The following is a 57,671-nucleotide window of genomic DNA, read 5'->3' as shown; positions in this document are numbered from 1 at the left end:
GCTCATTATTATCAGCCAAAATTAAGGATGGATAAGAGTCGCTGGAAATTCTGGCAGCATTCTGATAAAGCGAAAATTAATGGTATTGGCCATGTGGTTGATTTTAATGCTTTTAATGGTGATAGTTTGGCGTTGGATAGGTTGTTGGTTCGTTAGTTTATTGGTCATTAGTTGATTTGTCATTGGCGCATTCGTGTATCCCGAGTTTATTAGTGCATTACTTAGCATGAATAAATATTGATTTTTTCGCTCTATGCCGCGGGGCATGGTACTTTGTCGCGCCAAAGTACCCAAAGCGCTTCGTCAATCCAGCAATGGGCCTTTTGCTCATAGTCCTAGCACATCAAAAAAACAGCGGCACTTTGTTTTGTTCGTTAGGGGTTAGTGAAAGGCTTTTGCAAACATGAAGCACAAAACTCACTGCGTTTAAGGTTTGGTAATGCTAGTTGTTTTGGTATGCACCTGTTTTTTTGATTGGGCCGGCCCTTGGGATTGACGGGCTTACTTGGGTTAAGGTTTTGGGGTGGTGAAAGGAAGTTGGCAAAGCGCCTAAGATTTATTGTGAATGCTTTTAGCTGTACTCAATAATACTTCACATTCTCTCGCTCCAGAGTGTCTAAAGCACTTCGTCAATCCAGGCAAGTCCCGATTTTTCATCTGGATTGCGATTAACGGACGTAATCGGTAAAACCTCATTATTATTAAAGCAAGCTACCATGATGCCTAAAAATACTTCTAGAACATATTTACACACACCTGGGAGCTTTCGGATAATCAATCTGTTTGAGCGCTGCAATACTGCAGTTAATTCATAGTAAATAGGTGTTAATTTCCGAGATTATTGTTTAAACCGGATAATCGACTCCAAACTCCAAACACCCAGCTCCAAACTACACCCGCCAGCTTTCACATTTCTCCAGAAAAAATTCATCAGCCTCTGCACCGATACCGATTTCTTCCGGAACATCAAGAAAATAGCCGTTGTAGGTTAGTCCGCCAACAACAGGATCAGCCAGGTGGCCCAATAATGCGGTATCTAAATCGAAAAACTCTACATTCGGGCTGGCGTAGGCAAAATGCAGGTTGGCGCTTAATGCAATCCGGCTTTCGAGCATACTGCCAATCATACACTTAACGCCATGTTTTAAGGCTTCTTCATGTATTTTCTGGGCTTCTAAAATGCCGCCTGATTTTGAAAATTTAATGTTTAAGTAAGTGGTAGACTGGCTATTGATCAGTTTTCGGGCATCGTGATGGTTATAGCAGCTTTCATCGGCCATTAATTTAATTGGCGAATTTACATTCAGCTCGGGGAGTTGATCATCATACCAGGTGCGCATGGGCTGTTCGCAGAATTCTATGTTGTATTTTTCCAATTCGCCCAAAGCAAATAAGGCATCATCAAAACTCCAGCCCTGATTGGCATCCAGGCGTAAAATCAAATCTTCGCCCACGGCTTCTCGGATCTGTTTTACCCTCTCTATATCATCATGTACTTTTTTACCGAGCTTGATTTTTAGAATCCGGCAACCCTGACTTTTATATTTCAACGCAGTTGCAGCCATTCCCTCTGGTGTATCGATGCCAATGGTCATGTCGGTTTCTATAGTGCGTTTAGTTCCGCCAAGAAATTTATACAGCGGTAAGTTTGCATTTTTGGCTGCTATATCAAATAATGCCATATCGAAAGCACTTTTTATAGTGGCGTTATGATCTGCATAATCCAATAAATCGTTCATCCGTTCTGGAATTTCCAAAGGATCTTTGCCTTTTAAAATAGCTGCGAAATCCTTTGCCATGGCAATGCAGGTTTCCTGCGTTTCGCCTACAATCATCGGGAAAGCAGAACATTCGCCAATGCCATGGATGCCCGTATCAGTAAAAATGCGGATCAGAACATTCTGTGCGAAATGCATGGTTCCGGTGGCGATAACAAAAGGCTCCATGGGGATGCTGAAGCGGTATATTTCGGTATGGGTGATTTTCATGGGTTTGAGGTTGAGGATTGAAGGTGTAAGGTATAAGGTATAGGGTGGAAGGTTGAGTGTATAGGGTTTGCGAAATGGGATAAAAGCCGATAATGTGTCCAACTCAATTCTTGACGCATTGCGTCAAGAATTGGAAAGGCAAGGTAAAACTTCCTAATATTTGTTAGATTAGTATAATCAAAACCTTTCCCAAACTCCAATGTTAATTGGTTTGAAAGATTTTTTAATGTTGCTTTCCCATAATCTGCACGTAATTTTCCCTGCTGCTCATCTTCAATAATAAGCTTTCCGATTTGCCAATAAGATTCGAGTAATGCCGAATTTGCTTCACGGAATACTTTTAAGCGAGATTGATTAATGATCTCTTTTATGGCATTAAATAAATCATTTTTGCTCAATTCCATTCCTCCAGATAGATTTCCAACTAAAGTATAAAAACAAAAACTAAATAGGAACAGGTTTGTAGATTATTAATAGATTTACGCCTCGAAATAAATTCCATTTTCCTTCTTACATTTTACATAACCTGTCATGTCAGATACCAATAATTTAATCAACGCTTCCTCACCTTATTTGCTTCAACATGCGCACAACCCGGTTGATTGGTACGAATGGGGAGCGGAGGCATTAGAAAAAGCCAAAGCCGAAAACAAACTGATTTTGGTGAGTATTGGTTATTCTGCCTGCCATTGGTGCCATGTAATGGAGCGCGAAAGTTTCGAAAACCATGAGGTAGCCGAAGTAATGAACAGGCATTTTGTGTGCATTAAAGTTGACAGGGAGGAACGCCCGGATATTGACCAGATTTATATGTACGCCATCCAACTCATGACTGGTAGCGGCGGCTGGCCTTTAAACTGTATATGTTTGCCCGATCAGCGCCCCATTTATGGTGGAACTTATTTCCGTAAAAACGATTGGATTAATATTCTTGAAAATGTGGCTGCGCTTTGGGCTAACGAACCCGATAAAGCTATTCAATATGCTGAGCGCTTAACTTCGGGCATTAAAGACAGCGAAAAGATCATTGCTGCGGTAACTACAGAAGAATATACCCAGGCGCATTTAACTGAAATTATTGATCCCTGGAAACGACATTTTGATATAGCTTATGGCGGTTATAACCGCGCACCCAAATTCCCTTTGCCCAATAACTGGGTGTTTTTATTGCGTTATGGCTTTTTAAAAGATGATGAATCTGTTTTTACAGCAGTTTGCCATACGCTCGAAGAAATGAGCAGGGGAGGAATTTATGATCAGATTGGGGGTGGCTTTGCCCGCTATTCGGTTGATGATAAATGGCATGTGCCGCATTTCGAGAAGATGCTTTATGATAATGCACAGTTGATCAGTTTATATGCCGAAGCTTACCAATGCACCAAATTCGATTCTTTTAAACAGACTGTTGTAGAAACCATTAATTGGGTGTTTGATGAAATGACTTCTACCGATGGCTTATTTTACTCCGCACTGGATGCAGATAGCGAAGGTGTTGAGGGCAAGTTTTATGTTTGGGATAAAGCAGAATTTGACCAGGTATTGGGAGCAGATGCTCAATTGATCGGTGCTTATTATAATATTACCGAAGAAGGTAACTGGGAAGAGGAACAGACCAATATTTTACGCAAAACCGTCAGCGATGACGATCTGCTTGCTCAATTTGATATTTCTGCGGAGGTATTATACGATAAAGTAAATTCAGCTAAGGAAAAATTATTGGCTGTCCGCAATAAAAGAATCAGGCCGGGATTGGATGATAAATGTTTAACCGCCTGGAATGGCATGATGATTAAAGCCTTGGCTGACGCAGCAGCAGTATTGAATCATCAGGCTTATTATGAAAAGGCCTCAACTGCCGCCAGCTTTATTTTAAAGCATTTAAAATCAGAGAATGGCGGTTTATACCGTAACTATAAAAACGGAAAGGCTTCTATTACAGGTTTCCTGGATGATTATGCCTTTTTTATCGAAGCACTGATTGCCCTTTACGAAGCTGATTTTGATGAAAAATGGTTGGAAGACGCAAAAGCATTGACGGATTATGTGATGGCTAATTTTACAGATCCGGAGTCGCCGATGTTTTTCTATACCTCTGCAGAAAGCGAAGATTTAATTGCCCGTAAACATGAGGTAATGGATAATGTAATCCCTGCTTCGAACTCTGCCATGGCACAGAATTTAAAGAAATTAGGGCTCCTTTTTGATATAGAAGCTTATGCAGAAAAAGCTTCGGCAATGCTTGCTGCAGTTCAGCCGAAGATTAAAACCTATGGCTCTGCTTACTCCAACTGGGCCAATCAGTTATTGAATGAAATTTATGGCATAAACGAAATTGCCATTACCGGATTGGAAACCGAAGCGGTTAAATTGGAATTGAGCGGGCATTATATTCCAAATAAAATTACATTGGGTGGAACAAAAAGTAACTTGCCACTGTTAAAAGGTAAGCAAAGCAATGAAACAAAAGTTTATATTTGCCGAAATAAAGTATGCCAGTTGCCGGTTAACACTGTTGAGGAAGCATTATTGTATGTACAATAAATAAATTTAAATGAATATTTCACCAAACTCTGTAGTAGCGTTAACTTACGAATTACATACTACTAACGAAGAAGGACAACAAGTTTTTGTAGAAAAAGCTGACGAACAAAATCCTTTAGTATTTTTATATGGCGTTGGCATGATGTTGCCTAAATTTGAAGAGCATTTAACTGGTTTAAAAACTGGTGATGAATATTCATTTGAACTATCTGCAGCAGATGGTTATGGTGATATTGATCCGGGTGCTTTTGCCGATCTGCCAAAAACCATGTTTACCGAAGCTGGTGGCGAATTACCAAATGTTGGTGATGTGATTCCATTGCAGGATAACAATGGTAACCAATTTAGAGCAGGTGTTACTGCTGTACACGACGAAACGATCTCTGTAGATTTAAACCACCCAATGGCTGGTAAAAATTTAATGTTTAGCGGTGTGATTTTAAACGTACGTGAAGCTACGCAAGATGAGTTGGCTCATGGCCATGCACATGGTGCGGATGGACATTCAGGTCACTAGTTAATATAAACGATTTTAAAGAAGTCGAGTTTTAAATAGCAGCTTTGCCGTTTAAACTCGACTTCTTTCATGAATAGCCATTTTTAATCCTGAAAGACCTCTTCCAAAACGAGTTTAAGGCCGGGTATAATGGATGTGGTCACCTCTTCACCCTCGGTAAGCATTTTTGTAGGCTGAAACTTGCCGTTTTCATCCAAAATATACCTGAAAAACGTTTTGTGCGTAGGACTTACAATCCAGTATTCTTTTACCCCGGCTTCTTCGTAAACCTCATATTTGTTGATCAGTTCCTTTTTATTATTCCCGGGCGATAAAATCTCGACCACAATGTCTGGTGCACCAATACAGCCACGCTGATCTAATTTAGCCGGATCACAAACCACCACGATATCAGGTTGCACTACGGTGAAAATTTCTTTGTCATCCTGCATTTTCTTGGCTAAACGCACATCAAAAGGTGCTGAATAAACACGGCAGGATTTCCCTTTGAGCGCATTATATATTGGAACGAAAATGTTGCCTGAAATACCCTGGTGAATTCGAGAGGGGGCAGGGCTCATTTTAAATAAGTGTCCTTTAATAAGTTCCAGCCGCTCTTCAAATTCGAAGCGCATATAATCTGCATAACTGTACAAAGCAGAAAAATCAACCTCATTAAGTGTTTTGTACGCAGGTTGTTCGTCTTCAGTTAGGTAAGGTTTAATATTTTTCATACATTAATCTCTAAATACCTCATCCAGTACCAGTTTAAAGCCAGGTATAATCTTGGTAGTCACCTCTTCACCCTCGGTAAGCATTTTTGTAGGCTTAAATTTGCCGTTTTCATCGAGGATATACCTGAAAAATGTTCTATGTGTAGGACTTACAATCCAATATTCTTTTACGCCAGCCTCTTCGTAAACCTCGTATTTATTGATTAGTTCTTTTTTATTATTTCCAGGCGATAAAATCTCGACCACGATATCCGGAGCGCCAATGCAGCCACGTTCATCTAATTTAGTTAAATCGCAAATCACCACTAGATCAGGTTGCACTACGGTAAAAACTTCTTTATCATCCTGCGTTTTTTTGGCTAAACGAACATCAAAAGGTGCTGAATAAACTTCGCATTGATGACCATTTAACGCATTGTAAATAGGATTGAAAATCCTTCCGGATATTTTTTGATGCATCCTGGAAGGGGCAGGGCTCATCCGGAAAATGTAACCTTTGATAATTTCTAGGCGCTCTTCAAATTCGAAACGCATATAATCTGCATAGCTATAAATAGCAGAAAAATCTATCTCGTTAAGGGTTTTAATCGGAGGTAGTTCTTCTTCTGTGGGGTAGGATTTGATGTTTTTCATATATAAGGCGTTTAACCAAATATACTAAATATCTTAGTTTTTTAGAAATCGATTTTTAACCGCAATCCACCATTCGTCAGGTTAAGGTTTTCTTTTGAGAAAGTTTTCATGGGCAACCTCAAAAAGGGCTCAATAGCAATATTATTCTTTTTCGAGATTTTCTGCTTATAACCTAAAGAGAAATTATAAAATCCGATGTATTTATCAGGATCGATATTCGCTTCGGGTTGCGGCTCGACCTTTTTTTCTTGTACAATCATGGTTTTAGAATCTGCGTAACCATTTACCGCGGGAGCAGAAAAACTTTGAACCTGATTGACTATATAACTATTTTGCTGCGAGTTATTTAACACGGCAAGGGCAGAAACTCCAACATTGGTATAAAGTTTATCACTGATGTTGTATTTTAATTCTAAAGGCACATTAATTCCACGCACTTTGGCATCAACCGAAGCTAAATTTTTACCTGATAAGGTTTGTGGCGCAGTGGCATTTAATGATTCTGTGGTGCTGATCGAAGCATAAGATACTCCAGAACTTATTGATAATTTATTGGCGATGGCATACGATAAAGAAAACCCATAATTCATGGTTACTTTATTGTCGTTACCCATAGCCGGGGCAACGTATACATCTGGTTGCCATTTGGAGTTACCACCCGATTTATCGGCAGGTTTTTGTTGGTTTACATAACTATCATGAGCCAGTAGTTTTTCAAAATCTGTTGGCGTACCGATGGGTTGTGTTTTCTTTTCCGTTAAGATTTCAAATGGTTTTGATTTTAAACCTGAAAGATTTATCGCAGATAGTTTATTCTCCAAAAGGTTATGATTAACTTGATCTAACGTTTCAGATGCATTTAAAAGCGAATAATTGTTTTGCTGTTCTGTTGAAGGTTTTGCAATTGATGAAGTTTGAATGGGGCGACCAGTTATTAAATTGGTTGAGGGATTAGTATTGTTATTTAACTGCGCCAAATCATTTTTAGAATGAGTGTCGGTATGCCCGCCATCAGCAGCATCGCTTTTAACTTTAGGCTTAGTGATGACAACCATTTGTTTTTGAGCCGTGTTGTTTAATGTAAAAAATACACCTGCAACAATAAAAATCAGGGCAGCAGCAGCCCATAAAGGCCAGAAAGCGATGCCTCTTTTCTTTTTTTCTTTCTCCGAAAAGCGCTCCCATGCACCATTAGAATAAGCTTCCTCATGGTTTTGGAGTTGCGCGGTGATCTGCTCAATTAATTCCTTATCCATTTTTTTCGTATGAGTTGACCATGGTATTTAGGTAAAGGGTACGTAACTTATTTTTAGAACGGGTAAGGTAAACACGACTGGAACTTTCAGGAATGTTTAACATCTTCGAAATCTCATCATGAGCGAAGCCTTCAATTTCATATAAGTTAAATACCAGTCTCTGCGTATCTGGTAAGTGATTTAGTAAATTTAAAATATCGTTAACGTGTAATTCAGAGGCAACAGATACCTGTGTAACCGGATGTTCACTTTCTGCTAGATCATCAACATAAAACTGGACTTTGGTACTTCGGATCTTATCTATCGCTGTCCGCGAAGCAATTTGCGCAATCCATCCTTTAAACGATCTTTGTAATTCTTCCGGATTTTTTGGCGCCTTGAAGCCACCAACGTGTTTGAAAATCTTGATAAAACTGTCATTTACAAGCTCTTCACTATCCGAAGGGTTTTTGGTATACCTTAAAATTATGCCCATTAAATAGCCATAAAATGATTTATACATCATTTCTTTACAGCTATTGTCGTTTTTTACACAGCCTTTTAAAATTTCCTCAAAACTGAGTATTTTTTTGATCACCGTTGTAAGGGACTATTTATAAAAGGTTTATCATGGTTAACTGATGGCAAATTTAAGAAAATAACACCACCCAATTTTTGAGTGGTGTTCATTTTCGTTTTCACAGGTAGAGTGAATATTTTTATTTGTTTGTCATCACTGATAAGCCAACGCCCGTGCTATCAGTTTTGCTCGATAAGCCTTTAGCCCATATGGTATAAATTTTACCTTTTTCGATTTTAACCGCCGGCAAGCTAACTTTAACCGCTCCACCTTGTTTCAATTGAAAAGTATAACTGTCATTAGGTGCAATGTTGCTAAAAGTGGTAAACTCTTTAAATGCTTTTGCCGTAAACAATGGTGCATCTGTACCGGCAATGGCTAAATCAAATGGCGCAGACCCAGGGCTTAAGTTTACAAAACGAACTTTGGCCTTATCGGTTTCAGGTGCTTTCAAATCATCCTCAAGGATTAAAAGTTTGGTTGATTTTAAAGTATCCACTACGAAGACCGAATAAAATGATCCCGATTTTAAGGTTGCATTCGCGGTAGTTAAATATTTTAAGGTATCCTTTTTGGCAACCCCCACTAACCTGATGCCTGGATAAGCCGCATAGTAACCAAGATCTTTTGTATAAGTAAAGCTGTTTATTTTTTGGTTATCCAAAATAAAATCAAGTGCACCCGTTCCCGGCGATGCATGCACAAAGCCAATACCGGCAGCTTCTATCGGATCGTTGTTAAAATCCTTCTTGCAGGCTGTTATCGTTAAAGTAATCGCAAGGAGAGAGAGTATAATTTTTGTAGCAGTGCTAAAATTTTTTAAATCCGTTTTCATTTTAATGTTTAAATCAATTTCTGAACAAAATTGGTTAATGGCCATTAACGCTTTTTCTTGTAAAACGATTAAGGGAATGAAAACGCTACAGTTAAAATTATTTTTTTATAAATATTGGGTTTGCGAAAGAATTTTGACTTAATCGACGGTTACATCACCGTTAACAATTAATTTGCTTTTTACCGCTCTACCATTCACTTTGGCAGGCACGAAAGCAAGATCATCGGGATGAAACTTAGCAAGGTTAATAATTTCAGTTTTGTTGAAGGATGGAGAAATAATCTTTACTTCATAATTAAGTAGCTGACCGCTATCGCTAACAGTAAAGATGTAGTTTAATTGGTGAGATCCCCTAATATATTTTAAGTCATTTGGAATACGAAAGCGCTTTGTTAGAAAGTATATTCCATATAAATACCCACCAATTTTTGCCGGATAAGTAACTTTATCGCCATCTTTTAGCGAATCGATTTCGTATGTTACCTCTTTAATTGGTGCGTTGTATTCTAACTTTTTAGTTGAATAATTATATATCTGTTGAAGTGTGTCTAACGGACAAAAAAAATGCCAGCGACCTATTCGTTCATTATTTTTATACATGCCTGTGGCAAACTTCTTTTTACCTGCAAGTATGGTCGCTATGCCATTCTTGATTCCCCTTTGTGATTTTAACTCGGTAGAATGCTCAATAAAACCTCCGCGTACATAGCGGTAATGCGTGTGTGTAGAGTCTGTTTTTTGGGCTACAACAGTAAAAGAAATGAAATAGAGAAGGACGGAGAGAAGCGTTTTCATAATTTAAATTGGTTATATAAAGAAAAAGAGTTTTGATATCATTTCAAAACTCTTTTTCGTTTTATTTACGAGTACATTTCTTCGCGGAGTTTCGCAACGTCCGCATTGTTAATGTATTCATCGTAAGTCATTAACTTATCAATAGTACCTTTTGGTGTAATTTCGATGATCCTGTTGGCAACAGTTTCTGTCAACTGGTGATCTCGTGAGGTAAATAATATGGTTCCCTTAAAATCTTTCATACCATTGTTTAAGGCCTCAATCGATTCTAAATCCAGGTGGTTGGTCGGCTCATCAAACATCAGTAAGTTGGCCTGTTGCAACATCATTCTCGAAAACATACAACGCATTTTCTCACCTCCTGATAATACTTTAACGTTTTTCAATACTTCCTCGCCCGAGAATAACATACGGCCTAAAAAGCTGCGAACAAATTGCTCATCTGCATCCGTACCGGAATACTCACGCAACCAGTCTACCAGGTTTTCGTCTTTACCAGCAAAATATTCAGTATTATCATTTGGGATATCTGCAGTGCTAATGGTAACGCCCCATTTAAATTCACCTTTATGATCGGTATCTCTACCCGTCAAAACATCGTAAAATGCGGCGGTAGCTAAACTGTTTTGAGATAAAATAGCAATTTTATCGCCCTTGTTTACCATAAAGGTAACTTTATCGAACAATATCCCGTCATTTCCGCTTTTACCAAGGTTTTCTACCTGTAAAATCTGGTCGCCAGCCTCACGACCGGTATTGTTGAATATAATGGCCGGATATTTTCTGCTCGAGGCTTTGATTTCGGTGATATCAATCTTATCTAAAGCTTTCTTACGGGAAGTAGCCTGTTTAGATTTAGAAGCGTTGGCACTGAACCTGCGGATAAATTCCTGAAGTTCCTTCACCTTATCTTCCATTTTCTTGTTCTGGTCGCTGCGCTGTTTTAGGGCCAGCTGACTTGATTCGTACCAGAAAGTATAGTTACCGGTATAGATACTCATCTTAGCAAAGTCGATATCTACAATGTGCGTACAAACCGCATCTAAAAAGTGCCTGTCGTGCGATACCACCAATACAATATTCTGGTAATCTGCCAGGAAGTTTTCCAACCAGGCAATGGTTTCGATGTCCAAATCGTTGGTTGGCTCATCCAGTAACAAAATATCCGGATTACCAAACAGGGCCTGTGCCAATAACACCCTTACTTTTTGTGTGTTATCCAGCTCCTTTAGCAATTTATAGTGATTATCTTCGGTAATGCCCAAATTGCTTAACATGGTTGCTGCGTTGCTTTCCATGTTCCAGCCATCCATTTCTGCAAAAAGATTTTCAAGCTCTCCGGCGCGTTCGCCATCCTTTTCAGAAAAATCTTCTTTCATATAAATGGCATCTTTCTCTTTCATGATGGCATAAAGTTCTTTATGACCGATCATTACGGTTTCCAATACCGAAAACTCATCAAATTCGTAGTGATTTTGTTTTAAAACCGCCATTCTTTCGCCTGGGGTAAAAGCTACGCTACCAGAGGTTTGACTCACTTCTCCTGATAAAATTTTAAGGAAAGTAGATTTACCTGCACCGTTAGCCCCAATTACGCCATAGCAGTTGCCCTGGGTAAATTTGAGGTTAACATCTTCAAATAATGTGCGTTTGCCGTACCGTAACGATAAATTAGAAACTGAAATCATGCTATAATTGAAATAAGCCGCAAAGATACGCAAAAAGGTTGAGGGTAGGAAGGCATTTGCTTGTTGTAAAGTTCGAATGTTGTAAAGTTGAATGTTGTAATGTTGAAAAGTTAAAGGTTTGAATGTTGTTTTTAGGAAACGAAGGGTTCTGTTCTTTGTAGCCAGAAGCAGTCCCGTTATCCGCTTTACTGCGTTGCACTCCGTGTTCGCTGCTACCGGGTTTATTTTACAAAGGGGTAGAAGCTTTTGGCCAATGGCTTAAATCGCAAAGCCTCCAATTGAGAAGATTATATATGTTTGTTCGGTCTTTCTTGCGCTAATTTTAGTATTTTAGCAATACACACAAAATGAAGTCAATATGAATAAGTTAACCCTATTAGGCATAATGATGTCTAGCATGTCCGTCATGGCTTATGGCCAAAATTCCCGGTATAAATATAAAGTAGACTTTTATGGAGATACAACACTTGTTGATGAGCGGGATCATACCATAGGTAAGCAGAAGAAAGACTTTTTCGGCAATACCATTATAGTGGATAAAGATGGTAAAACCATTGCAAAGGAAAAAAAAGATTTCTTTGGCAATACGGTATTGGAAAATGAAGGTGGGAAAACCGTGGCTAAACAAAAGAAAGATTTTTCGGGCAATACCATTTTGGAAACTGAAATCGGTGAGAGATTGGTGCCAAAACCATTAAATGGTTTAGTGCCGGGCGATGGGAAAACAGAAGTTAAGATCAGGGAAAAAAATGATATTTTTGGTAATACCATTATTGAAGATGAACATGGTGAGAAGATAAATGTATATAAAACTGATATCTCAGGGAACATGATAATAGAAGACGGTAATGGTAAAACCATAGGAAAGCAGAAAAAGAATTTATTTGGAGAAACCATTGTTGAGGACGAGCATGGAAATGTGTTGGCAAAATACAAAGCAGATGTATTCGGCAATACGGTTATAGAAGATGTTAATGGTAAAAAAGTAGGTGTTTTTAAAACCGATATTTTCGGGAATAAAACTTTTGTTCCGGAACATTAAATTATTATTTTTAATAAGCTGTTTTAAAGTGGGGAATATGTCATTCTTGCGCATGCGGGAACCACGAGGTGTTCAGCGAAGCTAATCTTAATGAACGCAGCATTTATATATTAAATAAGGTCTTCTGATAAATTATTGTAATTCCTAAGGGGTAATTTATTGTATAAAAATCCATATAAATGGACAGATGTTAAAGAAATTGAGTGGTATCGAAGTATCATCATTTTCACCGCAGTCTCCGCATGTACGGGCAGACCTGATCGTAAAGGCTGGAAGAAATCTTTTAAACCAAGTTTTAATAATTCGGTTGAAAAGATCTCTCCATTTCGCTTCGCTACAGTCGAGATGACGATTTTTTTAGGGGAGTCTGTCAATGGTAGCTTGTTGAAGGATCTGCTTTGAATCTCTTTAAGGCGTTTCGATACTTCGTCCAGCTCAGCACAGGCTAAGCTCAAAGAGACAAATTTGATTAAAATACAATTTATGATACAGTATCATGCCGACTTATATGAATGTACTTTATCCTAAAATATTTATTTTAGCCTCATGCTAGATCAAACCTTACTCGAAACCATAAAAACCACCCTTCAAAAAAGTAAAGTAGAAAAATTAGCGGCCATCGCTTCAACTGATGGCTTTTCGGTAAAAGACCTCATCGATCTCAGTTTTTATCATGATCAGCAGATCGGGTTTCGGGCGGCCTGGATTTTGGAGAATGTATTTGTTAACCATCAACAAAAGTTTTTACCTCATGCGCTCTATTTCCTGGAGCAATTTCCGAAACAGAACAACTTATCGGCGTTAAGGCATTACGTTAAGATTTTAGCCCTTATGACCAAAAGAAACGCTTCAATAGCCATCAAAAAAATTATTGACGATTATGATACTGACCATTTGGTGGAGGTTGTTTTTGCCTGGTTAATTGATGATCAGATTCCCGTTGCTGTTAAATCTCATTGTTTAAACATTTTGGCTAATCTAAATGTAAAACACAACTGGATTAAGGAGGAATTGTTGCAGACCATGGATTTTTTGGTAGACAAAGAGAGTATCGGCTTCTTTGCAAAGGTTAAACAGATCAGGAAACAGTTGGCAGTTCGCAGTTGACGGTTTTCAGTTGGCAGTTTTCAGTTGGCAGTTTTCAGCTGGCAGTTATCAATTTACTGTTACAAATTACAAATTACAAATTACCAATGATCAATGACCAATGGCCAATGAACAATAAACCAATGACCAATGACCAATGACCAATGAACAAATGACTAATCAACCATTACTAATTTCAGTTGATTCAAAGTTAAATCTTCAATATTTTAGCCCTAAACCTTACACCTTCAACCCTCAGCCTTATAAAATCTTTCAGCTTTTAGCTATTTTTACCAAATGAGTACTACATACGATATCATCTCAAAAGTTATAAAAGAACGGCGCAGTATTTTTCCTGCAAGCTATATCAAAAAAGAAATTCCGGTTGAAGTCATTAAACAGGTTTTAGAAGCGGCCAATTATGCACCCACACACAAGTTAACCCAGCCCTGGCGTTTTGTGGTGATCAGGAAGGCTGGCCTGGCCAGGCTAGGCGAGGAGCTTGGTAACCTATATAAAAAGGTGGTTTCTCCACAACAGTTTTTACAGAAAAAGTACGATAGTTTTGCTGAAAAAACGAGTCAGGCTGATTGTATTATTGCCATTAATATGAAACTAAGCGGTAAAATACCCGAGTGGGAAGAGTTGGCAGCGGTTTCCTGTGGGGTTCAGAACATGGCTTTAACCGCAGAGAGTTTGAAGGTTGGCGCTTACTGGAGTTCGCCGCCTTTGATTGATCATTTAGGCAGTTTTTTAGATCTGGGTGAAAACGAGAAATGCATCGGCTTATTTTACATGGGGTATCATAACGAAAAACCCTGGACACCAAACCGGACTCCCATGGAAGAAAAAGTGAGGTGGATTGAGGGGTAGTTTTGGTCTTTGGTCTTTAGTCTATAGTCCTTAGTCTGCAGTCCTTAGTCTATGTTCATTAGTCCGGTTAATGATTTGATCGTTCATGGCTATTGTGCTGTGAACCATTGATCATTATTCCCATCCCATCAACCATTTTACATCATCCATATTCCATTTCCATTCCCCATTTTACATCATTTATGTCTGCTTTAAAATCTAAACTTTATCAGCTTTGTCTGACTTTTATCCAAAACAGGATCGAAAATATAGAATATTCGCTGCAACAAGCCAGGCAGGCATCGAATGATGACACCAAAAGCAGTGCTGGCGACAAATACGAAACTACACGAGAAATGATGCAGCAGGATATGGATCGCGACAATAAATTATTGTATGAAGCCGGTCAGCAGAAAATTGCTTTACAACAGATTGAAAGTGTCGCATCAGATCGGTTGGTTAAAAACGGTAGTTTGGTAATCACCTCGGCAGGTAATTTTTATATCAGCATTAGCGCAGGGGAGTTGAATACGGACGGACAAAAATTCTTTGCTGTTTCTCAGGTATCGCCCATTGGCAGGTTTCTGATCGGAAAAGCTGTGGGTGATAGTTTTAAGTTTAATGGCAGGGAATATTTGGTGAAGGATATATTGTAAAAATTCGTCATCTCGACCGGAGCGCAGTCCCGAATATTCGGGAGAGAGATCTATATAGAAAGATTTAGCTTCGCTGCGCCTTCGGGTTCTCGACTTCGTTGCACTCCGCTCGAAATGACGGCAATCTATTATGGCGACCTCTTTAAACTTTGCAAACTACTTTACGCCCATTCGCTTTGCAAAGGCTGGCACCAGATAAGTCCTTACGTCCGAATAAGGAATAAATATTACAATTTGTCCTTGTGCATAACTGGCAACCTCATATGGATTGTACATAAAGGCAATACCATTGGCATTGAAATAGAAGTTATTATTGGGTTTAATAAAATCATCAAAAAGAACGGTGCTTAATGCATCTTTTGCTTTGATATTATATTCCTTACGAAGATTGCGTTCTAAAATGCCTGACAAAACATTTGAATCTATCTTTATGATGTCAGTTAGTGCCAATTGCTTTTTGTTCTGCACATCTAAACAGATCATGCTGCTGTTGTAATTTCCGTGTGCACCGCCAGTGTAAGTATCGGTAAGGAAATCAACCACAACATAACCATTATCATTGTAATTAACCGTTTGCTGACTATTGTCTGTATAATTCATCCAGGCCTCAAATTCACTTCCCCGGCCATCTTTTTGCTGTTCGGCAACCTCGGTTTTATAATCGCTAAAATAGGTAGTTGCCAGATTTTTGAAACCGGTTAAGCGATCGGCCTGTTCCAGACCGAAGATTTTTTTAAGTTCTGAATCAAGCCATTTGCTATTCTCATCGTTGCTCTTGCTTTCAAGATATTGAAAACTGATTTCGGCAGTAGGAGATTTTGTCCGGTCAGCAAATGCTTTAACGGAGTCTCTGTAAATTCCGATGCTGAATGGATAACTGCCTTCCGGATATTTTTCTGTTAAAGCTACCGGATATTTTTTTGTTTTATCACCACTTTCCCATATACCATCAAAACCCTTTCCATTCCATTTTAATTTTAAAAGTGGCGATTTTGAATCCTGATTAAAGTACGATTCGTAAAAATTATACTCTGCCAGCACAATGCTATCTTTGCCGATTACCGTATCAGTTGAAAGGTTAAGCCATGATCCATCATAATAATAGGTGCCACTCACTTCATCATGATCATCAACTCTTTGCAGATGCATAACTACCTTTTTACCTGCAATAGTGCCTTCTAACCTTTTGTAAAAACTCTTTGGAAGCTCTTTTTTAGTCGCATTTATACCATCTGTGGTTGCATTATTGTTGTTCCCGTTTTTAGGGTTATTACAAGCCAGTGTTATCGCTAATCCAAAAAGAAGAAAAACAAAAGAATACTTCATAGTGCAATGATTAAAGGTTTTAATGCTGAGTTATCATCTGGAATATAATTCTTCCGTCTTTTAACCCCGCAACGCTTAATTTTTAATCATTAACCGCTTTGCTTAGATTTTGTTTTATTAAAACTTTTGTTAATGCTATAGTAAAGGTTTTTTGCCGTGTATCTTCCCGGATCAATTATCCTTCTGATGGTGTAAAGCGGATAATTTTCATCTCGGGCTGTCGACAATATAAAGGCTGCCTTAAATCCATATTCCTTTAACTTGTGCAGGGTAGATGATTTGCAAACACCATAAGGGAATGCAAAATATGCTACTTTTTTGCCTGTAATTTCTTCCAGTTTTTTTGTGGGTTCATCAATCTGGGTTTTCCAATCCCCATCAGTAAATTGTGCAAAATTTTTATGGTCGTAGGTATGGCTGGCAATGGTATTTCCCTCGTCAGACAGTTGTTTGATCTGCTCTTTGGTCATGTAATTGATCCGTCCTTTTCTGCCGATCGATACCGTCATGATAAAATAAACTCCTTTAAAGCCATACTTTTTCAGTGTAGCATTGCCAACTGTAAATTGATCTTCATCCGTATCATCAAACGTGATCATGATGGGTTTTTCAGGTAACCTGGCACCATAAACCAGGTAATTATACAATTGATCAGGCAGAATAGAATGGTAGCCGCTATCGGCCAGCATTTTCATGTGTTCTCTGAATTTGTCAGGAGCAATGATATCATCATGTGCTCTTTTGCTGTCGCTGGCGATATTGTTTCTGATCTGGTGATAACACAGAACGGGCACCTCTCTGCGTGCCATAATGGTTTTGTTATCGGCAGGTTTGGTGTTTGCGGAATCTATTTTAACCGTTGCTGTAGCATTTGTAACCGCTACTTTTTCTTTTGAAGCCTTTGAAGGCTGGCAAGACGTTAAAAGTAGCGAAGAAACTGAAGCATAGAGCAGAGCACTTTTGATCATGACTATATTGATTTAAAAGCTATTCTTAATGCTGTTGCTTAAGGTTTTTGGCGACCAGTAGCCACTGGCAATAATCCGGCGGATGGTAAACAACGGATCTTTTTCATCACGTTTGGTTGATAACTGGAAAGCCATTCTGAAACCGCGTTTTTTTAACTCAGGAATGCCTTCTGCATTCCATAAACCAAACGGATAAGCAAATTCGGTCATTTTCTTGCCTGTAATCTCCTCCAGTTTTTTAGTTGGTTTGTCTAGTTGTTCTTCCCAATCCTTACCCGCGTATTTTTTGAAGTTTTTATGGTCGTAAGTGTGGCTACCGATCACATTTCCTTCGTCAGACAGTTGTTTAATCTGCTCTTTCGTCATGTAATCTACAAACTTGCCTTTTCTGCCGATTGAAACGGTCATAATGAAATAAACTGCTTTATAACCCAGTTTTTCTAACGTTGGGCGCACAACGGTAAATTGGTCCATGTCAGTATCATCAAAGGTTAACATAATGGGTTTGCTCGGTAATGGAGCACCGGTATTGAGGTAAGCGTAAAGCTGATCGGGTAAAATGGTATGGTAACCGCTATCGGCCAGCATTTTCATCTGGTCTTTAAAATTCTGGATTTCTACAATATAATCTTTGCCTACCTTGCCATCAGTGGGTTTCCAGTTTCTTACCTGGTGGTAACATAAAATCGGTACTTGTTTTCTGGCCAGGATGGTTTTAGCATCAGCCACTTTTATTTTTGAAACGTCAATGGCAGCAGCTTTGGAATTTTCGCTGGTTTGTGTTGTTTTTCCAGTCGAATCTTTTCCTGTAGCACTGTCTGTTTGTGATTTAGATTGGCAGCTGGCCAATAAGATTGCACCGGCTGTTATTAAGGTTAAAAAGCTGTATTTCATTGTTAGTGTATATGGGTACAAAACTATAAAATCCCTCAATTATTTATCTATCAAAATAAATTGTGTTAATAATTAATTTGAGTGGTAAGAAATTATACTAACTATCGCATTTATTACATATCAAAGCCTGCTTAATATCCTTTAATTAAATAATTTAGCAACTCAAACAAATTTTAATGAAGAAACTCTACAAATTTCTGCTGGGCGCGCAGTTTTTATCCTTAACTGTTGCTGCACAAAATAAAACATTTACCCTAACCGAAAATATTCAGCCACAGCCTAAGGCAAATTATCAGCTCGCTTCGCGGTTTTCGCCAAATAAGCTGAAAAAGATGGTGTATTCCACAGCTGTAGATCCGCATTGGTTAAAATTGAGTAACCGTTTCTGGTATACTTTCGAAAGTCCGAAAGGAAAATTCTGGTATTTGGTAGATCCTGCAGCTAAAAGCAAAAAATTGATGTTTGATAATGCTAAACTTGCTGCAGATATTACGCTGATTGTTCGCGATCCGTTTGATGCCGAACACTTACCCCTGGAAAACTTAAAATTTGCTGCCGACGAAAAAAGTATTTCTTTCGAAATCAAGAGCACGGTTGAAGAACTAAAAAAAGATAGAAAGGATAAAAAAGCCGCAGATTCTATGCAGAAGAAAATATTTTCTTTCAAATATGAACTGGCCAGTGCAAAATTAACCGAGGTGCCAAATTTCAGTAAACCCAAGCCTAAACCATCATGGGGCTCGGTAGCACCCGATTCTTCAGCCATTATCTTTTCCCGCAATTACAATCTGTATTGGATGGATAAAGACAACTACAAAAAAGCAGTTAATAATGAAGAGGATAGTACCATTGTGGAGCATCAGCTTACCAAAGACGGGGTAAAATTTTACTCTTATGGAAGTGACGGCGATGGCGAGAACAATGTGGAGAACGAAAAAAACAATAAGAAACGCCGCGGCGCTTATGTGCTCTGGTCGCCAAATTCTAAATATTTTGTGTTAGACCGCACCGATTCGCGTAAGGTAAAAGACCTTTGGGTAATCAACAGCGTTACACCTGGCCGCCCCACTTTAGAAACTTATAAATACCAGATGCCCGGAGAATCTGAAGCTCCTCAGGATGAAATTTTATTATTCGATTTTGCCGCAAAATCTTATAAAAAACTAAATATATCTGCATTTAAAGATCAAAGTGTATCTGTTTGGAGCAAACCAGCTTTAAATAAAGACCGTGATAACGAATTTCGTCCATCTATCTGGTTAGGTAACAATAACAGGTTCTATTTTTCGCGTACCAGCCGCGATTTAAAACGTATTGATATCGGTACTGTTGATATTGCCACAGGCAAGGTTACCCCATTAATTGATGAACGCTTTAATACCTACGTTGAAGTGAACCGCCCGGGTTTGGTTAATGATGGTAAAGAGCTGATTCATTGGAGTGAACGTGATGGTTGGGCACATTTTTACCTTTTTGATGAAAATGGTAAACTGAAAAATCAGATTACCAAAGGTGCTTTCCACTGTGAAAGTATTGTAAATATTGATGAAAAAAAACGCATACTGTATTTTACGGCCAATGGTAGGGAAGGCAAAGAAGATCCTTATTACTTACATTTATACAGCATCAATTTCGATGGTTCAAATATGAAATTATTAAATGCCGGTGACTTTGATCACCTGGCGAATATGAATGATAACAACACTTTTTTTGTAGATAACTATTCGAGGGTAAATACAGCACCAAAAGCGACGCTTTATGATGGAACGGGCAAAAAAGTAATGGATCTGGAAACAGCCGATCTTTCATTGCTCATGGCAGCGGGTTACAAATTTCCCGAGCCTTTTAAAGTAAAAGCGGATGACGGGATAACTGATCTGTATGGTGTAATGTATAAACCTTTCGATTTTGATCCCAATAAAAAGTATCCAATCATTGAATATGTTTACCCGGGGCCACAAACCGAAGCGGTAAATAAAGCTTTCAGCAAAAGTATGGACCGCACTGAACGTTTGGCTCAATTTGGTTACATCGTAATTACGGTAGGCAACCGCGGCGGAAATCCATCACGCTCTAAATGGTACCATACTTATGGCTATGGAAACCTGCGCGATTATGGTTTAGCGGATAAAAAAACAGCTATTGAGCAACTGGCTGCCAAATATTCATTTATCGACGAATCGAAGGTGGGCATTACCGGTCACTCCGGTGGCGGTTTTATGTCTACCGCGGCCATGCTGGTGTATCCAGATTTCTTTAAAGCGGCGGTTTCAAATGCCGGAAATCATGATAACAGTATTTACAACCGCTGGTGGAGCGAAAAACACCATGGTGTTAAGGAAACCATCTCTTTAAAAGGCGATACTTCTTTTAAATACAGCATCGATAAAAACCCCGATTTGGCGAAAAACCTGAAAGGACATTTGTTATTGATGCATGGTGATGTAGATAACAATGTGCATCCGGCAAACTCTATCCGTGTAGCGAATGCATTAATGAAAGCAGGTAAACGGTTCGATTTCCTGATTATTCCAGGTCAGCGCCATGGTTTTGGAGATATGACCGAGTATGCTTTCTGGAAACTGGCCGATCATTTCAATAAATATTTAATTGGCGATTTTTCTGAACCGAGCGATGTTGATCTGGTAGAAATGGATCGGGATATTGAGCAGAATGGAAAGTAATTAACCACAGATGAAAAGGATAAACACAGATCAGGATTGTTAGCTGTGTTAAGATCCTTTGTTGGACTTAATAATAAAGCCTTGGTTCGTGTCCTCATGAACCTGGTTATTTTAGTAATTGGTGATGCCCTTTGCCGTGGTTCGTGTCCTCACGAACCACTCATCCATTAAATGATTGTCTTAAGAAATCAGCATCTTTTGCAATGATTCGTATCTTCACGGACCATTTGTTTTTAAACATTGTTGTTTTTCGGAAAGCAGGCTTGGGTGGTTCTTGGGCTATTCCAGTCCTGCTATTGCCCATAGTCCCGATAGGAATCTTTTTATATACAATTTTTATTTAAAATCGGGAGCTATCTCGCGCTATCAGATTTACTTCATTTGGGCTTGTGTTTCAAATAAGACTGTTCAACCGCGAAGTTTTTCTCATTCTTTCGCCAAGGTTCTTGTCCTCACGAACCTTATTATTTTTATAATTGGTTAATATCCAAAATAGGCCACCATGCAGCCTTACCCCGCCGTGGTTCGTGTCTTCACGAACCTTTATTACCGCTGCACAGCCAGGCGGCTTTTCTACTTCAAAAATGAAATGCTGCCCTGGCCACTTAGCCCCGGTTGAAGCGATACCCTGCAGCAACGAGGCACGAGGCAGCGAAGCGTATAAGCGTAAAACGGGAAGAAATTAACTGTTTTGCATTGGCTGCGCGCTCCAAACCCAACATTACCAAAACCTGACTTTTGGAGCGTCTGGTCCGTAAACTTTCGATCATCTTTAATTTTAAATAAAAAAAAAGCCTCCCGATTGATCAAATCGGAAGGCTTTTTTAGGTTTTAAGATAATCCTGGTTTTTTGATCTTATTTGTAAAGGTAATTTAAGGCAATTACATCATTTGCGTTGAAAGTACGGTTGCCGCCATTTGAACAGGCCAGCATGAATGATGCTGCATCCGGATTAGCAGGTGTTCCCGGTATTCTTACTGCGCCCACGTTTGATGCGCCCTCATTGCCGGCGCCACTTGAACCACAGCTAAAGGCACGGTTCATGTAATCGGTATGACGGAAACCAATGCAATGGCCAACCTCATGCTGAATTACAGAAGCCAGGTACAATAAATTAGGGTTTGAACCATAGGCTGCTGAATTGGTGTTCATTCTGATCTGATTAAATGGCTGGCCTGATGAAGTCGGGAAACCGGCAGAGCCTAAGGTAATAAAACCACCGCTCGGACCTTCATTAAAACCTACAACATTAATGTTTCCGGTTGTACCGGCACTGGCTCTTTGGAAAGTGATGCGTAAACCCAGCGAGTTGTATCTCGAAATCATGGTGTTCACCGCATCGCTATATACCTGAGGCAGGTTGGTTACCGATACCGTAATTACACGTGGCAACGATTTTACAATGTTTGTGGTTCTGTACTGTTCTGTTTCGGCGATATTTAGATTTGCCCCGGCAGAAGGCTCAACTAAATTGTCGTCGGTTAAAAGAATATCTCCCTCTACCAGATAGCCTTCATCTGTTTTACGGATATTGTCAGTACTGAAACCGAGTGATTTGATCTGTGATAATTTGCTTGCAGAAATTTCGCTCTTATTTTCTACAGCATTTTCTGTATTATTACTTTTACAAGAGTATAGGTTTGTGAGTAGAATGCAGGCGGCTGCAATCGATAAAAAGTTGGTTGTTTTCATCTTAGTTAGAATAAAATTAGTTTAGGTTGAATAAGTTAGTTAATAATATTTGCGGATTACCTTATAAATCCTAATTTAGGGAAGATATATCATGTAACCAAAATTTTATAATAAAATATTTTTTGAAAGTCATTACTGTATTTTTAGTTTTATGTTTTTGTCTGTCTGTTTTTAGTTTAAACGCACAGATACAACCTAGTGGAATAGATAAAAAAAATGAAAAATATATTTCAAAAACGGGTAGTGTTACAAAATTAAGTGATGATCAGTCTATTTTGGTAAGATTTAAACAGGTGTTAACAGCTGAAGAAATTCAGCGGTTAAAGCCCCAAAAAATCCTCTCTGGTGATCATTTTATCGTCGAAAAATCGAGTGTTTCTAACGTTTCCAACAGTATCATTGATCAGGAACAAGCTAACGGGCTCTGGAAAGTTAGTGACAGACTGATGAAAGTGCTCAATAAAAGCAGTAAAAAGAATGATTCTATCCTGGTTCGGTTAGCCTTTAAAAATGTAAATCCGCTACCAGTGGCGCTGGCAGGTGTAAAAATAAAATCAATCGATAACATCAATCACATCTGTACAGCCTACCTCTCGCCAAAAGATTTAATGTTTTTGCTGGAGCTTGGTGATCTCTTATATGCAGATGTTTTGCCTGTAGCTAAGGAAGAGGTTGTAATCAACGGTCTCGACCTTAGCCTTAACCAGATCTCTAACGCCCGAAACCTTTATCCAGGTATTGATGGTGTTGGTATAAATGTGTCCTTTAAAGAAGGAATGTATGATGCTGCTGATCTTGACTTAATGGGGAAAACCGTTGTGGGAGCCACTATTGGTAAAACGCCAACTACTCATGCTACCATTATGGCTACCCTGGCTTTAGGGAATGGTAATTCCTTTATCCGTGGACTCGGTGCAGCACCAAAGGCCAGACTGGCCTATTCTGATTTTACGAATTTAATGCCCGATCTGGCTACCGATTTAAAAAAGCTTCGGGTTAATGTTCAAAATCATTCTTATGGGACCGATATCGATAACGATTATGGAATGGAGGCTGCGGCATACGATAAACAGATTTTTGAAACCGACACCTTGATCCATGTTTTCTCGGCTGGAAATAAAGGTACTGCCACACCATCTGCAGGGTTTTATCAGGGTATCGCAGCACGTGCCAACTTAACCGGCAATTTCAAGCAGGCCAAAAATTTATTGGTGATAGGAGGGATTAACAGAGAAAATATGGCTGAAAACCTGAGCAGCAAGGGGCCTGCTTACGATGGACGTGTAAAACCTGAATTGGTTGCCCTGGGCGAAGACGGAACATCGGGGGCTGCAGCCATTACCAGTGGATCTGTTGCTTTGGTAGAACAGTTTTACCAGCAGAAATATAAAAAAGCGGCATCTGCTTCGCTCATCAGGGCAACCTTAATCAACTCTGCTGATGATTTAGGTACTGCACAGGTCGATTTTGTGTATGGGTACGGAAAATTAAATGTGAGCCAGTCGTTAAAAACATTGGACGAAAACAGGGCATCACTATATCAGGTAGCCAAAAACCAGGATTTAATGATCCCCTTAACTATTCCCGCTAATGTGGAGGAAGTAAAGCTGACCATCGCCTGGAATGATCCTCCTGCTATTGTAAATGCTGCACAAAGCCTGGTTAATGGATTGGATTTAAGCCTGGAAACACCCGCAGGCAATTTGATGCTGCCCTGGGTATTAAGCAGCTTTCCTCATTTAGATTCCCTTGCAAAACCAGCGGTGCGTAAGGCCGATCCTCTCAATAACGTTCAACAGGTTACGCTCAATCAACCATCCGCTGGTACTTATACTATTCATGTTAAAGGTAATCGGATTAAACAGGGCAATAATCAACCTTTCGCATTGGCTTATCGTTACACCTTCAAAAATGATTTTTCCTTTGTTAGTCCTGTGAAAAACGAATATTTTTTTGCTAATGAAGATAACTATATCCGATGGGAAAATACATACACGAGTAAAACCGGAAACCTGTCAGTGAGCTATGACGAAGGTAATACCTGGAAATCTATTGCCGCCGGTGTTGCTTTAAGTAAAGGATTTTACCACTGGATTCCATCAAACCTGTTTGTTAAAGCCATGGTAAAAATGGAAGTGGAAGGTAAGGAAATATTGAGTCAACCCTTTGTTATTTCAAGTCCGAGGGTATTAAAAGTTGGCTATGCTTGTAAAGATGGTCTGGTACTCAGCTGGAATGCACAGCCCGGAGCAAAGGACTATACATTGTATAATATCACAGATAATATCCTTTCGCCGGTTTTAACGCTTGCTGATACCATAGTTAAGCTGGATGCCGGCAAAATCAATAGTAATTACTTTGCCGTGGCGGCAAATGGTGTAGGTTTTACGGGTTTAAAAAGTTATACCATCGATTATACCCAACAGGGCATTGCCTGTTACGTGAGAAATTTGTTTGCTTCGTTAACCGATGATAAACGGGTAAAAATTGAACTGAGTGTGGGTACCACTTTGGATATAAAGAACATCATCTGGGAAAAACAGACCGGACCAAATACTTTTAGTGTTTTACAGCAAACCAGGCCCGTTTCAAATCAGCTGGATTATACGGTTTTTGACGATAAGCCAAAAACTGGAATCCAGTTTTACCGCGTTACGTTCGAAACGGCCAGCGGTCAGGTACAGAGCGATCTCGTATCGGTAGTGTACCTGAAAGAGAATGAATTTTCATTCTTTCCTAATCCGGTATCTGATTATTTAACGATTCTGAGCGGATCATTTGAAGATTACAGCCTGTCTATCTTTAACATGTTAGGTCAGAAAGTTTTTGAAGAAAAAGCCACCAGTTCGAATAAATTTGCACTTAATGCTTTGTCAACAGGGGTGTATGTGGGTGTGATCAATAAAAATGGGCAACAACTGAAAAAATTTAAGCTGATTAAGAAGTAATTAATGGTAAAACTTGCTTTCGGTCAAACCCTAATAATCCGCATGTAACAAATTAAGAAGAGCCACGCTAAGCTGCTAGCCAAGATTAGTGAAATCTTAGCCTACATGGGTGCTGATATTTTTTACTACATTAGCGATAAACCAAATCAACTTTCTTAATGACTCTCCAAATCAAATCAGTAATAATTGTAGTCCTTTCCTGCTTTCTTGCCATCAATGGCTATTCGCAGTTACCTCAAACCGCTCAAAGTATAATATCGGCTTCAAAAAATATAATTAAAATTTATAACAAGGACACACCTAAAGCCAATCATGTAGTTAAGGTGGTGTATTTTTATGGAAAAGGCCAAAAGCTATCCGCTAACTGGGAAGAGCGCTTAAACCGCGTATTGAGCGCTGTGAGTGATTTTTACAGAGACGAGTTCCAGCGTTATGGAATAAAATCTGATGGCGTAAACTTTGAGAAATCAGGGAATAAATATATGCTCACTGCAGTTGAAGGAGATTTCGATTCAAAAAGCTATAATGTCAATTCCGCTAATCAGCTGCAAGCGGAAGTATCGAACAAAGCAGGTGGCAAAATTGATTTTTACAAAGATCATGTGCTGATCGTAACCGGGTTATATTATAGGAAAGATAGTACAACCTATGTTTTTGACTCGCCCTATATGGGCATTGGTTCATCAGTTAACGGAGTAAGCTTTGCCGCCGATTGCCCACTGCTCGATCCAAAGTTGCTAACGGATAAGGTGAACCGGATTAAGTATGCTGAACCCGGCAGGGCCGACAGGGAGTGCAGTGTAGCGGAGTTTAACAGCTGGTATATAGGGGGTATTGCTCACGAAATGGGGCACATGTTTGGCCTGCATCACGATTTTGGTCATCCATCCGAATTGAAGCCCTCATCAATATCCTTAATGGGAGAGTATGGAAGCCGCCATTTTAAGGGAAGCGTTTGGGGCGATACCCAGACTTCTTATATTTCAGCCGCCGGAATATTGCAGCTGCTCAGTCACCCCGTGTTTACCGGATATGCTAAATACAATAAGACTGATACACAACTGTCATTAAATAACATTTCTTGCAGCTATACCGATAAGGGCATCCTATTGAAAGCCGGTATTGCCGGTAATTTAACCCCTTATGCCCTTTCAGTGCTGATTAGTCCTTTGAATGAGACAGAATATTTCAATGAAAGTACTATTTACCCTGTTAACAGTACTGGATCGATCGCTGTACCGTTAAAAAAATGGAAAGAAGGGAACTACCGGATGTATTTGATCTTTATGCTTCCTAATGGGATGGTGTATCCTTTTTACAAACTTTTTATGGTGGGGCGTAACCATGCAGAGGTGGTGGAAATTCCAACAGGAAAGGCATTAGATGTCAACGAACTTTATAGCCGGTTATCCGTAATGCAGAAGACCGGGGAAATAAAGAAAAAGCTTAGCATACTTGAAAGTGTGATTAATCCCATTCCGCCTGTCGATCCTGCAACGTATAAAGGAGATAGTCTTTACCTTTCAGACGCGAAGTGGGAGCTTGCCAGCGTGGGTTGGGAAAAACCTGCACGTAATTATTTTACTACCGAGTCGGAATATGTTTTTTTTCTTGCTAACCAGGGTCAGATTTATGAAAAGGGATTATTTGCCCATTCACCGTCTGTTTATTCGTTCCTGTTAAATAAAAAATGGACAAGGTTTTCCGCTATTGTAGGTTTGAGAGATTATGCCCACCAGCAAGGCTCGGCAAGATTTACCATTATCGGCGATGGTAAAGAGCTTTACCGGTCGCCGGCGTTAAGAGTTGGAGAGCAGAACCGGATAGATATCAGCATTGAGAATATAAATAAAATCGAGCTGCGCGCCGAAGGAACAGAAGGGCATAACCACAATTCATGGGCCATCTGGCTTAATCCACTGCTTAACCGGTAAGCGGTTATTGCTGATTCACCAAACGGATCGGGGATCATCATCACCTTTGAACCCGATCAAAAGTAGATGATTGCTATTACTTTCATTTAATTCTAACCTGTTTTTGCCTGGAATACTTATCAGAATGAAACCATTCCGGAACAGATGGACGGACGGGCACCAAGTTCTCCTCTGCCAGATCAGCAAAAAAATCAGGTTCATTTTACCGTATGGTACAACAAACAAAAAGCGTCACGATTCAACATCGTGACGCTCTCTGAAAAAAAGTCATTTATTAATTGCCTCCCGGGGGAGAATTAATTAAAAGTAGAACTGAACACCCAATCTTGGTGCAAAAGTATCAGCGTTTAAGCCAAATGTATTGGTTTTAGCTTTAGCACCGGTTCCTTCAGCTTTAACAGTATAATTGTCGTAGCTTAAACCTCTAACTGAAAGTTCAATACCGATTTTTTTGGTTGGGAAGAAAGCAAAACCTGGAGCAAGTTCTACGCCGATATTGGTGGTAGTACCTAATTTAACCGCGTTATCACCATTGGCATCAGTTGCTTTTAACTCACCAAAAGCCAAAGGCACTGATAATTGTCCGAAGAATTTAAACTGGTCTGATAAACCTACATAATAACGTCCGAAAGGGGCAACTTTAAAAGCGCCAGTCTGTGTTCTGTTGCTTACTTTTTTATCGTATTCGTAACCAACACCTGTACCAATTGCAAAGTTGTTGCCAACAAAATAGCCAACACTAGGTACTATGCTGAAGTTGAAATCTGCTTTCGGAGCGCCATCAACTTTTGTAGAATTTACACCTACATTACCACCTAACATAAAATTTCCTTTTTCAGTTTGTGCCTGTGCACCATAAACTAAACCAGCTACTGCTACTAAAGATAATAATAATTTTTTCATCTTTTTTATGATTTATTTGTTATAAAAATATAGTCAATTTTACTATTTTAATTTCTGACTATATTTGCCTAAAAGTCAACACTTATGCCAAAAAGCTTTGTTAAAGTCATCAAAAAATCAGTTTTTGGGTAACTTGTTAGCTGACAAACAGATGTAAATTCAGTGTTAATTCAATATTATTTTCGTGTGACGAAAAATCAATCGATTGATTAGTTTTTTAGGTATGACAAATTGACAATCTGACTTTTTTTGTAGAAATGTCAGATATTAAGGTGGCAGAAATGGCAGGTTTTGAAGTAACTTGTAAGGTTTAGTTAAACCTTACAAGCCGAAATGAGGTTATCTATTTTCTTTTGGATAATGGAGATGGTTTTATCATCATTTAAATTCCCATCCGCGTCAAATTTATTTTGAGCCTGGGCAATCAAAACTTCTGGCTGTAAAACCGGATTCATATTTAAAAAAGTAAAAACAGGTAAAAATGCAGCTTGCATCCTAACTGTGCCCCACATGCCCTGCGTTGCACCCATCAGGGCAACCGGTTTGTGCATCAATGGAGAGTCCTTTCCACGGCTGGCCCAGTCAATTGCATTTTTTAATCCCCCGGGAATGGAATAATTATATTCAGGAGAAACCATAATAAAAGCATCTGCGGTAGCCAGGGCATCCCTGAATTTTACCACACTTGCTGGTCTTTCTTCAACCTCCGGCAGATCATGGTCTGCATTGTAAACCGGAACATCATCATATGCAACAATTTCGAATTCGATACCTTCAGGAATTAAACTACCTGCAAGGTTAAGCAACATGGCATTATAAGAGCCTTTACGTAAGCTTCCGCACAACCCAATAATTTTTTTGTTTTTTTCCATAGCTATAAAACGAAAACTTTACTAAAATGTTTGTTTTTTGCAAGGGCAACCGCTAAGCTATAAAAAAATATTATCCCTAATTTTGGCACATAAGCTACCCGTTATGACTGAAAATACATCTACTACCGCCATCATCGAAAAAACCGTTTTCCCGATACTTTTTGCCTTAAGTTTTTCGCATCTGTTAAATGATACCATCCAATCGTTAATTCCTGCAATTTATCCCATCATTAAAAACAGCTATCGCTTAAGTTTTTCGCAGATTGGGCTCATTACCTTAACCTTTCAATTGGCCGCATCACTGTTACAGCCTTTTGTGGGTTTATACACCGATAAAAAACCTCAGCCATATTCATTGGCGATAGGTATGGGGTTTACCCTGCTTGGTTTGATTTCGCTTTCGCTATCCGGCCATTTTTACACCATATTAATTTCCGTTTCTTTTATCGGCATCGGTTCATCGGTATTTCATCCCGAAGCCTCAAGGATGGCACATGCTGCATCTGGAGGGAAGAGGGGACTGGCACAATCGGTTTTTCAGCTGGGCGGTAATGCAGGCAGTGCTTTGGGTCCGCTATTGGCCGCCTGGATTATTGTGCCTTATGGGCAGATCAGCGTCATCTGGTTTTCGGTTATTGCGCTTTTAGCCATTGTTATTTTAACCTATGTTGGCAATTGGTATAGGGGCTTTATGCTTTCGAGAAGTAAAAAGATCAATATTCAAACCGTTGTGAATCAATTTTCAAGAGGAAAGGTGATCTTCTCAGTGTGTATTTTACTGTTATTGATCTTTTCGAAATATTTTTATATGGCGAGTTTAACGAATTATTTTACCTTTTACCTGATCGATAAATTTAAGGTTTCCGTGCAAACCTCACAGCTTTATTTGTTTGTTTTCCTATTCTCGGTAGCTGCCGGAACGTTACTGGGCGGACCAATAGGAGATAAGATAGGACGAAAATATGTCATTTGGGTATCGATATTGGGTACCGCTCCATTTGCTTTGTTGCTTCCACATGCCAGTTTGTTTTGGATTGGGGTCCTTATTGTTCCTATCGGGATGATTCTGGCCTCTGCTTTTTCTGCCATATTGGTTTATGCACAGGAATTGATTCCCGGAAAGGTAGGTTTGGTTGCAGGTTTGTTTTTTGGCTTTGCCTTTGGTATGGGGGGCATCGGATCGGCCTTACTGGGTAAACTGGCAGATTCAACCAGTATCGGATATGTATTTAACGTTTGTGCGTTTCTGCCTTTAATCGGTTTATTAACCGGTTTCTTACCGAATATAGAAACAAAGAAGAAATAAAAAATAGTGCCGTCTTTATTAGAGATGGCACTATCTGATTTAAAAATGTAAGTTAACCCCAATACCTGGGGTGAAAGAACTAAAGCCAAATATAAATGTTTCATTACTTAAGGCTTGAGAATTTAAATTTACACCATCATCTTTAATGTTTTGTTTACTGTAAGCAAGTAAAGGAAAAGAAAGCTCAACAGCCCATTTTTTAGTAGGGAAGAATGCAAAGCCAGGATCGATAGAGGCCTGATAATTGGTGTTTTTATAATGGGTGGTTTCAGTAACATAATTTCCTGATAACATTAGGTTATACGTGCTTTTTCCAAAAGCCATTCCAACATTTGCCTGGCCGAAGAATTTAAATTTATCAACAATATCTACGTAATACCTTAAATATGGAACAACATTAAAGGAGTGACTTTTACTAACTGAATTAATGAATTGTGGACTGCCACTTCCCAGAAAATATGTTGATTGGGATTCCGCCTTATTTCCGCCATATCCAATCTGTAGGCCCAGAGCCAGGTTTTTTCCAAAAAAATGGCCGAAACGCGGTGCAATATTATACGATTTTGAATTACCGGTAGAAAAAGTATTGGTAGAATTTAATGGCTCCTGTTTGTTATGGCTAAATCCAATAGAACCACCGATTAAATTGTCTCCTTTTTCTGTTTGGGCATTAGCACCAATAGTGATAGCGCATATTGCTACCAGCGTTAATAATTGTTTTTTCATTTGTGTTTTTTTTATGTATCCAATGATAACCAAAAACCCGAAATAAAACTATGATGTTAGTTATTTTGTGTGTAATTAACTCATTGTCAGTTTTTAAAAAAAAAATAATCTAGGTTAAATTCGAAGTTTTTTTATTTGTGAGCTATACTATTGGCAATTCAGTTTTTCGATAAAATAATAAGTGTCCAGGGCATCTTCCGATTCACGGTCCTCGTTTTCATTAACAATTGATTTTATTTTACCGTCGCTTTTTTGAGATCCTGTGTTGTTGTACTCAAATTTGATATTACCAATGGATTTAATTTTTCCATCTTCCGATTTAAAAACGGAATTGTAATATTCAATTTTAATATCACCAATGGATTTTATTTTTCCGTTTTCAGAAGGGAATACGCTGTTGTAATATTCTACTCTTTTATCGCCGATTGTTTTTACTTTTCCATCTTCAGATTTAAAAACGGAATTATAGTATTCAATCCTGGTGCCATTTATAGATTTGATTTTCCCATCTTCAGAAGGAAATACACTACTGTAATATTCTATTTTGCCTCGAAAGCGTTGTGCATTTGCCTGAATGGAAAGACTTAAAAGAAATAATAAGCTTATGCCTGCCCGGCTGAAGCTTTTGGTGAATATATTTTTCATTGTAAGGAATGTTAAAAGTGATAATTAAAAGTAAATGTTGGTGTGAAATTTTGCAGGGCAAGCTTCAAATTGTTCGTTTTATCGTAATTGTAAAGCGATTCTTCAGCGTAGTAATTTTGATGAAAGAAAGAGACAACAGGTGCTGAAAAATCCAAAGCGGCATGTTTAGATATGAAATAGCTAAAACCAGGACTGATACTGGCGCCCCATCCTTTTATTTTGGCATCGGTACGGATCAGGTAACCTTCGTCATCAATGCGGTTAAAGGTATTTACCTGTAAGAGCAGGTTGGCCTGCATAAAAAACTTAAAACGATCTTTAACATCAATGTATTTGCGTACAAAGGGAGAAAAACCAAAGCTGAATTCTTTTACGCCGCGCTGTTCTTCGTAATATCCGTATTCACTATTCCATGCAATATAACTTTCGCCCCTGAGCTTCGACAGATTTAAGGGGACTTCCAGGCCGATGGCAAAATTATTGGCTAAAAAATAACCTCCCCGCGGCGTTAAAGTAAAGGTGTTTAAGCTGGGTGATGAAGGGTTTTGTCTGGAGGTTCCAAAACTCAGGCTTCCGCCAATAAAGCCGGATCCTTTTTCAGTTTGGGCATAGCTGCGCCAACTAACGGCGCATAGCAGCGCCATAATGATTAATTTAGGTTTCATTTTATTTTGTGTTTTTGTGTGTAATCAATAATAATCATTATCGAAACAAAAAGCAAGAAAAATGAACTGCTATGTTAGTTAATTTTTAAATGTCAAATCCCACAGAAATAAACGTTGTGGGATTTGATACGCTATTGACTGTCAGTATGCGGCAGGTAAGTGGCAAACTCGTCAGGAATCCAGGTTTTATACGCTTTAGCCTCTTTTTTTGCCCTTTCGCTTAGTGGTATTTTCCATATCTCAAAAAACGACGATAAATCTGAATTCGTAGCTTTACTGATGGATGTAAACCAAAGATCTATGCGTTCTTCATTGCTCAATTCGTTTTGGTAATATTTTCTTGGATCCATATCGCGGTATATTTTATTGGCTTTGAGGATAGACTCCCATCCAAAATGTTCAATAAGCTGGATATACATACACAAAGCGGTGAAGGGTTCCTTTCCCCATTTTTCAAAGGTAGGCTGGTTTTGAAGATAACTATTGATTTTCTGCTTTACTTCATCTTTACTTTCCATTCCCTCGTGGTTGTAGAGGCCCTTTTTTAGTACTTTATCATATACATACATGGTATAAAGGTTGGTGGTTACTTCACCAACTTCATCCATATCAAGCCCCCAAAATTGATGGCGATGGCCGAGCTCGTGGAAATGGCCCCAGCTTCCTTTTTCTTTCAGCATTTTTTCATTAAGCATTAATTCGCAACTTTCATCATTGGGGGCCACAATTTTATCCCAGACGGTGAACATATAGCCATAGGCAACCTGATTATCGATGACTATCCTTTCAGGATGTGTTCTGGTTCGGCTAATGATGGCTAAATCGGCATCTGCATCCATTACTTGGTCCCATAACTTTAGTAAGGAGTCAGGATTTTCCAAATTTTTAATGCGATAAGTGGGTACGGTGAGTATAATTTTATCCGTCGCTAGTTCTGTCCATGGTGCAGGATTATTTTTAATGCTTGCCCATTCGGTCAGGTTATTTTTCTCTAATTTATAGTAGGGGGCTTTCACTACGCCATTTGCAACAATACTTATTGATTTGAGTGAGGAACTGTCAGGAATTCTGATATACAATAGTCCACCATATGGTGAAAAAATGGTTGTGGTATCTTTTTCCAGTTCAAATGATCTGGTTAAGTCAAAACCCGATCTTTCCAGCTGATCCAGATGTCTTAAATCATCATTATGGATGCCGATCTGCGCCTTTAAATATTGGCTTTTATATTTTGGATCGATCACGATGCTCACTTTTTCGCCCGCCGGAACATAAACACCTGTACTGTGTAACCTGAAATAATTTGGATAAGGTTCAGCTAAGCCTTGCGAACCTACCTGTACGGCTATATCAATCAATTCTGTGCTACGGCTGGCGTTTTTGGGTACCTCTCCAGGAAACGACTTACTTTCCGGATATACAAAATCGGTCGAGTTTTCTTTATTGTGAGATTTTTCATAAATATATTTTGAAAATTGATAGCCTGCTTTTTTAGCGGCAGTGGAAATATCCAATGGTTTGTTTAGTGTGGGTACCGGAAGTGAATCGCTAATGGAAAGTGCCGATTTTATTTTCCTGATCAACATACTGGTATCTGCATTATTCGAAAAAGCCAGCTCTAATGTAGGCTCTATACCATAGGCATATTCGGTGGGGCTGGTCGGTTTAGGAGAAGGTTTCGCCAGCTCACTCAAAATATTCTTCAATAGAAGATAAAATGGTTCTTTTGTTAACGTCAAACTATCTTTGGGATGCTCAGCCGTAAACATGGTATAGGCATTAAATATTCCCGCCTTACTTAATAAAGCATTTATTTTTATCAGATCATTTAAATATGATTTATTGGGATCTCTGTGCTTAAAAATATATGGGTAGGGGGAGCCATAAACCAAATTTCCTCCATCAGCTATGTATTTTTCAATGACTTTAAGCGCTGCTGTATCCTTCACATCATTGGTTAAAAAGTAAATGTCGGTATTGGGCTGTAGTTTACTGCTATCAGCGATGTAAACTTGAGCATTGTTGGCTTTCAATGCATTGATCAATGATGCATCGGCAGTTTTAGTGACGGCTACTTTAAGTTTTTTGGGATGATTTCTAACCGATTGGATAATGTTTTTTAACAAATGTTGAACATTTTGATCGCTCAATAATTTGCTTTCAAAATACTCGGACGAGCCTATGGCAAAAATGTGTCCTTTACCCAGGGCGCTGCTCATCATTACTGTTGCTGAAACATCAACTTGCGATGAAAGCAAATGTGTAGCTATGATCTGAGGTTGTTCATTAGTGCTAAAGAACGCAGAAACAAATTTTCCCGTATCAGGCATAGGTAAGGTATTAATGCCTTTTAAAAGTGCTGATTTTTGAAATTTTTGAGCGAAACTTTGGATGGCAAGACAGGCCAAAATAAGAAGAAGCGTGGTTTTGAGATTCATTTTCAGGCGGTTGTATCTGCAATTTTAAGTATCTCAAACCACTGCCACAACACACTTTATGTTAAAAAACGCTAAATAAATCAGGCTTTAGGTACAACAGGCAATATGGGTAACAAAAAAATCCCGTCCAGATGAACTCGGGACGGGACTCGATTGTTGTATTTTAATCCACTTTCTGGTTCAGGAACACAAATTTATGATCGAACATGTCTAACTTAATTTTGCTGTCTTTGTCAACTTTTCCTGCCAGGATCTCTTTCGATAGCTCGTTCAGGATTCTTTTCTGGATGACCCTTTTCAACGGCCTTGCACCAAACTGCGGATCATAACCCAGTTGTGCCAACCAATCTAAAGCTTCATCACTGGCATCCATCTCTATACCCATTTCGGCCAAAGTTTGCTGTACCTGTTTAAACTGTAAGCTTACAATATTTCTGATTTCGCTGCGGTTTAATGGGGTAAACATAATCAGCTCATCAATCCTGTTCAAAAACTCCGGACGAATGGTTTGTTTCAATACCTCAAATAGTTCGTTTTTGGTTTTCGCAATAACCTCTTCGCGGTTTTCATCGCTCAAATCTTTAAAGTTATCCTGAATTAAATGCGCACCAATGTTCGAGGTCATGATGATGATGGTGTTTTTGAAATTCACCGTTCTGCCTTTGTTATCAGTTAAACGGCCATCATCCAATACCTGCAGCAAGATGTTAAATACATCCGGATGTGCCTTTTCGATCTCATCAAGCAATACTACCGAATAAGGTTTGCGCCTAACAGCTTCCGTTAACTGTCCGCCTTCATCATAACCCACATACCCCGGAGGCGCTCCGATTAAGCGTGATACGGCATGTCGTTCCTGGTACTCACTCATATCAATACGGGTAAGTGCATTTTCATCATTGAATAAAAACTCAGCCAGGGCTTTGGCAAGTTCCGTTTTACCTACACCCGTAGTACCTAAGAAAATAAAGGAACCAATAGGTTTACGTTTATCCTGCAAGCCAGCACGTGAACGGCGGATGGCATCAGAAATGGCTTCAATAGCCTCGTCCTGGCCCGCTACGCGTTGGTGCAGCTCTTCTTCTAAATGCAACAGCTTTTCGCGCTCGCTGGCAATCAGTTTGGTAACCGGAATACCGGTCCAACGGCCAACCACACCTGCAATATCGTCAGCAGTAACCTCTTCTTTTAGCATGCGGCTATCGGTTTGCTGGCTTTCTAAATCGGCTTTAAGTTTTTCAACCTTGTCCTGGGCTTCCTTTATCTTGCCGTAACGGATTTCGGCAACCTTGCCATAATCTCCGGCACGTTCTGCCTGTTCGGCCTCTAATTTATAGTGCTCAATCTGCTCCAATTCATTATTCACTGCATCTACCAGGTCTTTTTCGCCTTGCCATTTCGCTTTAAATTCATCTCGCTCTGCAGACAGGTTAGCAATTTCTGCTGAAAGATCTGCAACTTTTCTATCGTCTTTTTCCCGTTTAATCGCTTCGCGTTCAATTTCCAATCGCATAATCTCACGGTCCAGCGCATCTACATGTTCGGGTACACTGTCCATTTCCATGCGTAGCTTAGAAGCAGCTTCGTCCATTAAATCGATGGCTTTATCCGGTAAGAAACGATCAGAAATATAGCGCTGACTCATTTCTACGGCTGCAATAATCGCTTCATCTTTAATCCTTACCTTATGGTGGGTTTCGTAACGTTCTTTTAATCCACGGAGGATCGAAATGGCATCCTGGGTATCTGGTTCCTCAACCATCACCTTCTGGAAACGGCGTTCCAAAGCTTTGTCTTTTTCCAGGTATTTCTGATATTCATCTAAAGTCGTTGCACCAATAGCGCGGAGTTCTCCACGGGCAAGTGCGGGTTTTAAGATGTTTGCCGCATCCATTGCACCCTCACCGCCACCGGCACCCACCAAAGTATGGATCTCGTCGATAAAAAGGATAATATCACCATCACTTTGGGTAACCTCCTTCACTACTGCCTTTAAACGTTCCTCAAACTCGCCTTTATATTTTGCGCCGGCAATTAATGCACCCATATCAAGCGAATAAACCACTTTACTTTTCAGGTTTTCTGGCACGTCGCCTTTAATAATCCTAAAGGCAATGCCCTCTGCAATGGCGGTTTTACCTACACCAGGTTCGCCGATCAATATCGGGTTGTTTTTGGTTCTGCGCGATAAAATCTGAATAACACGGCGGATTTCCTCATCACGACCGATTACGGGATCCAGTTTTCCGCTTTCTGCATATTCATTTAAATTGCGTGCATATTTACTTAGGGCCTGATAAGTGGCTTCCGCATTTTGATCGGTTACCCGGTTATCGCCACGTAACGCTACAATGGCTTTTTTAAGGTCTTTCTCGTTAACACCTTGTTCCTTTAACAACTTAGCGGTGCTATCGTTAACAGATAAGATACCTAGTAACAGATGTTCTACAGATACAAATTCATCCTTAAACTCTTTTAAAAATGTTTGCGCCTTTTGTAAAACGCTATTGGCATTGGATGACAGATATACATTGCTTCCGCTCACTTTCGGGAACCTGGCAATCTCTGCATCCAGATTTTGATTTAATACATTTAGGTTAACGTTTAATTTCTTTAAAACATAAGAAACCACGTTTTCATCAACAGTAAGCAGACCTTTAAGCAGGTGCGCCGTTTCAATAGCCTGTTGCTGGTTGCCCTGGGCTATTTCAGAAGCCTGTTGAACTGCTTCCTGGGCTTTTATGGTAAAATTGTTGAAGTTCATATTCCTTTTAAATCAAAACAAATGCCATGTTAATTTTGATTTTCAAATCGGAAATTTTGTCGTGAAGTGATTGTTTTAAGTGAATAAATGACTGATTTTTAATTGTTTATGATGAAAATTTGTCTTGTTTTAGCTTACTGTCATCCTAAACGTCGTGAAGCATCTTTAAAAGCTGGGTTTATGTTGAGGATCGGTAACTGTTAACTGATTTGGGCGTTCCCCAATCCCGTGAAATACGGGAAAGGGTCGGGCTTTACAGGGCTCCGCTTCGCTCCGGTACCGATGAAAGATCGGCACTGAACCCTTACAATCCCTAACGCGGACCTAACTTAATCGTAACCCCGAAGAACTACTGGTTCAGGTTAAATAAACCTGATAGAACGGAAAGCCCGGAGCGAGGAATTGAGCGAGGACTTGGAGAGATAGCAGGACTACAGGAAGCGAAGTACACAGAACCCTGCTTTTTAAATCATATTGAACAAGTAAGTGGACAAGGTAATTGGAAAAGCTATCAATAACAGATTACTATAGAAACGTCGTCTTTCCCACGCAGGCGCGAATCTTAAAGCAATTGCATTACGATTATTCATAAGTTTGCTTTATCTGGTGGTATTCATGAACACCTCGTGGTTCCCAATCAAGTTGTTCCAAATGAACTCCGTTGGAGGGAATGACGATTCTCTACAAGGGTACTTCCTAATAAGTAACTCCTCCAGTTAAGGAGAGCAAGTCCAAAAGGAAGATGCTGAAACAAGTTCAGCATGACGTATGGTGAAAAAAATAAGCTTTTTCTTATTAAAAAAATCCCGTTTTACCTCTCCAGGCAAAACGGGATAAAACCTAAAACAAAATCCGTTTCATTTGACAAAACGTTACAACTTGTGTGTTGTTAAAATAATAGACAGGAATTTCTGTTTAAGGTTTAATACCTGTTGAATATCTTTATTTAATTTAAGGCATATGATTAAATAAATGATAGCAAGATATTCTTCAGGTTTACTAAATTGTTTTAAAAGAGGGCTGCGGCGAAATTGTTTCGAAATGATGGTTACAGCATGTAATTATTTTTTTTGCGAGGCTTTCGTTAATGCTGCGCAGTTTTATCTAAGTTTGTTCAATAATAAATTATTAAGAATAGAAAATGTCGGTAAGGGGTAACCAGTTTAAGGCCAATACATTCAGAGATAAAGGTGCAGAAAATACACCAGGCAGGTCATCATTGGGCAGGCAGCCAAAGCGAAAAATGGATTTTTTGCCAAGCTTTGACCTGGCAGATGGCCGTGCAGTTAAAATTATAGGGCTGTTTTTCGTCATATTATCATTATATTTTTTAATTGCTTTTACTTCCTATCTGTTTACCTGGCAGGATGACCAGAGTTATGTAATTGATGCAAATGGCGGATGGAGCAATCTTTTTAAAACATCCGAAGAACTGAAAGAGGCGGGTGTTTCCATCCCGGTGGTTCAAAACTGGCTGGGTAAATTCGGTGCGCTGTTATCACACCAGTTTATTTACGAATGGTTCGGGATTGCATCTTTCCTGTTCGTTCTGGCCTTTTTTATTATCGGCTACCGTTTATTATTTAAGGTTAAAATTCTTTCTATTTCTAAAACATTAGGGTATAGCTTTTTCTTTTTGCTTTTTATTTCATTAACCTTAGGTTTTGCACATGGTTTCTGGTCAGAATCGCCACATTATCTGGAAGGAGAATTTGGCTACTGGAGCAATAAATTATTAAGTGCCCAGATTGGCGCTGCCGGTGTTGCCGGATTAATCGCTTTTGCCGGATTAACCATTTTAATCATTGCCTATAATATCGATTTTAAGTTTCCGGAGCGTAAAGCGAAGGAAGTTTACCTGGATAATGAAACGCCTGATTATGTAAACGACATTAGGGAGCAGGTGGTAAAAAACAAAACCTATGAAGAACCTGCTGCACCTATTGAATTTCCGGTACGCGATAAGCCGGTAAGTAACGAACGTAAACAGCAGAACGTTGTATTACAGCCAAGCCGTTTTGAGGAAAAAGAGGAAGAGGAAACGGTAGCACCGGTGGTGCTCTCTCCATTGGCGACAAATTTGCCATTGGCTACTGCTGCGGCCGCTTCATTGCCTTTAACGGTAGAGCCAGCGGTTGAAGTAGAAAAGGAACCTGCCTTTACGATCGAAAAAACTGAAGAAGAAAAAAAATCAGAAGACCTGGTTGAACAGTTTGGCAATTACGACGAAAAACTGGATTTATCGGGTTATAAATACCCTACAGTTGATCTGTTGGAAAATTACGGCACCAATAAAATTTCGGTAAATGCGGAAGAACTGGAGGCCAATAAAAATAAAATTGTTGAAACGCTTAATCATTACAATATCGAAATTGATAAGATTAAAGCAACCATTGGTCCAACTGTTACCCTATACGAAATTATACCGGCGCCGGGCGTAAGGATTTCGAAAATTAAAAACCTGGAAGATGATATTGCGCTTTCCTTAGCGGCTTTGGGCATCCGGATTATTGCGCCGATGCCAGGTAAAGGTACCATTGGTATCGAGGTGCCAAACCAGCATCCTGAAATGGTACCGATGCGCAGCATTTTAAATACCGAAAAATGGGCACAAAACACCATGGATTTGCCTATTGCCTTAGGTAAAACCATTAGTAATGAGGTGTTTATTGCCGATCTGGCCAAAATGCCGCACTTATTGGTGGCCGGGGCAACCGGTCAGGGTAAATCGGTGGGTATTAATTCTATCCTGGTTTCGCTATTGTTTAAAAAACACCCTGCACAACTTAAATTTGTACTGGTTGACCCGAAAAAAGTGGAGTTAACCCTGTTCAACAGGATTGAAAGACACTTTTTGGCTAAATTGCCCGGAGAGGCTGATGCCATCATCACCGATACGAAAAAAGTGGTGAACACCCTAAACTCGCTTTGTATTGAGATGGATCAGCGTTACGATTTGCTGAAAGATGCGCAGGTGAGGAATTTGAAAGAGTATAACGATAAATTTGTTAAACGCAAGCTTAACCCGAATCTTGGTCACCGCTTTTTACCTTTCATTGTGTTGGTGGTAGATGAGTTTGCCGATTTAATGATGACCGCCGGTAAAGAGGTTGAAGCGCCAATTGCCCGTTTGGCCCAGCTGGCCCGTGCCATCGGTATCCACCTGGTACTGGCTACCCAAAGGCCGTCGGTAAATATTATTACGGGTACCATTAAAGCCAACTTCCCGGCCAGGTTAGCTTTCAGGGTATTATCAAAAATCGATTCGCGGACCATTTTGGATAGTGGAGGTGCCGATCAGTTAATTGGCCGTGGTGATATGCTTTTATCTACAGGCAGCGACTTAATCAGGCTACAGTGTGCTTTCGTTGATACACCTGAGGTAGACCGCATATCTGAATATATCGGGAACCAGCGCGGTTATGCAGATGCTTACCAGCTGCCGGAATATATAGATGAGGCAGGAGAGGGAAGCAAAGCCGACTTTGATCCCAATGAGCGGGATAAATTCTTTGAAGATGCAGCGCGGTTGATTGTGATGCACCAGCAGGGTTCAACCTCATTGATTCAGCGCAAACTGAAGTTAGGTTATAACCGTGCAGGCCGTATTATCGACCAGTTGGAGGCTGCGGGAATTGTGGGGCCATTTGAAGGAAGTAAAGCACGTGAAGTTTTATATCCTGACGAATATTCTTTGGAACAGTTCTTGAATAGTATGGATGACAAAGATTAGATTAAACCAATAGCGAAAAATCTACTCTAACGTTTCAAAGGAAAAATTTAAAAAAGAAAAGATGAAGAAATTAATTTCGGCATTAATGGTTGTAGTTGCTTTCACAACCTCAACTTATGCTCAAACTGATGCGAAAGCTAAAGCCATTTTAGCAGAAGTGAGTAAAAAATACAAATCGTATAATATAGTGAAAACGGACTTCACCTTCACGCTGGATAATCCGAAAGCGAAGGTTAAAGAAACTCAACAGGGTACTTTGTACGTTAAAGCCAATTCTAACAAGTATAAAGTAGCCATGACTAACCAGGAATTGTTTAGCGATGGTAAAAGCCAGTGGACTTACCTTAAAAAAGATAAAGAAGTACAGGTAAGCAATGTCGATAACAGTGGCGATGCGATCAATCCGGCCAAGATTTTCACTGTTTACGAAAAAGGATTTAAGTACGTTTATACAGGTGAAGAAAAAGCAGGTGCCAAAACCTATCAAATGATTGATTTAACACCGGTTGATGCCAAAAAATCCATTTTTAAAGTGCGTTTAAGTATCGATAAAGCGGCTAAACAAATTGCTAATGTGGTATTGTTTGATAAAAACGGAAACAAATATACTTATAGTGTGAAAACATTTTCGCCTAACGTAAATGTACCAGAAACTACGTTTGCTTTTGATGCCAAAAAATACCCTGGTGTTGAAGTGGTAGATTTAAGGTAATTGTTATTGCCGCCCGGGCGGCGTGAAACCTGAAAGGTTCAGTTGGAAACAGCTGAACCTTTTTTGTTTACGGAACTCAAATGGAATTGATATTTGTATCTATTAGTTAGTTATTGACGTACTTTGATTAAATCATGTAAGTAAGGTGTCTTTTTTTTGAAAAGCAATCGCAGTGGTTCTTGGTTTGCAGCAGTCCCGCCATTCGCTATAGGCCCGATGAAGAATCGGGCGCTGCCGCTGCTGTCGGGTTTAAGTGGCCTGGTTCTTTTAAGATACAACGTTTTCTAGCCAACATTTATAAAATAGAGATTCTTAGAATGAGGTTAGCTCACTTCAAAAAGATAGGCAAGAGCGAAATTTGTTCCCGATGTTTATCTTTCGTGTTGGCAAATTTATATCAGTGATTATTTTTTTAGTAAGAAATCGTCATCTCCGTAGCGCCTGCCCGTACAGGCGGGGAGAGATCTTTTTTGAACGTAGTTTCGGCGTTATGCTAGCTCGCTTTAATCACCACACAGGTTTTACCGAAGGACGCTGTCAATCCCAAGAGCCGGAGAAATCAAAAAAACAGTTGCAGTTCAGGCAAATTAGCACTTACAAACCTGAAACGCAGTGGTTTTGTGTTCATCAGAAATGAATCGAAGCTTTTGAAAGAATTGAACACAAACCCCGTAGGGCTCAATCAGACCAAAGAAAACATAAACAATAACTGATTAAACGAAGTGCCGCTGTTTTTTTGATGCGGGTTGGATTGTGCAAAAGGCTCATTGCTGGATTGACAAAGCGCTTTGGGTACTTTGGCTCGACAAAATGCGTAGCATTCTTGAGTACAGCTAATACAACTAACGACAGCGAAAAACTACCATGCCACCGCGGCATAGAGCGGAAGAAAAATATCATAATTAATTGTGTTCACACGGTAGGTTAAAATGGGAACCACGGAGTGCTCAGCGAAGATAATCTTAATACGATAGAACGGCAAATAAGTAATTCCTTACCAAATCATTAAGATGCCCATCCGATAGCGATCGGATCAAGCTGAGCATGACGACATTGCCAAATTTAATTCTTTTGCCAGCTCTAAACCTGTTATTTTGATATAGCCTCATCTTTCCTGCTGCTAAGACCCTTAAATAATTACCTTCGGATTTTTACGATTTATGAGTACTGCTTACAAGCACGATTTTTACTCTGTATTTTTTATTCCTTATTTAATTACGGGAACGATTGCATAGATATATATGATTTATCATACATAATTGTATTTTAGTTGTTAATTTCATGTTTAGTATTAACCAAATATAATTCTACAAACATGAAAAAAAAATCAGGTATTCTCGTACTCGGGATGGCTATTGCATTGTTCGGATGCAAGAAAGACAACACAACAGCGGCTGATATTGCAGATGGTCAGTCTACCGTTCAGCCAAACAAAATGGAACTTGCCACAGCGGCAGTAAGTGCTACTGTCAGCACAGAAGCTGCTTTAAAAACGGCTATAGCAAACGCGCAGCCGGGTGATGTAATCACTGTGAGTGGTACCATTTATCTCACCAGCACGCTTCAATTACTTAAAAGTGGTACTTCCAGCTCTAAAATTAATTTTACAGGCGGCATATTGGATTGTTCCGGTATTTCTGGTGCCAACTGGGGGGTAAAGGTAAATGGAAGCTACTGGAATATTACCAATATGACCATCAGAAATGCCCCTGATTGTGGGATTGTGTTCCAGACCGGTGGCTACAATTACGTAAATAAGGTAACTACACATGGAAATAAAGATTCCGGATTACAGATCTATAACGGTGGTCACCACAACAGCATCAATAATTCCACTTCGTACGACAATTATGATGTAGCCAACGGTGGTGAAAATGCAGATGGTTATGCCTGTAAGTTATCTGCCGGTGCAGGTAATCAGTTTAACTCCTGTAATGCCTACCACAATTCTGATGACGGATGGGATTTATACGGACAACCTTATACTGTTGTTATCAATAATTGTACGGCCACCAATAATGGTTACGGTACAAACGGTGATGGAAATGGCTTTAAGTTGGGTAGTGCGGGGCAAAATGTTGCACATACTGTGACCAATTGCACCGCCAGCAATAACAAGGGAAGCGGTTATGACGGTAATGGAAACATGGGGCATATCACAACCACAGGCAGCGGTGGCTCTGGTAACGTAAAGGGGCTTTTTAACCGAATTTACTAAATGGTTCTCTCCGTAAAAGGTTCAGTTGGCAACAGCTGGACTTTTTTATTGAAATAGGATAATAGGTGTATTATAGGATATATAGCTTTTCTGGAAAGCAATTGCAGCAATCTCGCCATTCGCTATTGGGAACGATTCAGAGCACTTCTGTATGGAGCCCATCCGTTTTGAGCGTAGTTTCGGCGTTATGCTAGCTCGCTTTAATAACACACAGGTTTTACCGAAGGACGCTGTCAATCCCAAGAGCCGGAGAAATCAAAAAAACAGTTGCTGTTCAGGCAAAATGGCACTAACAAACCTGAAACGCAGTGGTTTTGTGTTCATAAGAAATGATTCGAAGCTCTGAAAAAATTGAACACAAAACTAAGTGCCGCTGTTTTTTTGATGCGGGTTGGATTGTGCAAAAGGCTCATTGCTGGATTGACAAAGCGCTTTGGGTACTTTGGCGCGACAAAGTACCATGCCCGCGGCATAGAGCGGAAATGAACATTAATCTACAATTTATTTGCGCAAGAAAAGCTAATGGCAGAAAAGACGCTCACCTCGAAGTAGCTATTAGGCTTTAAAAACAATAGAAAACGACTAATAAAGTAAGTTCAGCATGACGATCGCTTCAGTAAAATGGACTAAAAAATAAGACTAGCTAACATTAATGCCTTTCACGATTAGGGCATCGTTCAGGACGGGTAAAACACATGAAAGACTTTTATAACCGATTATGGTTGATAAAATTTTCATTGCGTATTTATGAATGCTGCATAGATTTATCTAAGTTTGTTTCCAATGTCATTGCCACTAACAAACCATACTTTAGAAAAATTAGAAGCCCTGCTTTTAGCAATGGGTTATAAGGTACGTTATGAGAAAGGTAACTTTAAAACCGGTTCCTGCCTGCTTGAGCATAATAAAGTTATTGTAGTTAATAAATTCTCCAATCTGGAAGGTAAAATTGCTGCACTGGTTGCCCTGGCTAAACAAACCAATGCCGGTGAAAACCTGTTAGATGAAAAACAACGACAGTTTTATCAATCTTTACAACAAACCGAATTATTTTAATGAAGGTACAACGCAAGTATTACTTATTTAGAAAGGAAAGTTTAAGCAGATGAAAGTTACTTTTTTAGGTACCGGTACATCACAAGGCGTTCCTGTAATTGCTTGTACTTGTGAGGTTTGTAGATCTACAGATAAAAGAGACAACCGTTTAAGGACTTCTATTTTAATCGAAACAGCCGATAAAACCATCGTGGTAGATAGTGGTCCTGATTTTCGTTACCAGCTTTTGCGCGAAAAGGTAAAAGACCTCGATGCGGTTTTATTTACCCACGAACATAAAGACCATATTGCCGGTCTGGATGATATCCGCCCCTTTAACTATCTATTGCACAAAGTTATTGATGTGTATGCTACCGAAAGGGTGCAAACGTCATTAAAAAGAGAATTTTATTACATTTTTGCCGAAACGAAATACCATGGTTTGCCGCAGATTAACCTGCATGCGGTAATCAATGGCGAGGATTTTAAAATCGGAGAAAGCACCATTACACCTTTCGAGGTGATGCATCATTTATTGCCTATTACAGGCTACCGGATAGGAGATTTTACCTACATTACCGATGCCAAAACCATATCAGAACAAAGTTTTGAAAAAATAAAGGGATCAAAAATATTGGTATTGAATGCTTTGCAGAAAGAACCTCACATTTCTCATTTTACTTTGGGCGAAGCCATTGCCTTTGCCGAAAGGGTAGGTGCCGAAACTACTTATTTAACGCATATCAGCCATAATTTAGGCCTACATGCGCAGGTAGAAAAAGATTTGCCATCGAACATCAGGCTGGCCTATGATGGACTGTCTTTTGACTGTTAAGATATTATATCGCGGTTAATTCGGTTATTATTAAAAAACGAAACTGCCACAATAGCTACTCATTGATATTTCCATTCTGTCATCTGAAATAAATGCCATCCAGGTATGAAAAGTTTTTCCTTTATAAAATGACGGAATTTCCAGGCTATCCCTTTCTTTAAATCGCCTGGCACCACTGGTTTCGAAGAAAGCCGTTTTATTGTCCACATCATAGGCCATCAGCATGACCTGATCATATTTCCTGGCATGATTGCCGTTAGAATTATCCTTCCAGCTGAAATGTACGCCCACATCGTCGTGTTCCAGTTGAACATCCTCCGCACCGGTGAGCTTTCCAAAGCTTAAACGCACAGCGGCATAGTCAATTTCGCCGGCGGCATTTTGTGCATTTAACATGTTATAAGATTTTGCGACGTTATGAGCGGTCATCATTCTTTTTTTCGACTCCAGGTTAAAACCAATCCTGATAAAAGCAACAATAGGACTTAAAAAAGTCTGCATGATGGTGAAACGCGACCTGCAGGCCTTTTGATCAGCACTGCCGGTTTTGTTTTTGATAGATTTTCGGCGTTTGCTCCTGATCACCCATTTACCATTCAGGTAATAACCCGTTACGGCACCCACCGAGCCGGTGAAGCCACCGTTAATTCCGTTTTCAATTTTTCCCATGATGACATTGTTTATGTTATACAAGATAACAAATTGCTGATCATTAAACAAATGACTTGTATTTGTTTCTGATTTACGTCGGCTTTTATTCGGGTCCAATTGTCATAAGCCCGACGAAACCCCGACTTAAGTGCGATGAAAGTCCGCTATAAAAATTAATGCTAATTTTAGCTCAAAAATATTTTATTAATTTTTGTCAGCGCAAATGGTTAATTTATATATTTGCAACACTTCAAACCCAGGTGGCGGAATTGGTAGACGCACCAGCTTGAGGGGCTGGCGCCTGTATGGGTGTGGGAGTTCGAATCTCCTCTTGGGTACTTAACCGGAGTTCAGTTTTTTTTAACTTGGCTCCGGTTTTTTATTTTCTATTGATTGCGCTTTCGGAAAATGATTATTAAGGATAATTAATTTGTTTAGTTTTGGGGGATATAAGTCAGCCATAGCAGTTTTCTAACAACTAACATTTGAGTTAGGAAAGGTAATAATTTATTCCACTTATAGAATTGCAATTAGCCCACTTGCCGATGCGGATTTTCTTTTGCAACTTCACTGGAAATTAAATTGCGCTCATGAAAACCATACTCTTCATCCTGATCGGTGTAATCGGAGCTTTAGGCACATTCTTATCTACTATATCCGAACATACATTACGAACCAATCAAGCGGGGTCTTCTAGAGGTTCGTGGTATAAAACAGTTCTGTTCCTCAGAAAAACTGTAGTTAAGGTAATTGTAATTTTTATTACCACTGCATTTGTTCTGTATATAACTATTATCAGAGATGGTATTGTAGAGTCAGAAGCTACTGCTGAACTTGATAGAAGAGATTCCATCACTCGAAAAAAATATCAGGAAGATAGGGAAAAAAGCGATAAAACTATTGCACAAATTCTTGCTGGCAATTACCTAAAGCTTGATACCGCACAGAGGAAGATTGTATCCCTTATCAAAGATAGCGTAAATAAAAAGGTGACTTATAGATCAGGAATTAAGCCGCAGCTACTTCTATTAGCATCGCAAGATACTGCAAAAAGCACTTTTGATTTAAATGTAAGCGTATCGTCTCAAGCTGCCAATGCTAAAAATGTAAAGTTGCTAATATGGATTTCTAGTTTGGAAGGAAAAAGGTTCACTCCTGTCTATTTGAGAGATGAATCACTTTATGAAATAAGTGTATTACCTTTAAATTCCACTACAACTCATACATTCAAGTTTGAAAACACTTTTAATACCCAACAGTTTATAATTTTGTATGAAGGAAGCTATCAAGACCAAGATGATAACATATATCCTGTTAAACTTATGTATTCGTACAATATTAAGGAAAAAACATACGGAGAGGTTAAAATTAAATTTTTCGACCGAGTTTATACTTCAATGAAGCTTAATAAATCTGTTATAATAAACTTCTAAGTTATATTGCCGACTTTGGCTTCATCTTTACGTATTCTTGAGCCTTAATTTGAGCATAAGGAGACTATGTATGTAAGAGAAAGGCAGGTAGAGTTTCCAAACTCAACACTATAGCATAATCAGTAGAGTGGCTATGCTTAACTCTACGGACAGATAGGATTGACAGGAGTGATAATACAGTCTACTGGGGCGGGAACATTAATGATCTAGTCGCTGTATCTAAATTTCGGGGGAATAATGAAATCTCTGTTGAAGTGTGTGGTTCCCTTAATAAAAAACAATATGATGCATTAGATATTATGGAAAAGCTATAATGAAAAACTACAAGAAATGATTGATAAATTGAAACCTTAATGAAAATTCTTTATTACTACTACTATCTATTTTATACGAAGATTCTTCCAGATGATCAACCTCATTCAACAGTTGTTTTTTGTCTAAGTTTAATGGAGAGTTTCATCATTAATGGTTTACTAAATATAGTATCCATCCTTCTTTTTTGTTATAATATATCTAAATGGCCAATGATTGGTATTTTAATAGCTATTATTATTGCCAATTACCAAATTTATTATAAATCAAAAAGAATGGAGCTTATTATTGATGAAAAACCAAAATTATTTAATAGCAACGTAGCTTCGGTTGTATTCAGTCTTTTCTTTTTTCTTCTTTCATTGCTGATGATTGTAACTGCTCCGTTTTATTCTAAATATCTGCTAGAAAGATTCTGCAATTAAACGATACCGGCATTATGATTATAGAGGAGGTTGCAAATGGCAATATAATATCAGATAGCGGCTCACATTTATTTAAACACAAGGTGGTCTTTACGACATAAGAAATTCTTTTAAAGGGCAATTTTGGAACTTTATCTAAAGGAGATAGAAAGTTGTTTTTAAATTATCGACGATTTAACCAATGGAACAGGTTTGAAATGGTAACGAAATCAAGACAAAAAATGGAAGAATTGAATAAGATTGATGACTTTATTTATAAAACGCTTAACGATTTATTATTTGATGCTGTTCCTGAGTTTAAAACATTATTTAGCTTAGATAGCTCCAATTATAATTTTTCTGGTGGAATATATTTATTGATGAATGAGTTTGCTTCATTTCTGGCAAAAGAAATTGAAATTGAACCCGCAGGTGCAGTTGTAAGCAAATCCTTTGCTTTTATTAATCAACTTGGAGAAAGTAATAATTTGGAAGTTTTGAACATATTAAAAGTCGGAATTCTTGAAATTATCTACACAGAGAAAAATATTGATAGAGAAATGGTTGCTGGTTGTTTAAGCGAAAAGTTGCAAAAGTATTTCTGTGAATTTTCGCATTATTACAATTGACAAGAGGTAGCGAGGAAACAGATAAGAGCTAATTAAAAGCCTCCCCATCTGTACGTAGTCTTGAGCCTTAGTTTGAGCATAAGGAGACTACGTATATGGGAGAAAACCAAGTCACGTCTAGAAACTCAACACTGCCCATAATCCGTAGTCGTTGTGCTTAATTCTACGGATAGACAGGTTTTCAAGCAGTTTTTCCAGAATAAGCTTAACAGGCTTTTTTATTTGTCCTTTGGTCGTCCAGGTTGGAAATGCTGATACTCCATTTATAAATGGCATAAATTGTGTTTTTATTTTTGTTATTGATAATCAAAAGTACATTTGAGGAATGAGGTAGGGAAGTTGGCAAGCTTACTTTCTTTTAGAAATAAAATTTACAATGTCAAGAACTTATTTAAAACTACATTGTTGTAATTTTAAATTTACATATATTTGCCTTATGATAAATTTAAAAAGATATGGGGTGTTTTTGAAGCATAACCACCGACCAGGCGACATGTCAGAAGATCAAGCGAACTTGATTAAGAAGTTATTAAAGATTAGGAATGATATTTGGCTAGCTAAGAATGAAGATGAAATATGCAAACTCATTGATACTGCAATTGATTTGGCTCTTCCTGTACCTCCAAATTGCCTTAATCTAGACGTTTTGGGTTATGAAAGACTAGTTCAGGGCAAGATGTTGTCGATAAATACAATGCATACAGATAAGGAAATTGCGAGGGCTGGATATGAAATGGAATTTATAAAAACTAATACAGTTTTATCCTTAGTGAGCTTAATGCTAAGGTTTGCAAATGGTATTACAGAAATTCAAAATGTCGAGCATAAATTTAAGTTATCGGAAATTAAATTTAATTAATTTGTATGTTAAAATGTATGTTAAGAAAAAAGCCCCTGATTTTGCAAGAAGGGGCTTTATCCTGTACTCCTGTATATGTATGGTAGTGGAAATGTTTTTTGTTAAACTATTAATGTGTTAGTAGGTAACATGTTAGTGTGCCGCTCAGGAGGTAATTGAATTTTAGCAAATTTAAGTCCCCAATCCCCAAGGGCCTAAATTCAGTTTACCCACCCATCACTCAAAACTCCCTTTCCCAACCACATAACTGTAAATAACCACATACTCCATTCCGTTCTTTTCAAAATACCCGATAGGCACATCACCTTTTTCAAAGTAAGCCGATTGACTCGCGAATGGAATACCACAAAGAATAATATTAGGCTCTATTTGATGATAAACCACATCATTTCTACTATTTGCAATAGCCATCAATGCGGTTAAACTTTTGCTTGATCCTTTTTGGTTATACTTGGGGTGATGCGGATGTTGATTGGCCCAAACCCATTCACCACATACCATTGGTTTATAAAATTTGCCTAAAGGGATATCGAACCTGCGTGGCAAAAAACAAGAGGCTATTGTACCATTAGCCGTGACGGTTCCGGTTTCGATAAAGAAATGGGTAATCTGTATCCAATGCCGGGTGAGCTGATGCACATATTCCCGAATGGCATTTTGCCCGTCTTCTAAAAATTCTGCCCAACCGCTGTAGCGTGGCAAAGTCATGGTGATTTCTGAAACGGTGCCGTCAATGTGATGTAAGGTGGCCTTTACCGAGCAAATGGCAGGCAATACATTCATGTGGTTGGTTACAGCTGCAACCTGAATAGGGAGCTGTGTGTTTTGGTTTTTACTTTTGGTAGTTCGCATAACCGTAAAATAAAGTATCCTGGTCGCTGCGAACTACCAAATAACTCTTCACAGAGAGATTGAAAATGTGGGGCTACCACTCGACCAGGAATATTGTTAAAGAAATTTAATTGATGCTTAGCTCTGTGTTTAAGTGAATGATGATATTAATTAGTAATTCGCATCAGCAATTTAGAAATAAAATTTCAAATCGCAAATAATAATTGAAAAATTGCCCGAAGAATTTTGGCTAATCGTTTTTCAGTCTGAATGGGGTATGAATTACCCACATTGTAACAAATCTAAGTAGAAATGTAGCATAATTACCACGGCTAACCGTTAATGTTGCCATGATTTGGGTTAAAATCTGGTGATAAAACTGCCATATTAAACTAAAAACTGACAAAATTTTATATCTCATGGAATTATGAAACAATAGCTATAACTATGTGTTGCAAATGCATAGGGTATGAACGGGGGACATGCCTGTTTATCATGCAGAAACATGTAAAATGAAAGATAAATACGTTAATAACCAGGCTGACCTCGAATATTATTTTGAACAATATCCAAACCTGCTGTGCATTGTGGGTGGAGACGGATTGCTGAAGAAAATTAATCCTGCCGTTCAAAATTTATTGGGTTACTCGGATGAAGAGCTGTTTAATTCACCTATAGATGATTTTATCCATCCCGATGATCGGGAGGTTGCTTCTCATGTGAGAACTGCGCAGGTAAATAGCGAGCATTTTGCCGAGTATGATAACCGCCTGCTGACCAAGGATGGTAAAACGGTATGGCTTTCCTGGTCATCTGTTTTTATTGAGCGCGATCAGGTTTTTTTCTCCATTGCAAAAGATATTACCAGCAAAAAAAAGGAAGAAGAGCAAAGTCATATTGTCTCCATCCTAAACCGTTTGGGAGAAGAGCAAAAGGCCAGGTTTTCGCAGGAAATTGCCTTTATCAATCCCGAAATCCACCCTGAAGTGCCTGATTTCAGGTGGTTGGGACTCAATGAGACCTTAGCGGTTGCCGACCAGAAGTGGATGGAAAAGTTTGAAACGCTGGTCCGTAAACATGCAGGTACGGCTAACCTGAATTTAAGGTTTTTAAGCGCGGAAATGGCCATGAGCGAACGCCAGGTTTATCGCTATATCGACAGGATTGTTTCAATGACACCAAAAAAATTAATTACCATGGTACAAATGCACATGGTGTGGGAGATGATCTCGAAAGGAAAAGAACACAGCCCGGCTGCTTTAGGTAGAATGGCAGGTTTTTCCTCAACCAGCCGGTTTAAAAAAATGTTCTATAACATTTATGGAATTGATGTTACAGCACTGCTGTAAATTAAAATATCTGGGTATATGTATAAAAAAGTATTGGTTATTGATGATGATGAAGAACTTTTATGGCTTTTCGAAACAATCCTTAACCAGGAGCAAATTCAGACCGTTACTTATCATTCCGGTATTCCGTTAGCAGACATTATTGCTACAGCACCTGATCTGGTGTTATTGGATGTGAACATTATCGGATATAAAAAAAGTGGGGTTGACATCTGTACAGAAATTAAAGCCAATAAGCACCTCCTCCATACACCGGTTTTGTTGGTATCGGGAGAATCGGATTTAAATGCACTGGCGCAGCGCTGCGGTGCAGATGATTTTATTGCAAAACCTTTTAATATCGATTATCTGATGGATAAAGTAAAGAAACTGCTAACTTAGGGCAATTTTAAAATACTATGTCCGAACAAACCAATCCACCAAATGCCTGGGAAAGGATCAACCTTGGTTCTGAAAGGTTAAAGCTTTTTTTTATCAAACATCTCGACCGTATTTATACCGCTAAAATACACTTAACCCATAAATTACCCCTGCTGGCCGAAGAGGCCCGTTTTAAAGATCTTCGCAACGCTATTTTTGATACTGTTGGAAATGTGGAGAAGCAGCTTGCCCGCTTGCAGCTGATTTATACCCTGTTAGACAGTGATCCATCAAAAGGCAGTATTCATGGCCTCTCGGGGTTAATTGATGATGCCTTTGAAGCCATTAATGAACAAAAAGGAGAAGCAGAACTTCAGGACCTTTCCATTATATTCTACCTCCAGAACATCGAAAGTGTAGAAATGGCTTCTTTTCAGATTTTACAGATGGCTGCAGTCAGGCTCCATAATCCCCATATCAATAAACTACTGAAAGAAAACTATGAAGAAGCAAAGTCTGACCGGACCTTGCTGTTATTAATTTCTTCGAAATATATTGTTAGCTAGTTTGTTTTTTCGCTTTTTTTCTCAATAATCGTCTAAATCTGGTGCGTGTAGGGTAAGTTCTGTTCTTAGTCATATTGTTAAAGAGCAAAGCAATCAATAACAAGATGATACATCCTGATAATACAGGAGAAAGTACATACCAATAACCTAAACCGGCAATTTTACCTGGAGAGCTTACCGCTATCAAAGTAGTTGCACCACCGGGAGGATGCAGGGTTTTGGTGCATTGCATTACTATAATGGAAAGAGATACTGCCAACGGTGCAGCTAACCAGATAATATCAGGAATAAGCTGGTTAATCGTTACCCCTACCAGGGCTGAAAGCACATGCCCGCCAATTAAATTTCTGGGTTGCGCAAGCGGACTTTGGATTGCTCCATAAATTAATACACTTGAGGCTCCAAAAGAGCCTATCAGGAATATGTTCTCTTCCTTTAACAAATAATGCGACTGAAGAAATGCAATTAGCCAGATTCCAACAAAGGCACCAAGAAACGACCAGAAATGTTCTTTATAATCAATTAGGGTTTCTTTGTAGATAATATACTTTGATACCCTGAATGTTCTTCTCATCAATTTCTTCATTAGATTCTGTTTGATATATAAAATTAGTCGAATGATTTTATAATTATGATTTTAATTTATGTGGGTAAAATATTGTATCAATTTTTCAATAGCAAATGGACCTGGGAAATTTTAAATTCTCAAGTCCATTAGATATGTTCAGATCAATTAGAAAATATTGGCTGCAATTTCTTTTATTTTGAAATTCGAGTTTCACTAGTTAAACTTTCGCTCCCCTTCCTTAATGGGTAAATCATTAATGCTGGCATAGCGCTTTTTCATTAACCCGTTTTCATCAAATTCCCAATTTTCATTGCCATACGCTCTAAACCATTTTCCATCCTGATCCATGTACTCGTATTCGAATCTGACAGCAATGCGGTTATCGGTATGCGCCCAGTACTCTTTTTTGAGCTTATAGTTCAGCTCCTTTTTCCATTTATCAGCAAGAAATTTTATGATGTCAGCTCTGCCATTCACAAACTTATCCCTATTTCTCCATTCGCTGTCAATGGTATATGCCCTGGAAATTTTTTCAGGGTTTTGACTATTCCAGGCGTCTTCCGCAAGCTGCACCTTTTGCAAGGCAGTTTCCAATGTAAAAGGTGGGAGCGGATACTTTTTTTCTACTTGCGGAGGCTGTTGGGCATTTTCGGTAACTGCAATAGCAGAAGTGTTGCAGGGAGCATTTTGTAATCCTGCTTTAGCCTGATCGTTGGTAAGGGTGTTAGTTGAACCATTTTGTGCAGTTGCTACCGTTTCTGCCAATCTTCCAGCTGCTTGTGGAGTTTGTGTAAGAATTCTCATAACGCTGAGTTTTTTAAAATTTAAAAATGAAGTTTGGTCAACAAAATGGACAATAAAGTTAGCTGAATCATTTTTCGTCAATAACGTCCTTTTCCCCTGTTGAAAATCAGATCGGTTGCGTGATTTATGATTAATGTTGACATAAACTAATTATTTAACATCTCAAATGTATCACATAAAACAGATATAGACAAACTTGTCTGTATGTTTTTGAATATTATTTTTTTTATATCTTTAAAGTATTAATAATCAATGCAATATTTTTTAAGGTGTGATAATTGCTTCGAAGAATTTTTGTTTAGCGTTTTTAGGCAATGTTTATTGGCGATGAAAAGGAATTCTTTTCACCCTATGGACTACAGAAAGATTATTAAATTATTCTTTTTCTAATTTATTAGATTTTTGATAATCATTTTTGATCTTTCTATCAATTGGTTGGATTTAAATATTTTACTTTCCATTATTGAACTTTCAAAAAGCATGTAAATTTGGTCCGATTTACTTTCATCGTTTATAAGAGATGAAAAAAAATTTCGAAGATCTGTTTTGTGATCCTGAATTACTTTTAAGATTTTAATATTGTCGTTAGGAATCTCTGCCAGGACATTTAGAAAGCTGCAACCTCGAAAATGTTCCTTTGCGTTCATATAGATCAAAAAGTTGAACGATGAGATCACTTTTGATTTTACATCTTTTTCTGCTTTTATAAAATGATCAAGTTCAGCAAACCAATACTTATGCCTTGCTTCCAGGAATGCAACACACAAGTCTTCCTTAGATTTAAAATGCTGATAAAAACTTGCTTTGGCTACATTTGCTTCAGCAATAATCTGATTAATTCCAGTTGAATTATAACCTTGATTAGCAAAAAGGTTGAGCGCTATTTCTAAAATTCTTTCTTTTGGTGAAGGCATGCTGAGTATTTAACAAACAAAGATAAGAGATATCATTTGTAAATAGACAAACTGGTCTGTGTTTTACTTGTTTTCGGAATCAACTGTCATGCGCTAAAATTATTTCTTGCCAAATAGAAATGAGCATCAATGATTTACCAGACAAGTGTGAAAGATACCATAGGTCAAGATTGATTTGCATTTACAACACTACATTTGATATATAATAAGAACTGAAAACATTTTCTTAAAATATAATCGACCATAAACAAAAAACTAAAAACCATGAGTACACTAAAATTAAAAGACGGAACAGAGATTTTTTACAAAGATCAAGGTCAGGGACCAACTTTAATGTTTCACCACGGCTGGCCACTATCATCAGATGATTGGGATGCACAGGTGATCTTTTTTTTACAGAAAGGCTACCGTGTAGTTGCACACGATAGGAGAGGACACGGCCGTTCCAGCCAGGATATCTACGGGCATACGATTGAACAATATGCGGCTGATGCGGCTGAGCTGGTAGAATTTCTTGATTTGAAAGATGTGGTTCACATCGGCCATTCTACGGGTGGTGGCGAAGTGATTCGTTATGTTCATAAATACGCCAATGGCAGAGCAAAAAAAGCTGTATTGATTAGTGCTGTTCCACCGATTATGGTTCAAAGTGAAAGCAATCCGGATGGTGTACCCATGTCTGTTTTTGATAATATCAGAGACCAGACATTAAACAACAGACAACAGTTTTATATCGATTTGACCATTCCGTTTTACGGATATAACAGGGAAGGAGCAGTTGTGAAAGAGGGCGTGCAAAGAAACTGGTGGAGACAGGGAATGATGGGAGGAATTGTTGCGCACTATGATGGCATCAAGGCGTTTTCTGAAACTGATTTCAATGAAGATCTGAAAGCTGTTGATATTCCGGTCCTGGTGCTTCATGGTGAAGACGACCAGATTGTTCCTTACCAAAATGCTGGTTTAAAATCTGCCAAACTGTTGAAAAATGGGAAATTGATCACCTATCCTGGCTTTCCTCACGGCATGCCAACTACAGAAGCCGAAACAATTAATAAAGATATTTTAGCGTTTATTCAGTCTTAGCTACCCAAAGTTTAGCGGTATGATGAGTAGTTTTTTCTCCGGTCAGGTAGTTTAAATGTTCAAAATAAGCCTACCGACCGGTACATTTAGGCTGTATCATAGGTAAAAATTGTCATCCTGAGGGATAATTTATGATAAAAAAATCAATATGATTGACGTTTTTTCCTTCGCACAATTCTTGCCTCGGCTCACCGCCGCCGAAGGGCTCTTACTTTTTGGCATCAAAAAGTAACAAAAAATGCCGGCTGAAAATTTTTCTTTCAAAGCCAGTGTTATGGCTAGAACAGTGCAGTCCGAAAAATTTATTAGGCCGGTTTTAAGTAGAACGGTGATACGGTGCTATGGCCTAGCTATACGGAAATGCATGATGCCGCATTCTGCTCATTAATAGGTAATTACAAAATAACGTCAATGGTAGGGGTAATTTAATGGATAAAAATCGATG

At 38.8% G+C, this 57,671-nt stretch carries 49 protein-coding genes and 1 tRNA gene (1 of these 50 running past the window's edge); 24 read left to right on the top strand and 26 right to left on the bottom strand.

The window, feature by feature from the left end:
* Nucleotides 1-156, top strand: partial view of a glycoside hydrolase family 25 protein gene (locus tag BM107_RS23140; protein WP_090987815.1) — the 3' portion only. The gene continues 741 nt to the left of window position 1, outside the view; only the last 156 of its 897 coding nucleotides appear in the window; its start codon lies off the left edge, out of view; the stop codon is at nucleotides 154-156.
* Between the two features lie 734 nt (nucleotides 157-890).
* Here BM107_RS23140 and BM107_RS23135 read toward each other — a convergent pair.
* Entirely contained in the window at nucleotides 891-1,988 is a 1,098-nt protein-coding gene (locus BM107_RS23135) for a mandelate racemase/muconate lactonizing enzyme family protein (RefSeq protein ID WP_090987813.1), read from the bottom strand.
* Nucleotides 1,985-2,392: a DUF1016 N-terminal domain-containing protein gene (locus tag BM107_RS23130; RefSeq protein ID WP_090987811.1), complete on the bottom strand. Its 408-nt coding sequence runs from the start codon at nucleotides 2,390-2,392 to the stop codon at nucleotides 1,985-1,987. The genes BM107_RS23135 and BM107_RS23130 overlap by 4 nt, the downstream gene beginning before the upstream one ends.
* A 127-nt stretch (nucleotides 2,393-2,519) precedes the next feature.
* Here BM107_RS23130 and BM107_RS23125 point away from each other — a divergent pair, with 127 nt between their 5' ends.
* A complete protein-coding gene (locus BM107_RS23125) occupies nucleotides 2,520-4,529 on the top strand; it encodes a thioredoxin domain-containing protein (RefSeq protein ID WP_090987809.1) in 2,010 nt (669 codons plus the stop codon).
* A gap of 10 nt (nucleotides 4,530-4,539) precedes the next feature.
* Nucleotides 4,540-5,046: an FKBP-type peptidyl-prolyl cis-trans isomerase gene (locus BM107_RS23120; RefSeq protein ID WP_090987807.1), complete on the top strand. Its 507-nt coding sequence runs from the start codon at nucleotides 4,540-4,542 to the stop codon at nucleotides 5,044-5,046.
* Between the two features lie 83 nt (nucleotides 5,047-5,129).
* Here the strand turns inward: BM107_RS23120 and BM107_RS23115 are convergent, their stop codons facing one another.
* The 7 genes from BM107_RS23115 to BM107_RS23085 form a co-directional block, all read right to left on the bottom strand.
* The gene (locus tag BM107_RS23115; protein WP_090987805.1) at nucleotides 5,130-5,759 is read right to left on the bottom strand and encodes a Uma2 family endonuclease; all 630 of its coding nucleotides are present in this window, start codon (nucleotides 5,757-5,759) and stop codon (nucleotides 5,130-5,132) included.
* Between the two features lie 3 nt (nucleotides 5,760-5,762).
* Nucleotides 5,763-6,392, bottom strand: coding sequence for a Uma2 family endonuclease (locus BM107_RS23110; protein ID WP_090987803.1), 630 nt, complete (start codon nucleotides 6,390-6,392; stop codon nucleotides 5,763-5,765).
* A 41-nt stretch (nucleotides 6,393-6,433) separates the two neighbouring features.
* Nucleotides 6,434-7,648: an outer membrane beta-barrel protein gene (locus tag BM107_RS23105; RefSeq protein WP_090987801.1), complete on the bottom strand. Its 1,215-nt coding sequence runs from the start codon at nucleotides 7,646-7,648 to the stop codon at nucleotides 6,434-6,436.
* Complete coding sequence (locus BM107_RS23100) at nucleotides 7,641-8,225, bottom strand: RNA polymerase sigma factor (RefSeq protein ID WP_090504850.1); 585 nt, start codon at nucleotides 8,223-8,225, stop codon at nucleotides 7,641-7,643. The genes BM107_RS23105 and BM107_RS23100 overlap by 8 nt, the downstream gene beginning before the upstream one ends.
* 121 nt (nucleotides 8,226-8,346) lie before the next feature.
* Entirely contained in the window at nucleotides 8,347-9,042 is a 696-nt protein-coding gene (locus tag BM107_RS23095) for a DUF4397 domain-containing protein (RefSeq protein ID WP_159435307.1), read from the bottom strand.
* A gap of 138 nt (nucleotides 9,043-9,180) precedes the next feature.
* A complete protein-coding gene (locus tag BM107_RS23090; RefSeq protein ID WP_090987797.1) occupies nucleotides 9,181-9,837 on the bottom strand; it encodes a hypothetical protein in 657 nt (218 codons plus the stop codon).
* A gap of 65 nt (nucleotides 9,838-9,902) precedes the next feature.
* A complete protein-coding gene (locus BM107_RS23085) occupies nucleotides 9,903-11,525 on the bottom strand; it encodes an ABC-F family ATP-binding cassette domain-containing protein (RefSeq protein ID WP_090987794.1) in 1,623 nt (540 codons plus the stop codon).
* Nucleotides 11,526-11,883: 358 nt separating this feature from the next.
* Between BM107_RS23085 and BM107_RS23080 the strand changes: the two genes are divergently transcribed.
* The 4 genes from BM107_RS23080 (at nucleotide 11,884) to BM107_RS23065 (ending at nucleotide 15,161) form a co-directional block, all read left to right on the top strand.
* Nucleotides 11,884-12,567 (top strand): hypothetical protein, encoded by a 684-nt coding sequence (locus BM107_RS23080; RefSeq protein WP_134203287.1) that lies wholly within the window; start codon nucleotides 11,884-11,886, stop codon nucleotides 12,565-12,567.
* Between the two features lie 546 nt (nucleotides 12,568-13,113).
* On the top strand, nucleotides 13,114-13,674 hold the full coding sequence (locus BM107_RS23075; protein ID WP_090987790.1) for a hypothetical protein: 561 nt from the start codon (nucleotides 13,114-13,116) through the stop codon (nucleotides 13,672-13,674).
* A gap of 276 nt (nucleotides 13,675-13,950) precedes the next feature.
* Nucleotides 13,951-14,526: a nitroreductase family protein gene (locus BM107_RS23070; protein WP_090987788.1), complete on the top strand. Its 576-nt coding sequence runs from the start codon at nucleotides 13,951-13,953 to the stop codon at nucleotides 14,524-14,526.
* A gap of 182 nt (nucleotides 14,527-14,708) precedes the next feature.
* Complete coding sequence (locus BM107_RS23065) at nucleotides 14,709-15,161, top strand: 3-oxoacyl-ACP synthase (protein ID WP_090987786.1); 453 nt, start codon at nucleotides 14,709-14,711, stop codon at nucleotides 15,159-15,161.
* 156 nt (nucleotides 15,162-15,317) lie between these two features.
* Here the strand turns inward: BM107_RS23065 and BM107_RS23060 are convergent, their stop codons facing one another.
* The 3 genes from BM107_RS23060 to BM107_RS23050 form a co-directional block, all read right to left on the bottom strand.
* Nucleotides 15,318-16,487, bottom strand: a complete 1,170-nt coding sequence (locus BM107_RS23060) for a DUF3298 and DUF4163 domain-containing protein (RefSeq protein WP_090987784.1) — start codon at nucleotides 16,485-16,487, stop codon at nucleotides 15,318-15,320.
* Nucleotides 16,488-16,576: 89 nt separating this feature from the next.
* Nucleotides 16,577-17,455 (bottom strand): polysaccharide deacetylase family protein, encoded by an 879-nt coding sequence (locus tag BM107_RS23055; protein WP_090987782.1) that lies wholly within the window; start codon nucleotides 17,453-17,455, stop codon nucleotides 16,577-16,579.
* Nucleotides 17,456-17,467: 12 nt separating this feature from the next.
* Nucleotides 17,468-18,349 (bottom strand): polysaccharide deacetylase family protein, encoded by an 882-nt coding sequence (locus BM107_RS23050; RefSeq protein ID WP_090987780.1) that lies wholly within the window; start codon nucleotides 18,347-18,349, stop codon nucleotides 17,468-17,470.
* Nucleotides 18,350-18,525: 176 nt separating this feature from the next.
* Here BM107_RS23050 and BM107_RS23045 point away from each other — a divergent pair, with 176 nt between their 5' ends.
* Nucleotides 18,526-21,033 (top strand): S9 family peptidase, encoded by a 2,508-nt coding sequence (locus BM107_RS23045; protein WP_090987778.1) that lies wholly within the window; start codon nucleotides 18,526-18,528, stop codon nucleotides 21,031-21,033.
* Between the two features lie 856 nt (nucleotides 21,034-21,889).
* On the opposite strand, the gene BM107_RS23035 is transcribed toward BM107_RS23045, so the two are convergent.
* Complete coding sequence (locus BM107_RS23035) at nucleotides 21,890-22,726, bottom strand: M57 family metalloprotease (protein ID WP_090987774.1); 837 nt, start codon at nucleotides 22,724-22,726, stop codon at nucleotides 21,890-21,892.
* 293 nt (nucleotides 22,727-23,019) lie between these two features.
* Between BM107_RS23035 and BM107_RS23030 the strand changes: the two genes are divergently transcribed.
* Together BM107_RS23030 and BM107_RS23025 are read left to right on the top strand one after the other, a co-directional pair.
* Nucleotides 23,020-25,674 carry a S8 family serine peptidase gene (locus BM107_RS23030; RefSeq protein ID WP_159435306.1) on the top strand — a complete coding sequence of 885 codons (2,655 nt, stop codon included), beginning with the start codon at nucleotides 23,020-23,022 and terminating at the stop codon, nucleotides 25,672-25,674.
* A gap of 158 nt (nucleotides 25,675-25,832) precedes the next feature.
* Entirely contained in the window at nucleotides 25,833-27,608 is a 1,776-nt protein-coding gene (locus tag BM107_RS23025) for an NPCBM/NEW2 domain-containing protein (protein WP_090987770.1), read from the top strand.
* A gap of 300 nt (nucleotides 27,609-27,908) precedes the next feature.
* Here BM107_RS23025 and BM107_RS23020 read toward each other — a convergent pair whose 3' ends face one another.
* Together BM107_RS23020 and BM107_RS23015 are read right to left on the bottom strand one after the other, a co-directional pair.
* The gene (locus BM107_RS23020) at nucleotides 27,909-28,511 is read right to left on the bottom strand and encodes an outer membrane beta-barrel protein (RefSeq protein ID WP_090987768.1); all 603 of its coding nucleotides are present in this window, start codon (nucleotides 28,509-28,511) and stop codon (nucleotides 27,909-27,911) included.
* A 314-nt stretch (nucleotides 28,512-28,825) separates the two neighbouring features.
* Entirely contained in the window at nucleotides 28,826-29,383 is a 558-nt protein-coding gene (locus BM107_RS23015; protein ID WP_090987766.1) for an NADPH-dependent FMN reductase, read from the bottom strand.
* A 103-nt stretch (nucleotides 29,384-29,486) separates the two neighbouring features.
* Between BM107_RS23015 and BM107_RS23010 the strand changes: the two genes are divergently transcribed.
* A complete protein-coding gene (locus tag BM107_RS23010) occupies nucleotides 29,487-30,689 on the top strand; it encodes an MFS transporter (protein ID WP_090987764.1) in 1,203 nt (400 codons plus the stop codon).
* Between the two features lie 39 nt (nucleotides 30,690-30,728).
* Here BM107_RS23010 and BM107_RS23005 read toward each other — a convergent pair whose 3' ends face one another.
* From BM107_RS23005 to clpB, 5 genes are all read right to left on the bottom strand, one after another.
* On the bottom strand, nucleotides 30,729-31,415 hold the full coding sequence (locus tag BM107_RS23005; RefSeq protein WP_090987761.1) for an outer membrane beta-barrel protein: 687 nt from the start codon (nucleotides 31,413-31,415) through the stop codon (nucleotides 30,729-30,731).
* Nucleotides 31,416-31,562: 147 nt separating this feature from the next.
* Nucleotides 31,563-32,060, bottom strand: coding sequence for a hypothetical protein (locus BM107_RS23000; protein WP_090987759.1), 498 nt, complete (start codon nucleotides 32,058-32,060; stop codon nucleotides 31,563-31,565).
* A gap of 11 nt (nucleotides 32,061-32,071) precedes the next feature.
* On the bottom strand, nucleotides 32,072-32,725 hold the full coding sequence (locus BM107_RS22995; protein ID WP_090987757.1) for an outer membrane beta-barrel protein: 654 nt from the start codon (nucleotides 32,723-32,725) through the stop codon (nucleotides 32,072-32,074).
* A 131-nt stretch (nucleotides 32,726-32,856) separates the two neighbouring features.
* Nucleotides 32,857-35,163: a M60 family metallopeptidase gene (locus BM107_RS22990; RefSeq protein WP_090987755.1), complete on the bottom strand. Its 2,307-nt coding sequence runs from the start codon at nucleotides 35,161-35,163 to the stop codon at nucleotides 32,857-32,859.
* 163 nt (nucleotides 35,164-35,326) lie between these two features.
* Nucleotides 35,327-37,927 carry an ATP-dependent chaperone ClpB gene (gene clpB, locus BM107_RS22985; protein WP_090987753.1) on the bottom strand — a complete coding sequence of 867 codons (2,601 nt, stop codon included), beginning with the start codon at nucleotides 37,925-37,927 and terminating at the stop codon, nucleotides 35,327-35,329.
* Between the two features lie 1,141 nt (nucleotides 37,928-39,068).
* Here clpB and BM107_RS22980 point away from each other — a divergent pair.
* The 5 genes from BM107_RS22980 to BM107_RS22955 all read left to right on the top strand — a co-directional run bounded on the left by BM107_RS22980 (nucleotide 39,069) and on the right by BM107_RS22955 (nucleotide 46,460).
* Nucleotides 39,069-41,660, top strand: coding sequence for an FtsK/SpoIIIE family DNA translocase (locus tag BM107_RS22980; protein ID WP_090987751.1), 2,592 nt, complete (start codon nucleotides 39,069-39,071; stop codon nucleotides 41,658-41,660).
* Nucleotides 41,661-41,721: 61 nt separating this feature from the next.
* A complete protein-coding gene (locus BM107_RS22975) occupies nucleotides 41,722-42,372 on the top strand; it encodes an outer membrane lipoprotein periplasmic chaperone LolA1 (RefSeq protein WP_090987747.1) in 651 nt (216 codons plus the stop codon).
* A 1,315-nt stretch (nucleotides 42,373-43,687) separates the two neighbouring features.
* A complete protein-coding gene (locus BM107_RS22970; RefSeq protein WP_090987745.1) occupies nucleotides 43,688-44,590 on the top strand; it encodes a right-handed parallel beta-helix repeat-containing protein in 903 nt (300 codons plus the stop codon).
* Between the two features lie 783 nt (nucleotides 44,591-45,373).
* On the top strand, nucleotides 45,374-45,646 hold the full coding sequence (locus tag BM107_RS22960; RefSeq protein WP_090987742.1) for a hypothetical protein: 273 nt from the start codon (nucleotides 45,374-45,376) through the stop codon (nucleotides 45,644-45,646).
* Nucleotides 45,647-45,695: 49 nt separating this feature from the next.
* Complete coding sequence (locus BM107_RS22955) at nucleotides 45,696-46,460, top strand: MBL fold metallo-hydrolase (RefSeq protein WP_090987740.1); 765 nt, start codon at nucleotides 45,696-45,698, stop codon at nucleotides 46,458-46,460.
* 30 nt (nucleotides 46,461-46,490) lie between these two features.
* On the opposite strand, the gene BM107_RS22950 is transcribed toward BM107_RS22955, so the two are convergent.
* Nucleotides 46,491-47,129 (bottom strand): DUF6266 family protein, encoded by a 639-nt coding sequence (locus BM107_RS22950; protein ID WP_090987738.1) that lies wholly within the window; start codon nucleotides 47,127-47,129, stop codon nucleotides 46,491-46,493.
* Nucleotides 47,130-47,365: 236 nt separating this feature from the next.
* Here BM107_RS22950 and BM107_RS22945 point away from each other — a divergent pair.
* The 3 genes from BM107_RS22945 to BM107_RS22930 all read left to right on the top strand — a co-directional run bounded on the left by BM107_RS22945 (nucleotide 47,366) and on the right by BM107_RS22930 (nucleotide 49,889).
* Nucleotides 47,366-47,449: transfer RNA gene (locus BM107_RS22945), tRNA-Leu, on the top strand.
* A gap of 252 nt (nucleotides 47,450-47,701) precedes the next feature.
* Entirely contained in the window at nucleotides 47,702-48,544 is an 843-nt protein-coding gene (locus tag BM107_RS22940) for a hypothetical protein (protein ID WP_090987736.1), read from the top strand.
* A gap of 958 nt (nucleotides 48,545-49,502) precedes the next feature.
* Nucleotides 49,503-49,889 carry a DUF7674 family protein gene (locus BM107_RS22930; protein ID WP_090987732.1) on the top strand — a complete coding sequence of 129 codons (387 nt, stop codon included), beginning with the start codon at nucleotides 49,503-49,505 and terminating at the stop codon, nucleotides 49,887-49,889.
* A 117-nt stretch (nucleotides 49,890-50,006) separates the two neighbouring features.
* Here the strand turns inward: BM107_RS22930 and BM107_RS24830 are convergent, their stop codons facing one another.
* On the bottom strand, nucleotides 50,007-50,165 hold the full coding sequence (locus BM107_RS24830) for a hypothetical protein (RefSeq protein ID WP_159435305.1): 159 nt from the start codon (nucleotides 50,163-50,165) through the stop codon (nucleotides 50,007-50,009).
* A 160-nt stretch (nucleotides 50,166-50,325) separates the two neighbouring features.
* Between BM107_RS24830 and BM107_RS22925 the strand changes: the two genes are divergently transcribed.
* The gene (locus BM107_RS22925; RefSeq protein ID WP_090987729.1) at nucleotides 50,326-50,748 is read left to right on the top strand and encodes a hypothetical protein; all 423 of its coding nucleotides are present in this window, start codon (nucleotides 50,326-50,328) and stop codon (nucleotides 50,746-50,748) included.
* 216 nt (nucleotides 50,749-50,964) lie between these two features.
* On the opposite strand, the gene BM107_RS22920 is transcribed toward BM107_RS22925, so the two are convergent.
* Entirely contained in the window at nucleotides 50,965-51,600 is a 636-nt protein-coding gene (locus BM107_RS22920; protein ID WP_090987727.1) for a hypothetical protein, read from the bottom strand.
* Between the two features lie 491 nt (nucleotides 51,601-52,091).
* Here BM107_RS22920 and BM107_RS22915 point away from each other — a divergent pair, with 491 nt between their 5' ends.
* From BM107_RS22915 to BM107_RS22905, 3 genes are read left to right on the top strand one after another with little or no spacing between them, the layout of a single operon-like run.
* Nucleotides 52,092-52,928, top strand: a complete 837-nt coding sequence (locus tag BM107_RS22915; RefSeq protein ID WP_159435304.1) for a PAS domain S-box protein — start codon at nucleotides 52,092-52,094, stop codon at nucleotides 52,926-52,928.
* 18 nt (nucleotides 52,929-52,946) lie between these two features.
* Complete coding sequence (locus BM107_RS22910) at nucleotides 52,947-53,309, top strand: response regulator (protein ID WP_090987724.1); 363 nt, start codon at nucleotides 52,947-52,949, stop codon at nucleotides 53,307-53,309.
* 17 nt (nucleotides 53,310-53,326) lie between these two features.
* On the top strand, nucleotides 53,327-53,854 hold the full coding sequence (locus tag BM107_RS22905) for a DUF892 family protein (protein WP_090987722.1): 528 nt from the start codon (nucleotides 53,327-53,329) through the stop codon (nucleotides 53,852-53,854).
* On the opposite strand, the gene BM107_RS22900 is transcribed toward BM107_RS22905, so the two are convergent.
* From BM107_RS22900 to BM107_RS22890, 3 genes are all read right to left on the bottom strand, one after another.
* A complete protein-coding gene (locus BM107_RS22900) occupies nucleotides 53,847-54,440 on the bottom strand; it encodes an HPP family protein (RefSeq protein ID WP_090987720.1) in 594 nt (197 codons plus the stop codon). The two genes, BM107_RS22905 and BM107_RS22900, sit on opposite strands and share 8 nt — an antisense overlap.
* Before the next feature lie 195 nt (nucleotides 54,441-54,635).
* Nucleotides 54,636-55,226 carry a nuclear transport factor 2 family protein gene (locus tag BM107_RS22895; RefSeq protein WP_090987818.1) on the bottom strand — a complete coding sequence of 197 codons (591 nt, stop codon included), beginning with the start codon at nucleotides 55,224-55,226 and terminating at the stop codon, nucleotides 54,636-54,638.
* Between the two features lie 386 nt (nucleotides 55,227-55,612).
* The gene (locus BM107_RS22890) at nucleotides 55,613-56,140 is read right to left on the bottom strand and encodes a TetR/AcrR family transcriptional regulator (protein WP_090987718.1); all 528 of its coding nucleotides are present in this window, start codon (nucleotides 56,138-56,140) and stop codon (nucleotides 55,613-55,615) included.
* 264 nt (nucleotides 56,141-56,404) lie between these two features.
* On the opposite strand from BM107_RS22890, the gene BM107_RS22885 reads away from it, so the two are divergent.
* The gene (locus BM107_RS22885) at nucleotides 56,405-57,226 is read left to right on the top strand and encodes an alpha/beta fold hydrolase (protein WP_090987716.1); all 822 of its coding nucleotides are present in this window, start codon (nucleotides 56,405-56,407) and stop codon (nucleotides 57,224-57,226) included.
* Nucleotides 57,227-57,671: the final 445 nt, after the last annotated feature.

Source organism: Pedobacter suwonensis (assembly GCF_900111825.1).
GTDB classification, from domain to species: domain Bacteria; phylum Bacteroidota; class Bacteroidia; order Sphingobacteriales; family Sphingobacteriaceae; genus Pedobacter; species Pedobacter suwonensis.
Note: the sequence above shows the minus strand (reverse complement) of the source record. Positions and strands in the feature narration are given on the sequence as shown.

What these genes read in the sequence shown, in the direction of transcription:
- BM107_RS22890 (WP_090987718.1), bottom strand. Translation starts at nt 56,140, where the DNA reads ATGCCTTCACCAAAAGAAAGAATTTTAGAAATAGCGCTCAACCTTTTT.
- BM107_RS22990 (WP_090987755.1), bottom strand. Translation starts at nt 35,163, where the DNA reads ATGAATCTCAAAACCACGCTTCTTCTTATTTTGGCCTGTCTTGCCATC.
- BM107_RS23000 (WP_090987759.1), bottom strand. Translation starts at nt 32,060, where the DNA reads ATGAAAAATATATTCACCAAAAGCTTCAGCCGGGCAGGCATAAGCTTA.
- BM107_RS22900 (WP_090987720.1), bottom strand. Translation starts at nt 54,440, where the DNA reads ATGAAGAAATTGATGAGAAGAACATTCAGGGTATCAAAGTATATTATC.
- BM107_RS22905 (WP_090987722.1), top strand. Translation starts at nt 53,327, where the DNA reads ATGTCCGAACAAACCAATCCACCAAATGCCTGGGAAAGGATCAACCTT.
- BM107_RS23070 (WP_090987788.1), top strand. Translation starts at nt 13,951, where the DNA reads ATGAGTACTACATACGATATCATCTCAAAAGTTATAAAAGAACGGCGC.
- BM107_RS23135 (WP_090987813.1), bottom strand. Translation starts at nt 1,988, where the DNA reads ATGAAAATCACCCATACCGAAATATACCGCTTCAGCATCCCCATGGAG.
- BM107_RS23130 (WP_090987811.1), bottom strand. Translation starts at nt 2,392, where the DNA reads ATGGAATTGAGCAAAAATGATTTATTTAATGCCATAAAAGAGATCATT.
- BM107_RS22910 (WP_090987724.1), top strand. Translation starts at nt 52,947, where the DNA reads ATGTATAAAAAAGTATTGGTTATTGATGATGATGAAGAACTTTTATGG.
- BM107_RS23120 (WP_090987807.1), top strand. Translation starts at nt 4,540, where the DNA reads ATGAATATTTCACCAAACTCTGTAGTAGCGTTAACTTACGAATTACAT.
- BM107_RS23115 (WP_090987805.1), bottom strand. Translation starts at nt 5,759, where the DNA reads ATGAAAAATATTAAACCTTACCTAACTGAAGACGAACAACCTGCGTAC.
- BM107_RS22995 (WP_090987757.1), bottom strand. Translation starts at nt 32,725, where the DNA reads ATGAAACCTAAATTAATCATTATGGCGCTGCTATGCGCCGTTAGTTGG.
- BM107_RS23060 (WP_090987784.1), bottom strand. Translation starts at nt 16,487, where the DNA reads ATGAAGTATTCTTTTGTTTTTCTTCTTTTTGGATTAGCGATAACACTG.
- BM107_RS22930 (WP_090987732.1), top strand. Translation starts at nt 49,503, where the DNA reads ATGGAAGAATTGAATAAGATTGATGACTTTATTTATAAAACGCTTAAC.
- BM107_RS23110 (WP_090987803.1), bottom strand. Translation starts at nt 6,392, where the DNA reads ATGAAAAACATCAAATCCTACCCCACAGAAGAAGAACTACCTCCGATT.
- BM107_RS23125 (WP_090987809.1), top strand. Translation starts at nt 2,520, where the DNA reads ATGTCAGATACCAATAATTTAATCAACGCTTCCTCACCTTATTTGCTT.
- BM107_RS22980 (WP_090987751.1), top strand. Translation starts at nt 39,069, where the DNA reads ATGTCGGTAAGGGGTAACCAGTTTAAGGCCAATACATTCAGAGATAAA.
- BM107_RS22950 (WP_090987738.1), bottom strand. Translation starts at nt 47,129, where the DNA reads ATGGGAAAAATTGAAAACGGAATTAACGGTGGCTTCACCGGCTCGGTG.
- BM107_RS23085 (WP_090987794.1), bottom strand. Translation starts at nt 11,525, where the DNA reads ATGATTTCAGTTTCTAATTTATCGTTACGGTACGGCAAACGCACATTA.
- BM107_RS23095 (WP_159435307.1), bottom strand. Translation starts at nt 9,042, where the DNA reads ATGAAAACGGATTTAAAAAATTTTAGCACTGCTACAAAAATTATACTC.
- BM107_RS23050 (WP_090987780.1), bottom strand. Translation starts at nt 18,349, where the DNA reads ATGAAATACAGCTTTTTAACCTTAATAACAGCCGGTGCAATCTTATTG.
- BM107_RS22920 (WP_090987727.1), bottom strand. Translation starts at nt 51,600, where the DNA reads ATGCGAACTACCAAAAGTAAAAACCAAAACACACAGCTCCCTATTCAG.
- BM107_RS23090 (WP_090987797.1), bottom strand. Translation starts at nt 9,837, where the DNA reads ATGAAAACGCTTCTCTCCGTCCTTCTCTATTTCATTTCTTTTACTGTT.
- BM107_RS23005 (WP_090987761.1), bottom strand. Translation starts at nt 31,415, where the DNA reads ATGAAAAAACAATTATTAACGCTGGTAGCAATATGCGCTATCACTATT.
- clpB (WP_090987753.1), bottom strand. Translation starts at nt 37,927, where the DNA reads ATGAACTTCAACAATTTTACCATAAAAGCCCAGGAAGCAGTTCAACAG.
- BM107_RS23025 (WP_090987770.1), top strand. Translation starts at nt 25,833, where the DNA reads ATGACTCTCCAAATCAAATCAGTAATAATTGTAGTCCTTTCCTGCTTT.
- BM107_RS22955 (WP_090987740.1), top strand. Translation starts at nt 45,696, where the DNA reads ATGAAAGTTACTTTTTTAGGTACCGGTACATCACAAGGCGTTCCTGTA.
- BM107_RS23080 (WP_134203287.1), top strand. Translation starts at nt 11,884, where the DNA reads ATGAATAAGTTAACCCTATTAGGCATAATGATGTCTAGCATGTCCGTC.
- BM107_RS23010 (WP_090987764.1), top strand. Translation starts at nt 29,487, where the DNA reads ATGACTGAAAATACATCTACTACCGCCATCATCGAAAAAACCGTTTTC.
- BM107_RS22915 (WP_159435304.1), top strand. Translation starts at nt 52,092, where the DNA reads ATGAAAGATAAATACGTTAATAACCAGGCTGACCTCGAATATTATTTT.
- BM107_RS23065 (WP_090987786.1), top strand. Translation starts at nt 14,709, where the DNA reads ATGTCTGCTTTAAAATCTAAACTTTATCAGCTTTGTCTGACTTTTATC.
- BM107_RS23075 (WP_090987790.1), top strand. Translation starts at nt 13,114, where the DNA reads ATGCTAGATCAAACCTTACTCGAAACCATAAAAACCACCCTTCAAAAA.
- BM107_RS23055 (WP_090987782.1), bottom strand. Translation starts at nt 17,455, where the DNA reads ATGATCAAAAGTGCTCTGCTCTATGCTTCAGTTTCTTCGCTACTTTTA.
- BM107_RS22970 (WP_090987745.1), top strand. Translation starts at nt 43,688, where the DNA reads ATGAAAAAAAAATCAGGTATTCTCGTACTCGGGATGGCTATTGCATTG.
- BM107_RS23045 (WP_090987778.1), top strand. Translation starts at nt 18,526, where the DNA reads ATGAAGAAACTCTACAAATTTCTGCTGGGCGCGCAGTTTTTATCCTTA.
- BM107_RS23105 (WP_090987801.1), bottom strand. Translation starts at nt 7,648, where the DNA reads ATGGATAAGGAATTAATTGAGCAGATCACCGCGCAACTCCAAAACCAT.
- BM107_RS22960 (WP_090987742.1), top strand. Translation starts at nt 45,374, where the DNA reads ATGTCATTGCCACTAACAAACCATACTTTAGAAAAATTAGAAGCCCTG.
- BM107_RS23035 (WP_090987774.1), bottom strand. Translation starts at nt 22,726, where the DNA reads ATGAAAACAACCAACTTTTTATCGATTGCAGCCGCCTGCATTCTACTC.
- BM107_RS23020 (WP_090987768.1), bottom strand. Translation starts at nt 28,511, where the DNA reads ATGAAAAAATTATTATTATCTTTAGTAGCAGTAGCTGGTTTAGTTTAT.
- BM107_RS24830 (WP_159435305.1), bottom strand. Translation starts at nt 50,165, where the DNA reads ATGCCATTTATAAATGGAGTATCAGCATTTCCAACCTGGACGACCAAA.
- BM107_RS22975 (WP_090987747.1), top strand. Translation starts at nt 41,722, where the DNA reads ATGAAGAAATTAATTTCGGCATTAATGGTTGTAGTTGCTTTCACAACC.
- BM107_RS22895 (WP_090987818.1), bottom strand. Translation starts at nt 55,226, where the DNA reads ATGAGAATTCTTACACAAACTCCACAAGCAGCTGGAAGATTGGCAGAA.
- BM107_RS23015 (WP_090987766.1), bottom strand. Translation starts at nt 29,383, where the DNA reads ATGGAAAAAAACAAAAAAATTATTGGGTTGTGCGGAAGCTTACGTAAA.
- BM107_RS22885 (WP_090987716.1), top strand. Translation starts at nt 56,405, where the DNA reads ATGAGTACACTAAAATTAAAAGACGGAACAGAGATTTTTTACAAAGAT.
- BM107_RS22940 (WP_090987736.1), top strand. Translation starts at nt 47,702, where the DNA reads ATGAAAACCATACTCTTCATCCTGATCGGTGTAATCGGAGCTTTAGGC.
- BM107_RS22925 (WP_090987729.1), top strand. Translation starts at nt 50,326, where the DNA reads ATGATAAATTTAAAAAGATATGGGGTGTTTTTGAAGCATAACCACCGA.